This is a genomic window from [Empedobacter] haloabium, from assembly GCA_008011715.2.
GTDB lineage: Bacteria > Pseudomonadota > Gammaproteobacteria > Burkholderiales > Burkholderiaceae_D > Rugamonas > Rugamonas haloabia.
On record CP136508.1, the window covers coordinates 5,054,383 to 5,112,053 of the forward strand.

At 67.0% G+C, this 57,671-nt stretch carries 42 protein-coding genes and 2 pseudogenes (2 of these 44 only partly in view); 27 read left to right on the forward strand and 17 right to left on the reverse strand.

Features of this window, described 5'->3' with window-relative positions:
* The 3 genes and pseudogenes from E7V67_021985 to E7V67_021995 all read right to left on the reverse strand — a co-directional run.
* A pseudogene (locus E7V67_021985) lies at positions 1 to 1,452 on the reverse strand (sensor domain-containing diguanylate cyclase) (it extends 210 nt beyond the left edge of the window).
* Positions 1,373 to 3,499, reverse strand: a complete 2,127-nt coding sequence (gene waaF / locus E7V67_021990; protein WUR12347.1) for a lipopolysaccharide heptosyltransferase II — start codon at positions 3,497 to 3,499, stop codon at positions 1,373 to 1,375. The pseudogene E7V67_021985 and the gene waaF overlap by 80 nt, the downstream one beginning before the upstream one ends.
* A gap of 7 nt (positions 3,500 to 3,506) precedes the next feature.
* Positions 3,507 to 4,790, reverse strand: coding sequence for an O-antigen ligase (locus E7V67_021995; GenBank protein WUR12348.1), 1,284 nt, complete (start codon positions 4,788 to 4,790; stop codon positions 3,507 to 3,509).
* A 246-nt stretch (positions 4,791 to 5,036) separates the two neighbouring features.
* On the opposite strand from E7V67_021995, the gene E7V67_022000 reads away from it, so the two are divergent.
* Complete coding sequence (locus E7V67_022000; GenBank protein WUR12349.1) at positions 5,037 to 5,267, forward strand: DUF6139 family protein; 231 nt, start codon at positions 5,037 to 5,039, stop codon at positions 5,265 to 5,267.
* On the opposite strand, the gene E7V67_022005 is transcribed toward E7V67_022000, so the two are convergent.
* The 3 genes from E7V67_022005 to dnaE all read right to left on the reverse strand — a co-directional run bounded on the left by E7V67_022005 (position 5,268) and on the right by dnaE (position 11,654).
* Positions 5,268 to 6,416: a hypothetical protein gene (locus tag E7V67_022005; protein ID WUR12350.1), complete on the reverse strand. Its 1,149-nt coding sequence runs from the start codon at positions 6,414 to 6,416 to the stop codon at positions 5,268 to 5,270. It abuts the gene before it with no gap.
* Positions 6,417 to 6,418: 2 nt separating this feature from the next.
* Complete coding sequence (locus E7V67_022010) at positions 6,419 to 7,945, reverse strand: MBOAT family protein (GenBank protein ID WUR12351.1); 1,527 nt, start codon at positions 7,943 to 7,945, stop codon at positions 6,419 to 6,421.
* A 160-nt stretch (positions 7,946 to 8,105) separates the two neighbouring features.
* On the reverse strand, positions 8,106 to 11,654 hold the full coding sequence (gene dnaE / locus E7V67_022015) for a DNA polymerase III subunit alpha (GenBank protein ID WUR12352.1): 3,549 nt from the start codon (positions 11,652 to 11,654) through the stop codon (positions 8,106 to 8,108).
* A 170-nt stretch (positions 11,655 to 11,824) separates the two neighbouring features.
* On the opposite strand from dnaE, the gene E7V67_022020 reads away from it, so the two are divergent.
* The 3 genes from E7V67_022020 to E7V67_022030 all read left to right on the forward strand — a co-directional run bounded on the left by E7V67_022020 (position 11,825) and on the right by E7V67_022030 (position 13,805).
* Complete coding sequence (locus E7V67_022020) at positions 11,825 to 12,361, forward strand: hypothetical protein (protein ID WUR12353.1); 537 nt, start codon at positions 11,825 to 11,827, stop codon at positions 12,359 to 12,361.
* Between the two features lie 182 nt (positions 12,362 to 12,543).
* Positions 12,544 to 13,404, forward strand: a complete 861-nt coding sequence (locus E7V67_022025; protein WUR16328.1) for a sulfurtransferase — start codon at positions 12,544 to 12,546, stop codon at positions 13,402 to 13,404.
* Positions 13,377 to 13,805, forward strand: coding sequence for a GtrA family protein (locus E7V67_022030; protein WUR12354.1), 429 nt, complete (start codon positions 13,377 to 13,379; stop codon positions 13,803 to 13,805). Before E7V67_022025 ends, E7V67_022030 begins: the two co-directional genes overlap by 28 nt.
* 4 nt (positions 13,806 to 13,809) lie before the next feature.
* On the opposite strand, the gene E7V67_022035 is transcribed toward E7V67_022030, so the two are convergent.
* On the reverse strand, positions 13,810 to 14,934 hold the full coding sequence (locus tag E7V67_022035) for an acyltransferase (protein WUR12355.1): 1,125 nt from the start codon (positions 14,932 to 14,934) through the stop codon (positions 13,810 to 13,812).
* A gap of 92 nt (positions 14,935 to 15,026) precedes the next feature.
* Here E7V67_022035 and E7V67_022040 point away from each other — a divergent pair, with 92 nt between their 5' ends.
* Both E7V67_022040 and E7V67_022045 read left to right on the forward strand, forming a co-directional pair.
* Positions 15,027 to 16,142, forward strand: a complete 1,116-nt coding sequence (locus tag E7V67_022040) for an acyltransferase (protein ID WUR12356.1) — start codon at positions 15,027 to 15,029, stop codon at positions 16,140 to 16,142.
* A gap of 19 nt (positions 16,143 to 16,161) precedes the next feature.
* The gene (locus tag E7V67_022045; protein WUR12357.1) at positions 16,162 to 16,773 is read left to right on the forward strand and encodes a hypothetical protein; all 612 of its coding nucleotides are present in this window, start codon (positions 16,162 to 16,164) and stop codon (positions 16,771 to 16,773) included.
* 2 nt (positions 16,774 to 16,775) lie between these two features.
* Here the strand turns inward: E7V67_022045 and E7V67_022050 are convergent, their stop codons facing one another.
* From E7V67_022050 to E7V67_022080, 7 genes are all read right to left on the reverse strand, one after another.
* Complete coding sequence (locus E7V67_022050; protein WUR12358.1) at positions 16,776 to 16,943, reverse strand: hypothetical protein; 168 nt, start codon at positions 16,941 to 16,943, stop codon at positions 16,776 to 16,778.
* Positions 16,944 to 17,068: 125 nt separating this feature from the next.
* Complete coding sequence (locus E7V67_022055; protein WUR12359.1) at positions 17,069 to 17,470, reverse strand: hypothetical protein; 402 nt, start codon at positions 17,468 to 17,470, stop codon at positions 17,069 to 17,071.
* A 105-nt stretch (positions 17,471 to 17,575) separates the two neighbouring features.
* Positions 17,576 to 18,925, reverse strand: coding sequence for a TolC family outer membrane protein (locus tag E7V67_022060; GenBank protein ID WUR12360.1), 1,350 nt, complete (start codon positions 18,923 to 18,925; stop codon positions 17,576 to 17,578).
* Positions 18,926 to 18,929: 4 nt separating this feature from the next.
* Positions 18,930 to 20,291, reverse strand: coding sequence for an HlyD family type I secretion periplasmic adaptor subunit (locus tag E7V67_022065; GenBank protein ID WUR12361.1), 1,362 nt, complete (start codon positions 20,289 to 20,291; stop codon positions 18,930 to 18,932).
* 2 nt (positions 20,292 to 20,293) lie between these two features.
* Positions 20,294 to 22,201 (reverse strand): type I secretion system permease/ATPase, encoded by a 1,908-nt coding sequence (locus E7V67_022070; GenBank protein ID WUR12362.1) that lies wholly within the window; start codon positions 22,199 to 22,201, stop codon positions 20,294 to 20,296.
* Between the two features lie 242 nt (positions 22,202 to 22,443).
* Entirely contained in the window at positions 22,444 to 25,425 is a 2,982-nt protein-coding gene (locus E7V67_022075; GenBank protein ID WUR12363.1) for a DUF4214 domain-containing protein, read from the reverse strand.
* Between the two features lie 376 nt (positions 25,426 to 25,801).
* A complete protein-coding gene (locus tag E7V67_022080) occupies positions 25,802 to 27,130 on the reverse strand; it encodes a FecR family protein (protein WUR12364.1) in 1,329 nt (442 codons plus the stop codon).
* Between the two features lie 260 nt (positions 27,131 to 27,390).
* On the opposite strand from E7V67_022080, the gene E7V67_022085 reads away from it, so the two are divergent.
* From E7V67_022085 to rffA, 14 genes are all read left to right on the forward strand, one after another.
* The gene (locus E7V67_022085) at positions 27,391 to 29,238 is read left to right on the forward strand and encodes an adenylate/guanylate cyclase domain-containing protein (protein WUR12365.1); all 1,848 of its coding nucleotides are present in this window, start codon (positions 27,391 to 27,393) and stop codon (positions 29,236 to 29,238) included.
* A gap of 11 nt (positions 29,239 to 29,249) precedes the next feature.
* Positions 29,250 to 30,455: a tetratricopeptide repeat protein gene (locus E7V67_022090; GenBank protein WUR12366.1), complete on the forward strand. Its 1,206-nt coding sequence runs from the start codon at positions 29,250 to 29,252 to the stop codon at positions 30,453 to 30,455.
* 34 nt (positions 30,456 to 30,489) lie between these two features.
* Positions 30,490 to 30,837: a VanZ family protein gene (locus tag E7V67_022095; GenBank protein ID WUR12367.1), complete on the forward strand. Its 348-nt coding sequence runs from the start codon at positions 30,490 to 30,492 to the stop codon at positions 30,835 to 30,837.
* 9 nt (positions 30,838 to 30,846) lie between these two features.
* Entirely contained in the window at positions 30,847 to 31,587 is a 741-nt protein-coding gene (locus tag E7V67_022100; GenBank protein WUR12368.1) for a Crp/Fnr family transcriptional regulator, read from the forward strand.
* Positions 31,588 to 31,728: 141 nt separating this feature from the next.
* Complete coding sequence (locus E7V67_022105; protein ID WUR12369.1) at positions 31,729 to 32,529, forward strand: ABC transporter permease; 801 nt, start codon at positions 31,729 to 31,731, stop codon at positions 32,527 to 32,529.
* Positions 32,526 to 33,761 carry an ABC transporter ATP-binding protein gene (locus E7V67_022110; protein ID WUR12370.1) on the forward strand — a complete coding sequence of 412 codons (1,236 nt, stop codon included), beginning with the start codon at positions 32,526 to 32,528 and terminating at the stop codon, positions 33,759 to 33,761. Before E7V67_022105 ends, E7V67_022110 begins: the two co-directional genes overlap by 4 nt.
* On the forward strand, positions 33,758 to 35,011 hold the full coding sequence (locus E7V67_022115; protein ID WUR12371.1) for an FkbM family methyltransferase: 1,254 nt from the start codon (positions 33,758 to 33,760) through the stop codon (positions 35,009 to 35,011). Before E7V67_022110 ends, E7V67_022115 begins: the two co-directional genes overlap by 4 nt.
* Positions 35,012 to 35,039: 28 nt before the next feature.
* Positions 35,040 to 38,051, forward strand: a complete 3,012-nt coding sequence (locus tag E7V67_022120; protein ID WUR12372.1) for a glycosyltransferase — start codon at positions 35,040 to 35,042, stop codon at positions 38,049 to 38,051.
* Complete coding sequence (locus E7V67_022125) at positions 38,041 to 39,237, forward strand: glycosyltransferase family 1 protein (GenBank protein ID WUR12373.1); 1,197 nt, start codon at positions 38,041 to 38,043, stop codon at positions 39,235 to 39,237. The genes E7V67_022120 and E7V67_022125 overlap by 11 nt, the downstream gene beginning before the upstream one ends.
* A gap of 226 nt (positions 39,238 to 39,463) precedes the next feature.
* A complete protein-coding gene (locus tag E7V67_022130) occupies positions 39,464 to 41,470 on the forward strand; it encodes a hypothetical protein (GenBank protein ID WUR12374.1) in 2,007 nt (668 codons plus the stop codon).
* A gap of 93 nt (positions 41,471 to 41,563) precedes the next feature.
* Positions 41,564 to 43,576, forward strand: a complete 2,013-nt coding sequence (locus E7V67_022135; protein ID WUR12375.1) for a hypothetical protein — start codon at positions 41,564 to 41,566, stop codon at positions 43,574 to 43,576.
* 42 nt (positions 43,577 to 43,618) lie between these two features.
* The gene (locus tag E7V67_022140) at positions 43,619 to 44,566 is read left to right on the forward strand and encodes a glycosyltransferase family 2 protein (GenBank protein WUR12376.1); all 948 of its coding nucleotides are present in this window, start codon (positions 43,619 to 43,621) and stop codon (positions 44,564 to 44,566) included.
* Positions 44,559 to 45,266 carry a GNAT family N-acetyltransferase gene (locus E7V67_022145; protein WUR12377.1) on the forward strand — a complete coding sequence of 236 codons (708 nt, stop codon included), beginning with the start codon at positions 44,559 to 44,561 and terminating at the stop codon, positions 45,264 to 45,266. Before E7V67_022140 ends, E7V67_022145 begins: the two co-directional genes overlap by 8 nt.
* Positions 45,263 to 46,393 (forward strand): dTDP-4-amino-4,6-dideoxygalactose transaminase, encoded by a 1,131-nt coding sequence (gene rffA / locus E7V67_022150; protein WUR12378.1) that lies wholly within the window; start codon positions 45,263 to 45,265, stop codon positions 46,391 to 46,393. Before E7V67_022145 ends, rffA begins: the two co-directional genes overlap by 4 nt.
* A gap of 51 nt (positions 46,394 to 46,444) precedes the next feature.
* Here rffA and E7V67_022155 read toward each other — a convergent pair whose 3' ends face one another.
* A complete protein-coding gene (locus E7V67_022155; GenBank protein ID WUR12379.1) occupies positions 46,445 to 47,935 on the reverse strand; it encodes a DEAD/DEAH box helicase in 1,491 nt (496 codons plus the stop codon).
* 199 nt (positions 47,936 to 48,134) lie between these two features.
* Between E7V67_022155 and E7V67_022160 the strand changes: the two genes are divergently transcribed.
* Together E7V67_022160 and E7V67_022165 are read left to right on the forward strand one after the other, a co-directional pair.
* Positions 48,135 to 51,275 (forward strand): diguanylate cyclase, encoded by a 3,141-nt coding sequence (locus E7V67_022160; GenBank protein ID WUR12380.1) that lies wholly within the window; start codon positions 48,135 to 48,137, stop codon positions 51,273 to 51,275.
* 1 nt (position 51,276) lies between these two features.
* Positions 51,277 to 51,450 carry an oxidoreductase-like domain-containing protein gene (locus tag E7V67_022165; GenBank protein WUR12381.1) on the forward strand — a complete coding sequence of 58 codons (174 nt, stop codon included), beginning with the start codon at positions 51,277 to 51,279 and terminating at the stop codon, positions 51,448 to 51,450.
* Positions 51,451 to 51,554: 104 nt separating this feature from the next.
* Here E7V67_022165 and E7V67_022170 read toward each other — a convergent pair whose 3' ends face one another.
* Together E7V67_022170 and E7V67_022175 are read right to left on the reverse strand one after the other, a co-directional pair.
* Positions 51,555 to 51,752 (reverse strand): hypothetical protein, encoded by a 198-nt coding sequence (locus E7V67_022170; GenBank protein WUR12382.1) that lies wholly within the window; start codon positions 51,750 to 51,752, stop codon positions 51,555 to 51,557.
* 50 nt (positions 51,753 to 51,802) lie between these two features.
* On the reverse strand, positions 51,803 to 53,524 hold the full coding sequence (locus E7V67_022175) for a methyl-accepting chemotaxis protein (protein ID WUR12383.1): 1,722 nt from the start codon (positions 53,522 to 53,524) through the stop codon (positions 51,803 to 51,805).
* 165 nt (positions 53,525 to 53,689) lie between these two features.
* Between E7V67_022175 and E7V67_022180 the strand changes: the two genes are divergently transcribed.
* The 5 genes and pseudogenes from E7V67_022180 to E7V67_022200 form a co-directional block, all read left to right on the forward strand.
* The gene (locus E7V67_022180) at positions 53,690 to 54,007 is read left to right on the forward strand and encodes a hypothetical protein (GenBank protein ID WUR12384.1); all 318 of its coding nucleotides are present in this window, start codon (positions 53,690 to 53,692) and stop codon (positions 54,005 to 54,007) included.
* A 154-nt stretch (positions 54,008 to 54,161) separates the two neighbouring features.
* Complete coding sequence (locus E7V67_022185; GenBank protein WUR12385.1) at positions 54,162 to 54,803, forward strand: PEP-CTERM sorting domain-containing protein; 642 nt, start codon at positions 54,162 to 54,164, stop codon at positions 54,801 to 54,803.
* A 264-nt stretch (positions 54,804 to 55,067) separates the two neighbouring features.
* Complete coding sequence (locus E7V67_022190) at positions 55,068 to 55,595, forward strand: 2Fe-2S iron-sulfur cluster-binding protein (GenBank protein WUR12386.1); 528 nt, start codon at positions 55,068 to 55,070, stop codon at positions 55,593 to 55,595.
* Entirely contained in the window at positions 55,592 to 56,728 is a 1,137-nt protein-coding gene (locus tag E7V67_022195; protein WUR12387.1) for a xanthine dehydrogenase family protein subunit M, read from the forward strand. Before E7V67_022190 ends, E7V67_022195 begins: the two co-directional genes overlap by 4 nt.
* A pseudogene (locus tag E7V67_022200) lies at positions 56,725 to 57,671 on the forward strand (xanthine dehydrogenase family protein molybdopterin-binding subunit); it runs 1,361 nt beyond the window's last position. Before E7V67_022195 ends, E7V67_022200 begins: the two are co-directional and overlap by 4 nt.

Sequence of the window (57,671 nt, forward strand, 5' to 3'; positions counted from 1 at the left end):
GCGCATGCGTTCGGCCACCGCGTGGGCGCCGGCGCTGTCCGTGTTGGGCAGCAGGATCGCCAGCTCCTCGCCGCCGTAACGGGCCGCCAGGTCGCCGGGGCGCTTCGGCGTCTGCTAGCGGATCGCCCGGCTGACGGCGCGCAGGCACTCGTCGCCCGCGCCGTGGCCATAGCGGTCGTTGAAGCGCTTGAAATGGTCGACGTCGATCAGCGCCAGCGCCAGCGACGAGCCCTGGCGCACGGCGCGGCTGAACTCATTGGCCAGCGAAACGTCGAGCTGACGCCGGTTCGCCAGTCCCGTCAGGCCGTCCTGCAAGGCCATTTTCTCCAGCGTCGCGTTCAGGCCCGCCAGCGCGTCGCGCGCCTCGCGCAGCTCGCGTTCCACCTCCAGCCGGCGCCGCATCTGGCCGATCAGGCGCCGGCCGAACAGCGCGAGCAGGCCGGCCAGCAGCAGCACGCCCAGCGAATGCAGCAGCGTGTCGCGCCGCCAGTGCGCCAGCGCCTCTTCCTTCGACAGCGCGGCCGTAACGAACAGCGGGTAATGCTGCAGGGGCCGATAGCTGTTCAGGCGCAGTTCGCCGTCCTGGGTCGAGCGGAACATGCCGATGCCGGTGGTCGCCGAGTGGGCATAGGCACGATACAGGGGCGTATCGACGATACTGGCGCCGATCCCCTGCGCCCGGAACGGCCGCCGTACCAGCATCGTGCCCTGGTTGGACAGCAGCGCCACCGCGCCGTGCACGCCGATATCGAAACTGGCATAGAAGCGGCGGAAGTAATCGATGTCGATCGTGGCCAGCACGACGCCGCCGAAACTGCCGTCCGCCCGGTCGATCCGGCGCGACACGGGGATCACCCATTTGCCGCTGGAGCGGCTGACAACGGGCAGGCCGATGTGCGGCCCTTCGTCGCGGTGCTCGCGATGGAAACGGAAGTATTCGCGGTCGGCGTTGTTGGCGCGCGGGTCGAACGTGGCCAGCGAGTTGACGATCCAGCGGCCGTCCGCGTCATAGGCATACAGGCCGTCCAGCTGCGGCAGCGCGCGCACCTGGTCCTGCATCACGCGGTGCAGGCGGGCCAGCTGCCCCGGCCCCAGGCCGTCCGTCTCGATGCGCTCCTCCAGGTCGTTCAGGCTGGTATCGGCCGACTTGATGGTGTCGTCGGCATGCTGGCTCATCGCCCGCGCCAGGTTGGTGGCGGAGCGCTCGGTCCCCTCCAGCAGCACGGTGCGGGCATTCCAGCTGCGCCAGAAATCCAGACCGACCAGCGACACGCAGACGAGGGTCACGAAAACGGTGGCCCAGAACGTGATCGGAAGTCGCTGCAGCATGAGGGCGCGGAACATGAGCGGGAGCACCCGCGGTGGCTGAGGACTATACCGCAAACCCGTCCGTGGCCGCGATCCGGCTGGCGCCCAGCATCGGCTGCAAGGCCTGCCATACCATGCCGGCATCCAGACCGCGCATGCAGTCGTGGTGCCCCAGCGGACATTCGCGCTGGCGGCACGGCGCGCACGCCAGCCGCAGCGACAGCGAGCGCGCGACGGTGGCGAACGGCGGCGCGTGATCGGGGTCGGTCGGGCCATAGATCGCCACCACGGGACGGTCCAGGCTCGAGGCCACGTGCAGCAGGCCGGAGTCGTTGCTGACGATCGCCGCGCTGCGGCCGATCAGCGCGATCGCCTCGGCCAGACTGGTCTGCCCGGCCAGGTTGAACACGGCACCGGCCGCGTCGCTGCCGGCAACGGCGGCCACGATCTCGTCGCACACCGGACGATCTTTCGGCGAACCCAGCAGCGCCACCTGCGCCTGCGGCAAGCTCGCCACGACCTGCCGCGCCAGCGCGGCGAAATGCGCGGGCGGCCAGCGCTTGGCGGGGCCGAACTCGGCGCCCGGTGCAAATACCACCAGCGGCCGGTCCACTGCCAGCCCGGCCCTGGCGGCGGCGGCCTCCATCTGCGCGGCCGTCACCCGCAGCGCCGGGCGCGGCACGTCGCCGCGCAATGGCGCGCCTGGGGCGTCCGCCAGCGCCGCATAGAACGGCACCATCGGCCTCGGCGGCACGTCGTCATGGTGCATCACGTTGATCAGGCCATGGCGCGATTCGCCCTTGTAGCCGACCCGGCGCGCGATTCCGGCCAGCCAGGGAATCAAGGCGTACTTCAGGGTATTCGGCAGCACGTAGGCTTCGGCGTAGCCGCGCGCCTTCAGCAGCCGCGCATAGCGCCAGCGCTCGCGCAGCTGCAGCGCGCCGTGGCGGAATGGCGTCTGCAGCACTTCACTGACCTCGCGCATCTGCTGCCATGCCGGCGCCACCGCTGGCGGCGCCAGCACGTCGATCGGCCGCTCCGGATGACGCGCGCGCAGCAGCTGCAGCAGCGGCTGCGCCATCACGGCGTCGCCGATCCAGTTGGGCGAGATCACCAGCGTACGCGGCCCCGACTGCGGCGGCGCGGCATGCAGGTCGGCCGCCGCGGCCGCGACGGCATCGCCTTCGGGTACGCACCACGACAGCAGGATGGCTTCCACCTGCTCCGGCGTGATACCCGTCATGCAGCTGCACGTGGCCGCGTTGTCGCAGCCAGGGCAACTGCCATGCGCGCTCAGCGAACGGGCCCGCAGGCCCAGCGCGCCCCAGCGGCCGGCATCGATCGGCTTACGCTGCGGGAACAGGCCCAGCGTGGGCCGGCCCAACGCGGCCGCCACGTGCAACGGGCCCGTGCCGCTGGCCAGCAAGCCGCTGCAGGCGCCGATCAGCGCGCCCAGGCCGGGCAGATCGACCCGGCCGCACAGGTTGTCCACGTTCGGCAGCGCCAGCAGCTCGGGCGCTTCGCGCGCCAGCAGTTGCCCCTCGGCCGCGCTGCCGGTTACCCACAGCCGGATGTCCGGCCGCGCCTGCAACCGGCGGGCCAGCGCGGTGTAATGCGCGAGCGGCCATTCGCGGCCGTTGCCGTTCGACTTCGTATGCAGCACCAGGTTGTAAGGCGCACGCCGCGCCAGCGCCTGGATGTCCGGGCCGGTATCGGCCAGCGCCGGGGCTTCCAGGCCATACAGCGCGGGCAGCTCGGCCAGGCCGGGCACGTGGTCGATGCCGAGGGGGCGCAGCAGCGCGAAGTTGAGCTGGGCCTCGTGCAGCGGCGAATTGACGCGGCTGAAACGGGCCAGCCGGTTGCAATACCACAGATGGTACAGGCGATGGCTGGTGCCGACGCGGCGCGGCACGCGGGCGCGCCATGCGGCGGCGGCCAGGCGGCGGTCCGGGTAGGCGAAGATCACCGTGTCGACGCCGCTGGCGGCAAAGAACGCGCGCGCATCGCCGATCGATTCGAGCGTGATGACCTGGTTGAAGTGGCGGCAGTGGGCCATCAGCGGCGCCACGTAGCCGCGGCACAGCAGATCGATACGGCAGTCGGGATACAGGCGGCGCAGGTAGCCGGCCATCGGCAGGGTCAGGACGACGTCGCCGATATTGTCGGTACGGCAGATCAGAATATGCTTCACAGGAATGCTAACGCTTGAGAGGAGAGGGACCAGCGGTCAGGCACAGGCCTGCCAGCACGCACACCATCATGCCGTAGAAGATCTTGGGCATCATCAGCCAGAACATGACTTCGGTCTGGCCGAAGCCGAAATAGCACACCACCAGGCTCATGCCCGCAAGCGCCGCCGTGCGGCCCTCGCTGCCCGGCTGCGCCAGCACGCGCAGGAAAAACAGCAGCGGCGCCAGGTACATCACCAGCAGCAGGCTGAAGTCGAGCAGGCCGCCCGTGGCCAGGGTGTGGATCAGGTCGTTATGGCTGCTGCTGTAGACCAGTGCCGGCGATGCCTGCAAGCGGCCTTCGGCATGCAACGCGTTCAGCGCCGTGAAGAAATTGTCGCGCCCTACTCCCAGCCATGGATGTTCCGAGATCATCATCCAGGACGCCTTCCACAGTTCCAGGCGCACGCCCACGTGCGTGGTGGCGTCGTTGACGGCAAACCAGCGCTGCACCTCATGGACCGCATCCATCGTGCGACGCTCGATGCTGGTGGCCGGCACGAAGTAGGCCACGACGCACAAGGCCAGCACGGCCAGCACCGCATGGACGATGCGGCGGCCATGCACCGCGCTGCCATAGTGCAGCAGCGGCGGCACGACCAGCAGCAGCCCGACCCAGCCGCCACGCGAACCCGACAACACCGAAGCGGCCAGCCCGCAGACCAATGCGGCGACGGGCAGCCAGCCCCAGCGCCCGCCGCGCCATTCGGACAGCGAACACAACGCCATCACGCCCAGCGCCACGGCCAGGTCGCCGAACGTGATCGCATGGTGCGTGAACCCTTCCACCCGGTCCACGCCCGCGAGCTGCCACTCGGCCAGCGCGACGACGCCGGCGCCGATCGCACCGACGCACATGCCGAGCCAGAACCAGCGCTGGCGCGGCCGGTACAGGCAGACAAAGGCAATACAGCTGAGCGAGAGCAGCAGGCGGAACGGACCGTCCAGCGTGCGCAGCGGATGCTCGAACACCGCCAGGCGCAGCAGTGAGACTAGGAAGTAGCCGACAAAACCGAAGGCGATCCAGCGCACCGCGCGCCCGTGCAGGCGCCATATGGCGGCCCAGCGCGCGCGGCCGGCCGCCAGTACCGCCACCAGCATGACCGCCTGCACCACGGTCAGGCTGTCGGGCGTCGTCAATACCAGCGCCGGCAGCAGGAACATCAGGCCGTTGCCCAGCAGCACACGCATGGGATCGGCAACCGGCTGCCGGGGGACATCGACGGCGCGGTCCGCGGCCGGTGGGGCGATCATGGTTTTCATCGGAAAAGCGGCGACAGCGGCTTGCAGGCTGAGATAAAGCGCTGATTATAAGGGACGAACCGGCGCGGGGCACGCGCCGATACACGGCGCCGGCCGCCCATCCGGAACGGCGCCCGGCGCGGCCGCGGGGTAGAATCGGCGGAAACGGGGCAGCAGCGGCCGCGTGTGAGGTAACGAACTGAGCCACTGCTTCGCTGCTGTCAAGCTGGCAACTCACGAACCACAAGGAGAATTGCGATGCGCCTGGACATCTACCGACGACCTGAACACGATGGCATCTTTTCGTACCTGGCCGTGCCAGAAGGCAAGCCCATTCCGCAGGAAGCCATCAACACCGACTGGGAGCCGGCAGCAAAAGCCCTGGAAGTCGATGACGAGGCCGATACCCTGCCCGATTTCCATATCGAGCAGCTGCCCCAGCAGATCGGTACCAAGGGTTACGCCATTACCGGCCTGAAAGACATGTAATCAGTCGCGCGCCCGCGCCACCAGCCGGGCCGCGTCGCTGAACAGCCCGGGCTGGTCCGCCATGCAGGCGGCCCGCCCGGCGGCATCGCTCGCCCCGCCGCCCGGGTCGTCGAGACGAGCCAGCAAGACTTCCCCCAGCGCGGCCTTGAAATGACCTGCCTCCCAGTACCACTTCGTCGTCGCGTCACTGCCTGCGGCCGGAATCGGCTCGCACTGCCAGCGGTCGTAAACGCCGAAATCGGCCAGCGCGATGCGGGCGCCCGGATGGCGCAGGCGCGCCGCCGCCACTTCCTCCCGCAGCAAGGCCTTCCATGCCTCGAAGCGCTGCCACAAGCCTGCCGCCTCGAACATCGCCAGCAACTGCGCGTGGTAAGGATAGATCAGCAGGTCGATCCGGACGGCAGGGTTGTCTCGCGCCGCCGCGTCCAGCAACGCGCGCACTTCGGCGCGCACGGCCGCGACATCGAGCCCACCGCCAGCGCGCGCCGCCAGCTTGGGCGCGTTTTCCTGTGCGCGCTGGCGAAAGAGCGCGGCATACCCTTCCAGCCGCGCCGCGCTGCCGTACTGGCGCAGCGGATTGAAACCGCGCAGTGTCGCCATCGCCCCGTCGCCATCGCGCTGCAGCGCCACCGTCCACAGGGCGTCGCGCAGGGACGCGGCCGAGAGCAGCGCATCGAGCCGCCACAGCCGGCCCGGCCAGGGGATGCGCAGCACCGGCGCACGGGCCGGCGGTACCGGCTGCGAGGTTAGCGCGTCCACGACGTCCAGCCCGGCGATGACGCGGCGCGGCCGGATGCCGTGCGCGGCCAGGTAGCGCAGCTGGCCGATGGCCGTCGGTGTGCCGGTGCCGGCGATGCCGAGGTTGACGGCATTGGCGCCGCGCAGTGCCGGGCCGTCCGGATCGAAGCCGGCTTCCACCCGTGAATTGCCGACCAGGATTACCTGCGGCCCCAGCCGCAACGCGCGCGCCAGCTTGATCTCGTACTGGTAGCGCGCCAGCGGTGCCTTGACGCGGTTGAAGCCGGCCACGTCGACCCAGCCATACAGTCCGTACGGATCGATCAGCAGCACCAGGAGCGCGACCGCCATGCCGGCCGCGAGCATCGTCGCGCCGAGCCAGCGCAAGTAGCAAAGCGCGTGCCGGTCCATGGTCAGAACTGGAAATACAGGAAGTCGCTGGGCTGGTTCAGCGACAGCACGGCCAGCAGCGCCAGCATGCCGCAGGCCACGGCATGGCGCGGCGCCGGCTGCCATTCGAGCCAGCCGGGCGTGCCCAGGCGTGCGTCCAGCGCCGGCTCCCAGCGGCGCATGATCCGCTGCGTGTTCGGCAGTGCCAGCGCCACGACGGCGGCCACGGCCACCCAGCACCAGGTGGCGACGAAACGGGTGGTGCCGCCCAGGTACCACGTCACGCCCGCGCTCTCCAGCAATGGCCGCAGTGCGCCCAGCCGCGCGCCCAGGGCGGCCGGCAGCGCGACGCCGTCGCCGCCAGCCAGCGCGTGGACGATGCCCAGGGCCGCCGGTACGTGCGGCGCGCGGAAAAACACCCAGGCCACGCAGACGGCGCCGAACGTCAGCAGCCAGCCGGCGCAGCGTCCTGCCCGGCCACCGTCGCCCCAGCCGAGCCGCGCGCACGCCGCGCGCCAGGCATGGTTGACGATCAGGTAGCCACCATGCAGCGCGCCCCACAGCAGGAAGGTCCAGCCGGCGCCGTGCCACAGGCCGCCCAGCACCATCGTCGCCATCAGGTTGACGTGGCGCCGCAGCGGCCCATGGCGGTTGCCGCCCAGCGGCACGTACAGGTAGTCGCGCAGGAAGCGCGACAGCGTCATGTGCCAGCGGCGCCAGAACTCGGCGATGCTGGTGGCGCGGTAGGGCGAGTCGAAATTGAGCGGCAGGCGCACGCCGAACAGGCGCGCCAGGCCGATGGCCATGTCGGAATAACCGGAAAAGTCAAAGTACAGCTGGAACGTGTAGGCCAGCACCCCGCCCCATGCCACCAGCAGCGACGCCTCACCGGGCGCGTCGAACAGCGCGTTCGCGTGCGGCGCCAGGCTGTCGGCCAGCAGCACCTTTTTCGCCAGACCGATCACGAAGATCGACGTGCCGACGGCGAAGTTGACGGCGCGCGGCGCCAGGTTGGCCGGGTCGGCGAACTGCGGCATCATTTCGCGGTGGTGCAGCACGGGCCCCGCCACCAGGTGCGGAAAGTACGTGACGAACAGCAGGTAATGCATGAAGCGGCGCTCGCGCACGTGGCCGCGCGCGCTGTCGACAAGAAAGGCGATCTGGGTGAACGTGAAGAACGAGATACCGACCGGCAGCGCGATGTCGAGCGGCGCGGCCGGCCAGCCGGCCAGCTCGGTGACGGTCCGCGCGAAGAAGTTCGCGTACTTGTACCAGCCCAGCAGGGCGAGGTTGGCGCCCACCGCCAGCGCCAGCCAGGCCTGGCGCCGCCTGCCCGCGGCACCATGGATGCGCAGCGAGCAGGCGTAGTTGACGCCGATCGATGCCAGCAGCAGCGGCAGGTAGCGTACGTCCCACCAGCCGTAGAACATCAGCGAGGCCGTCGCCAGCACGGCGCTGGCCCAGGCGGCGCCGTGGCGCGCGGCGGCAAAGTACGCCAGCAGCACGACCGGCAGGAAGCCGAACAGGAAAGCATACGAGTTGAACAGCACGCCGCCTCCGCACTGACTGTGTCGGAGAATTATGCGGCGCGGCCGCGGCGCGCCGCTTGTGGCTGCTCAACGGCGCTGCCAGCGCCGGGCCGGAAAATTGCGGGACTGTCCCGGAATCCAGGCGAGGTTGCCTCGGAAACCTGCGGGACGATCCCGGATTTCAGTATTCGACAGCGATCTCGCGCGCGCCCAGTACCTGCTCCAGCGCCACCGTCAGCGCGTCCGACGGGGCCACGCGCCAGTCGTCGCCCAGCTGCAGCACGCAGTCGATGCCCTGCGGCTTGATGCGCATCTGGATCGGCAGGCCGTAGTCGTCGCGGTGCGGCGCCAGCACGTCACGCAGCTTGGCGGCCGGCACCGGCTCCGGCAGCATCCAGCCCATCTGGCGGCCGAACTGCAGGCGCGCGGACACGATGTCATACACCTTCTCGGCCGAGATGCGCAGGCCGCCCGTGAAACGGTCCTCCGACACCTTGCCCGTCACCGCCAGGAATTCGTCCTCCTTGAACGCCTTCTTGTTGGCCTCGAAGATCTCGCTGTACACCGTCACCTCGACCACGGCGCTCTTGTCGTCCAGGGTGACGATCAGGATCTTGCCGCGCTGCGTCATCTGGGTGCGGATGCCCGTGATGACGCCGCACAGCATGCGTGGCTCGCGCGAGGGCTCCAGCTCGGACAGCTTGGTGCGGGCGAAGCGCCGCGCTTCCTGCGCATAGCTGTCGAACATATGGCCGGACAGGTAGTAGCCCAGCGCCATTTTTTCCTCCGCCAGCTTCTGGCGGTCCGTCCACGGCATCGCCTGCACGTATTCGGGCGGCGCCACCAGGTCGCTGTCGTCGCCGCCGAACAGGCTGACCTGGTTGGCGGCGCGCGCTTCCTGGTCGGCGCATTCCATCGCGAAGCCGACCGAGGCAAACAACACGGCACGGTCCACGCCGAAGCAGTCGAACGCGCCGGAGCGGATCAGCGCCTCGATGGTGCGGCGGTTGATCTGCTTCTTGTCGACGCGGCGGCAGAAGTCGAACAGGCTGGTGAACGGCCCATCGGCCTCGCGCGCCGCGATGATCGCCTCGATGGCGTTCTGGCCGGCGCCCTTGACGCCGCCCAGGCCGTAGCGGATGTTGGTGACCTTCTTGCCGGTGACGGAAGGCGGCGGGCCGTCCGGACGGAAGCGGTAGGCCGACAGGTTGATGTCCGGCGGCAGGATCGTCAGGCCGCACACCTCGATCGAGTCCTCGACCAGGATCTTGACCTTTTCCGTGTCGTCCATCGCCAGCGACATGTTGGCCGCCATGAACGCGGCCGTATGGTGCTGCTTCAGGTAGGCGGTGTGGTACGACAGCAGCGCGTACGCGGCGGCGTGCGACTTGTTGAAGCCGTAGCCCGCGAACTTCTCCATCAGGTCGAAGATCTCGTCGGCCTTTTCCGTCGTCAGCCCGCGTTCGCCCGCGCCCTTGCGGAAGATCTCGCGGTGCTCGGCCATCTCCTCGGCCTTCTTCTTGCCCATCGCGCGGCGCAGCATGTCGGCGCCGCCCAGCGAGTAGCCGCCGATGATCTGCGCCATCTGCATGACCTGCTCCTGGTAGACCATGATGCCGTAGGTCTCGGACAGGATGCCTTCCGTGCGCGGATCGGGGTAGTCGAACTTCTCGCCGTGCTTGCGCTTGCAGAAGTCGGGGATCAGGTCCATCGGGCCGGGACGGTACAACGCGACCAGCGCGATGATGTCTTCGAAGCGGTCGGGCCGGGCGTCCTTCAGCATGCCCTGCATGCCGCGCGACTCCAGCTGGAACACGGCCACGGTCTTGGCCTTGGTCAGCAGGTCGTACGAGCCGCGGTCGTCCAGCGGCACGTTGGCCAGGTCGAAGTCCTTGTGGGCCGGATCGAGCTCGCGGATGTAGTTCACCGCGCGGTCCAGGATCGTCAGCGTGGTCAGGCCCAGGAAGTCGAACTTGACCAGGCCGACGGCTTCCACGTCGTCCTTGTCGTACTGCGACACCACGCCCGAATCGCCGGACTGCGTGTACAGCGGGCAGAAGTCGGTCAGCTTGCCGGGCGCGATCAGCACGCCGCCGGCGTGCATGCCGATGCCGCGCGTGATGCCCTCGACCTGCTGGGCGAGATCGAGCAGCTGCTTGACCTCCTCCTCGTTCTCCAGGCGCTCCTTCAAGAGCGGCTCTTCCTCGATCGCCTCGGCGATCGTCACCGGCTTGCCCGGTTTGAAAGGAATCAGTTTCGAGATGCCGTCGCAGAAGTTGTAGCCGAAGTCCAGCACGCGGCCCACGTCGCGGATCGCGCCCTTGGCCGCCATGGTACCGAACGTGGCGATCTGCGACACGGCGTCGCGCCCGTACAGGTCCTTCACGTGCTGGATCACCAGTTCGCGCTTTTCCTGGCAGAAGTCGATGTCGAAGTCGGGCATCGAGACCCGTTCCGGGTTCAGGAAACGCTCGAACAGCAGGTTGTATTTCAGCGGGTCCAGGTCCGTGATCTTCAGCGCGTACGCGACCAGCGAGCCGGCGCCGGAACCCCGGCCGGGGCCGATCGGCACGCCATTGTTCTTGCCCCACTGGATGAACTCCGCAACGATCAGGAAGTAGCCCGGGAACTTCATCTTGATGATGGTGTCGTTCTCGAACTTCAGGCGCTCCTCGTAGCGCGGCCGCATCTCCTCGCGCTTGTGCGGATCGGGGAACAGCTGCAGCAGGCGCTCTTCCAGGCCTTTTTGCGTTTCGGCGACGAGGAACTCGTCGATCGTCATGCCAGGCGTGGGGAAGTTCGGCAGCTGCGGCTTGCCCAGCGTGAGCGTGACGTTGCAGCGCCTGGCGATTTCGACGGAGTTCGCCAGCGCGGCCGGCAGGTCGGCGAACAGGATCTCCATCTCTTCCTGCGTCATGAAGCGCATCTGCTCGTTGAAGCGCTTGACGCGCTTGGCGTTGGCGATCATCTCGCCCTCGGCGATACAGATGCGCGCCTCGTGCGCGATGAACTCGTGCTCCGACATGAACTGCACCGGATGCGTCGCCACCACGGGCAGGCGCAGCTTGGCCGCCAGCGCCACCGAATGGCGCACCTGCGCCTCCTGGTTCGGCTGGCCGGCGCGCTGGATTTCGACGTAGAAGTGGCCCGGGAAGATCGCCGACCACTTCTGCGCGTTGCGCTCGGCCAGTTCCAGGTTGCCGTTGTCGATGGCGCAGCCGATGTCGCCGAACTGCGCGCCGGACAGCGCGATCAGGCCGTTGGCACCGCTTTCGCCGGGGTAGATGTCATAGGTCTTGTCCTTCAGCTCCGCCAGCCATTCGGTGCGCAACTCGGCGCGGCCCTTGTGCTGGTTGGTCAGCCAGGCCAGCGACAGCAGTTCGCACAGCTGCAGGTAGCCGACCCGGTTCTTCGCCAGCAGCAGCAGGCGCGCTGGCTTGTCGCGGTTGTCGTCGTTGGTGATCCAGACGTCGCAACCGATGATCGGCTTGATGCCCTTGCCGCGCGCCGACTTGTAGAACTTGACCATGCCGAACAGGTTGGACAGGTCGGTGACGGCCAGGGCCGCCTGCCTGTCGCGGGCGGCCGCCTTGACCAGGTCGTCGATGCGCACCAGGCCGTCCACGATCGAGTATTCGGAGTGCACCCGCAGGTGGACGAAGCCGGGTCCGGCGGGGGCCGCGGGTTCGTCGGGCTGGATGACGGGCTGATCTAGGATTTCGGTGCTCATTTGCTAACGGCTCGGCTGGATGCTTGCTGACGGACCTGCTATTTTACCGCCGCGCGGCCGGCACGGCCGGGAAATCGCCGCGTTGCAGGCCGCGGCGGCGCCAGCCGGTGCCAGCCGATTACAAGACACGGCACACTCGCGGCACGGCGCTTTTGCTGCTACGCTGGGTCATGCACATTGGCCAGCACCCCACCCACACTCTCGAACTGCGCGTGCGCGAGCTGTCGCAACTGTTCAACTCGCTCGATCCGACGCCGTTCCTGAACCGCGACCTGGACCGCGCCTGCGAGGCGTTCATCGAGAACTGGGCGTTGTCGCTTCCCAAGGAGAGCCGCCTGCAACTGCTCATCCACGTCGAGCAGGCCGTCGACCCCGTGCAGGCTGGCGAGCTGCTGGCCGACGCGATTCACAACCATTACGGCTACAAGATCGACCTGGTACGCGGCGAGCTGGCCCAGTTGCTCAGCCAGGGCCGCACCAGCCTGGCAATCGGCCTCGGCTTTGTTGCCGTGTGCCTGTCCATCGGAGAAATCGTCGCCGGGCTGGGCCACCTCGGCAAGATCGGGCGGGAAAGCCTGACGATCATCGGCTGGGTGGCCATGTGGCGGCCCGTGCAGATCTTCCTGTACGACTGGTGGCCGCTGACGCGCCGCATTCGCATCCTGGAAAACCTGCGTTACGCCCGCGTGTCGGTGCTGCAGGCCTGACTGCGCGCCCTGGCACCCTGCCCAAGTTGCGCGGTGCTATAGGGTCATCTCTGTCGCGCTGATGCGGCGGCGCCCGCGCCGCCTTGCTGTCCTGCCGGCAGCCGAACGGCTTATAATGATCGGTTTCCGGAATTTCCTCAGATCCCACTATGCAAGCAAGCACTCTCGATGCCACGGCCGGCATGACGCAGGCAGTCCAAGCCGCGAACGAACCGTTCGTCAACATCGCCGCCTACAAGTTCATCACGCTCGACAACCTGGAAGCGCTGCGCCCGCAGTACCAGGACATCACCCAGCGCCTGGGCCTGAAGGGGACCGTGCTGCTGACGCCGGAAGGCATCAATATGTTCCTGTCCGGCACCCGCGCCAACATCGACGAGTACCTGGCCTGGGTGCGCGGCGACGCCCGCCTGGCCGACCTGGAAGTGAAGGAAAGCCTGTCGGCCGAGCAGTCGCACAAGCGCATGCTGGTCAAGATCAAGGCCGAGATCATCACGATGCGCATGCCGCTGATCAAGCCGGAGGAAGGCCGCGCGCCGTTCGTCGAAGCGCAGACGCTCAAGCGCTGGCTGGACCAGGGCCACGACGACGACGGCAAGCCGGTCGTCATGGTCGACACCCGCAACGATTTCGAAGTGGACGTGGGCACGTTCGACAACACGGTCGACTACCGCATCAAGAAGTTCACCGAATTCCCGCAGGTAATCGCCGAGCACAAGGACGATTTCGCCGGCAAGACCGTCGTCACCTTCTGCACCGGCGGCATCCGCTGCGAGAAAGCGGCGATCCACATGCAGAACATCGGCTACGACAACGTCTACCAGCTCGAAGGCGGTATTTTGAAATACTTCGAGGAAGTGGGCGGCGCCCACTACACGGGCGACTGCTTCGTGTTCGACTACCGCACGGCGCTGAACCCGAAACTGGAGCCGACCGAAACCGTGCAGTGCTTCGCCTGCCGCGCAGTCGTCACGCCGCGCCAGCAGTTGGCGCCGGAGTACGTGTACGGCGTGTCGTGCCCACATTGCCACGGCAGCAAGTGATCGCCGCCTACGGCCGCCAACTGCGCTTCCTGGCAGCGGGCGGCTTCAACACGGTCGCCGGCTACGGCCTGTACCTGCTGCTGCAGCTGGTGCTGCCGTACCAGGCCGCCTATTTCGTGGCATTTGTCGCCGGGGTCGTCGGCGCCTACTGCCTGAACACGCTGTTCGTGTTCCGCACGCGCCTGTCCTGGCGCACGTTCCTGGCGTATCCGTCCATCTACGTCGCGCAATATCTGATCTCCGCCCCGCTGCTGGCGCTGCTGGTCGAATGGCTGCAGGTACGCTCCACCATCGCGCCGCTGATCGTCAGCGTCGTCATGATTCCCGTTTCTTACTTGCTGAACAAGCTGATGCTGACGCGCGGCGCCGCGCCCGCCAGCCTGGGCGACCCGCACGCCTGATGCACTAGCCCACGGTGGCCCCGTCGCGCTGCGCCGGGGCCACCGTAGCCGCCTTGTCGCCATAGCGCCCGCGCAGGTTCAGGAAGGGTTCCTCGATGGCTCCATAGCCCAGCGTCGCGATCGCCCAGGTGGCCGCGTAGACAGCCGCGCCCAGCAGCAGCGTGTCGGCCCAGGCGGTGCCCGTCACGCGCGGCACGCCCACCGCCCGCACCAGCGTGTGGATCGCCGCCGCATGCAGCAGGTAGAACGAAAAGCTGACCTTGCCGCCATGGCACGTGGCCCGCTCGATACAGTTGGGCAGGCGCTGCCGCACAGAGACCCAGGCCACGATCAGCCCCGCCCACACGATGCTCTCCTGCAGTGACCAGGTGATCCAAAACGGCGCGTGGACCGCGGTGAACGGCGCCACCCGGGCCTGCACGGCGCTGTTGGCAATCGCCAGCAGCAGGGCCACCGGCGCCAGCCAGGCCGCATGCGGCACCAGACGCGGCTCCCAGCGCGGATACAGCGTGGCCGCCAGCATGCCGATCAGGAACTGGTCGAACCGCCCGACAAATGTGCTGAAGTACATCAGCGTGCTGCGTTCGTTCTCGTGGAACACCGCGACCTTAAGCAGTAGCATCAAGGCCAACAGCTTCACCAGGTAGCGCGGCCCCTGCTCCAGCGTGAAACGCGCCAGGAACGGGAACACCAGGTAGAACATGAACTCGAGCGAGATGCACCATGCGGCCCCCGTAACCACGCTGCGCGAGGTGGGCGAGTCGCCCAGGTTAGTGGCCAGCACGTACAGGATGTCCTGGGCCTGGAAGCGGTCGCGCTGAATCGACGTTGCAAGTAGAAACACAACCAGGAACAGCGGAAGGATGCGCAGTATGCGGTTACGCAGGAAGTCGCGATAGCGGATCGTGCCCTGGCGCTGGGCGATCTGCATGAACAGGAAGCCGGACAGCGTGAAAAACAGGCCCACCCCCGTATGCCCCTCTGTAACAATGCCCCACCACGGCCCCGTCAACGCGGGGGCGCCGTGGCCGCGCACGGCGACCTCGAAGTGAAACAAGAACACGATCAGCGCGGCCAGCCAGCGCAGCTGGTCGATACGGGGGTTGTAATGGATATTGAGCGACTTCATCGGGCAAAACTCCACGTCGCCGTCCGCCAACCGCGGCCAGGCGACTTATAATGTTTTTCTTTGCGCAACCGTGACGCCAAGGCCGCTGCTACGTGAACAAATTCATCTTCGCCAACCAACTGCGGGGCATTGCCGCGCTGCTCGTCGTCATGACCCATTATTTTGGCACGTTCTTTGCTGAGCAACAGCTCGTGGGAACGAAAACCATGTCGCCGGACTTGGGCTTCCGGCCGGCGACATGGGTCCGCGCCTTCGAACTGCCGTACCAGGGACCGTTCGGCGTTGCGATCTTCTTTCTGATCAGCGGTTTTGTCATCCCGTTCAGCCTGCGCAAGGCATCGTCCGCCGGCTTCCTCGTGCACCGGGCATTCCGGGTGCTGCCGACCTATATAGGCTGCCTGGCTTTCGGCATGCTGGCCGTCTACCTGAGCGCAACCTACTGGCAGCAACCGTTCACCATCACGTGGCGCGACTTCCTGGCCAACGCCTTCCTGGTCCACAACGTACTTGGCCTGCCGACGCTCGATTCCGTCAACTGGACGTTGGCCATCGAAATGAAGTTCTACCTGCTCGCGGCGCTGGTACCGGTGCTGTTCCTGCGCGCGAACGCACTGTGGCTGGCGCTTTTCCTCGCTGGTGCGCTGGCCCTGACTGCCAGCCCACCCTGGCTGGTCGCCCGCTTCGTGCCGGCACACGTGCAGGTGCTGATGGAGCTGAACTATATCGTCTTCATGGTGACGGGCACGCAGTTCCATCACCATGTCACGGGCCGCATCACGACCCGGCAGTTGTGGCTGCGGGTGCTGGCCATCGTGGCCGTGTTCAGCGGCACCTGGTCGCTGGGACCGCAACAGGGACAGTTCCCGGCGGTGACCGTGTTCTACTATTGCGCCGTAGTGGTATTCGGCGTGTGTTATGCGCTGCGCGAGCGCTTCCGGCCCGTGCGCGTGCTCGATTTCCTGGCCGACGTCAGCTATCCCCTGTATTGCCTGCACAGCCTGTTCGGCTACTGCGCGTTGAAGTGGCTGATGGTGCAGGGGCTGCCGTTCGGCGCGGCCGTGCTGCTGACACTGGCGAGCGCGATCGGGCTGGCGTGGCTGGTCCACCGGACCATCGAAGTGCCGACCAACCGGCTAGGCAAGCGCCTGGGCGACCGCCTGCCGCCGCGTGCGCGGGTGCTCGCGGGCGTCTCGACCGTGGCTGAGTAGCAAATCCAAAGGAGGGACAATGCCGGAACTCGCCGGATGGGTAGCCGTGCTTGGTGGCGTGACCGGTGTATTCGCATTGGTCAAAATCGTGATGGAAATCTCGGCTCTGCCTTGGACATTGCAGCGGAGCCGGTACGAGTTTGCCCATGCCTTTGCGGAGAAGGCCAACGATCCGGTGGTGGCGAGCTACGCGGTCGAGCTGGGATACATGATGCTGGTGAATGATGCCCGTTTATCGACCAGGCAACGCGCGGCGGTCCTGACGCTGCCGAATCGGGCCAGGAATATCCAAAGGTACCGCAAAGCGAAATCGCTGCTCGACGTCCACGTCACGGGCCCGGTGCTCAGCTGGAAATATACCCGCCATGGCCGAAGATGGTATCGGAACGGTTTGATGGTGTCGTTCTGGCTTATCTATGTCGTTTCAGCCGGGATTGGCTCGATCGTCCTGCTTTCACCGTACGTCGTGTTCCAATCCGAACAGTTCCAGCAGTTGACCATGCCGCTCTACCCTGGCCCAGCCGTAGCGTTTCTCGTCTTGGGCGGATGGCTGCTTTACCATTCGACCAAAATCAGCTTGGCCGAAGAGTTGATTCGCCTGGCGAATAGCTGCGGGCCCCAGCGCGATTGACGTTATCCGGCCTTGCAGGTCGATCGTGCGTCGCGGATGATCCGGACGATCTGCTCGATCTGGGCTGTGCCAAAGCGTACGTAGGCGTTGTTGACGAGATTATTCGTGCGCACCCACAGCGTACCGTTTATGCATTGCCACAGCACGGTATGCCGGGTGCTGTCCGCCACGAGTTCGCTGTGCCAGCCGGTTCTGAACGGCGAGTCGGGGCGCTGGATTCACTGGTTATGCTGGCTCTTCCCATGCAGGAGAACGATCTCGGGCTTGTGCCTGGCGACCATGTCCAGCAGACGCTTTACCATTTCCGGCCGAACCTTGCGGATATAGTCCCGTGCGTATCGAACCACTGCTTATAGATCGCTGGCCAAAGATGATGTTGGGGCCGGGGCAGCGGCAGCATTTCACCCAGCAGCAGATCGCTTTTCGCCGGGTCCAGGCGACCGGGCTCGGTATCCGTGCCGTACACGCCGCGGTAGATCCGGCGAGCGTTGTTCCATACCGGGACGTGGGCCGGCATTTTGTCATGAAGATCGAGATGGAAGCGCTCGACGTCGAGGAAGAGTTCTTGGTTGGCCTGGCGCAGTTTGATACGCTGTTCGATATCGGCTTCACCCCCGCAATGCTCCTCGAGACCGATGGCCCAGAAGCGCGACTGCGCGTGACCGTATGCGAAAAACGTCTTCATTGCTTCCAGCATGATGAGTCCTCCCGTCGGAACACGACAAAGCCAACCCTAGGGGACAGGCACGGTTCTTCAGGTCGTGGACCCGAACAAGCGTGCCTGTCCCCGCCGCGACTGATGTTAGCGGAAATACGCCGCGATATCGCGCACGTCGTTTTCGCCCAGCGTGCCGGCCGCGGCGCGCAAACGCAGCAGCGACAGCAGGTAGTTGTAGCGCGCCTGCGCTTGGTCGCGCTGGCTCGTGTACAGCGTCTGCTGCGCGTTGAGCAGGTCGAGGTTAATGCGCACGCCACCCTTGATGCTCTGTTCCGTCGCCTTGACCAGCAGCTTGGCCGAGCTGACAGCCTTGTCGAGCGCCTGGATGCGCGCGGCGCTGCTGACGACGGCCGCGTATTGCTTGCGCAGCTCCACCATGATTTTGTCCGACTTGACCTGGTACTCGGCGCGGGCCTTTTCCAGCCCTGCCACCGACTGGCGCGTGATGGCGCTGACCTGGCCACCCGCGTACAGCGGCACGCTGACCTGGATACCGATCGCGCGGTTTTTCGATTCCTGCGTGTAGGTGTTCAGCGTTTCCGCGTCGTTCTTGCTGACGCTGGCGACCAAGTCGATCCGCGGATAATGGCCGGCCTTGCTCTTGTTCACTTCCTGGCGCGCGGCCTCGATGGCGAACGCCTGGCTGGCCAGGTCCGGGTTGTTTTCCAGGGCCAGCTTGCGCCATTGCTCGAAGCCGCCTTCGGACAGCGGCGCCAGGCGGAAGTTATCGCCCAGTTCGCCCAGCCCATCGACACCCTGGCCGACGATGCCCGACAAGGTGGCCAGCGCCGTCTGCGCATTGTCCTGCGCTTCCAGCAGCTGCGCCTCGGCCAGGTCCAGGCGCGCCTGGGTTTCCAGCATGTCCGTCTTGGTGCCCTCGCCTTTGGCGAACAGCCGGTCGTTGACGGCACGCTGCTCGGCGTACATATCGCGTTGTACCGTGCTCAGGCGCACCTGTTCGCGTGCATACAGCGCGTCCAGGTAGGCGCCGACGACGCGCAGGATCATCTCGTGCGTGCGCAGGCGGAACAGCTCCTCGCTGTAGTCCGTTTGCGCGGCCCCCTGCTTGTAGCGGGCGTACGCGTCCAGGCTGAACAAGGGCTGGCGTACTTGCAGATTGGCGACCCGGCTGATGTATTCCGGCTCGCTGGGTACGCGCATGCCCGACGCCGTGCGCTGCACCAGGTCGGCATAGTTCTTGTTCGCCGTATAGCTGGCCGACACGTTCGGCAGCAGCGCCGCGCGGCCGATGATGCGGTTTTCACGCCCCGCCGCCGCGTCTTCGATGGCCTGGCGGAATGTCGGATCGTTCGCCAGCGCGGCCTGATAGGCCTGCATCAGGCCCAGCGCGGACGCCGGCAGTGCCTGCAGGCCGGCGCCGGCCAGCAATGCCGTCGCCAGGGCCCGCGCCATCCTCGATTTGATCGACCTCATCGTTTCAATCCTCCGACATCGCCGACTTGGTGCGATCGAAAATCGGCTTCAGCAGATAGCTCATCATCGTGCGCTCGCCCGTGATCACGTGCAGCTCGACCGGCATGCCGGACTGGATGTCCAGCTTCTTCGCGGCGATGATCTTCTGGCCTTCCGGCGTCACGCTGGCACGCACCTTGTAGTAGGCGTTGCCGGTACGTTCCTCCACCGTGCGGTCGGCGGAGACGCTGGTGACGACACCGGGGATGTGCGGCGTGCGATTGGTGTTGAAGGCCGAGAACACCAGCTCCACCGGCAGGCCCACGTGCACGCGGTCGATCAGGTTGACCGGCAGCTGCCCTTCTACGACCAGCGGGTCCGCCGAAGGCACGATGTCCATCATGCGCATGCCGGCGCCCACGACGCCACCCTTGGTAAAGATGTTCATGCCGACGATCGTGCCGTCCGCCGGCGCCTTCACCTCCGTGTTGGCAAGGTCGTAGTCCTGCCCCTGGATGCGGCTTTCCAGCGCTTCCGCCTCGCGCTGCACATCCGCCAGCTGCGTGCGCACCTCCTTCTGGTAGTCCTGGGTGCGCTGCAGGCGGCGCAGGGTCAGCTCCGTGATCTGGCGGCGGGCGCGGCCGATATTGCCGATGTCCTCCGAGATCGCGCCGCTCAGCTGCGCATAGGTGCGCTCCAGGTCCAGCATCCGGTTGCGGGCGATATAGCCCTCGCGCGACAGGTCGCGCATATTGTCCAGTTGCTCCTTCAGGATCTTCATCTGCTCTTTTTTACTGTCGCGCGATTCCTCCAGGCCCTTCATCTGCACTTTCAGGCCCTCGATGTTCTCGTTCGTGGCGCTCAGTTCGCTCTCCAGCGACGTCCGGCGCGACGTGAACAGCTGCTTCTGCAACTCGTAACCTTCCAGCACGCGCGGGTCGTCGCGGAACGCCTCCAGCGCCGCCGGGAACGCCACGGATGCCTTGCCGTCTCGCTCGGCCAGCAGGCGTGCCTCGGCCAGGCGCGCCGTGAAGTACTGGGCGCGCGACGTCTCCGCCTGGGAGCGCGCCTGCACGCTGTTCATGCGCACCAGCACCTGGCCGCGCTTGACCACGTCACCGTCCTTGACGAGGATATCGTCGACGGTGCCGCCCGTCAGGTGCTGGATGGCCTTGCGGTTGCCTTCCTTCGACACCACGCCGGCCATCGGCACGGCCTTGTCCAGCGGCGCCAGGCTGGCCCACAACATGAACCCGCCAAAGCCCAGCAGAACCACCAGCCAGCCCAGGCGGCTGTAGCCACGGGAGTCCGTCTCGACCGTCAACGGCGACACGTCATGCGAGATGACTTCCGCCGGCGGTCCCGGTTGTTTCTTGATCAGATCCACTGTTACTCCTGTTCCTTGGCGGCCTGTGCCGCCGCGTTGCGTTCTGCGATCATGTTCTGCTGGGCGGCGATTTCGTCCGCCTCGCGGCTGTCCTGCGGGGCCGGCGCGGTCGCTGCCGCCGTGCCGGCCTGGGCCGCCTGCTGCGCGGCCTGCTGTGCCGCGGCCTGCTGCGCGGCGGCCTGGCGCTGGGCCTGCTGCGCCTGCGCCATCTGCAACTGCTTCTGGTTCTGCTCCTGCAGCGCCTGCAGCACGCCCTGCGTCGGGCCGAACAACGAGACGGTGCCGTCGCGCAGCACCAGGAGCTTCGTCGTCACACCGATGACGCTGGTACGGTGCGTGATCAGCACCACCGTCTTGCCACGCTTGCGGAAGTCCTGCACCGCCTGCACCAGGGCGGCCTCGCCGACGTCGTCCAGGTTCGAATTCGGCTCGTCCAGCACGAGCAGGGACGGATCGTCGTACATCGCGCGGGCCAGGCCGATGCGCTGCTTCTGGCCGCCGGACAGGCCGGCGCCGCCGTCGCCCAGCAAGGTGTCGTAGCCCTTCGGGAAGTGCAGGATCAGGTCGTGCACGCCGGCGCGCTTGGCGGCCGCCACGACTTTCTCCGCGTCCACCTCGCCGAAGCGGGCGATATTCTCGGCAATGGAGCCGCCGAACAGCTCGATATCCTGCGGCAGGTAGCCGATGTGCGGGCCCAGCTCGGCCTTGTTCCATTGGTAGATGTCGGCGCCATCCAGGCGCACCTTGCCCATCGCGGCCGGCCAGATGCCGACCAGCAGGCGGGCCAGCGTGGACTTGCCGGAACCGCTCGGGCCGATCACGCCCAGCACGTCGCCCGCCTCGAGGGCGAAGGTGGCGCTGCGCAGCACAGGCGCGGTGACGCCAGGCGGCGCCGCAGTGACGGCCTCGACGGCCAGCTTGCCGGTCGGCTTCGGCAGTTCCATGCCGGCCGGGCGCTCCGGGTTGGTTTCCAGCAGCTTGGTCAGGCGCTCGTAGGCGCTGCGCGTGCTGGCAAAGCCTTTCCACACGCCGATCACCTGCTGCACGGGCTGCAAGGCGCGGCCCACCAGGATCGACGCGGCAATCATCATGCCCGGCGTGATCTTCTGCTCCAGCACCAGCAACGCGGCAAAGCCCAGCACCAGCGACTGCAGCGACGTCTGCACGAACTTCGTGATCGCCGAGATCGTGCCGGCCTTCTGGCTGGCATCGGCCTGCAGGTTCAGGAAGCGGCTGTGCACCTTGTTCCAGCGGCGCATCAGGTTCGGCAGCATGCCCATCGATTCGATCACCTCCGCATTGCGCAGGTTATTGGTGGCCAGCGTGGTGGCCGCGATCGCCATCGTGTTGGCCTCGCCCAGCGGCTCGCGCGTGGCGCGCTCGTTGATATACGCCAGCGCCACCAAGATGATGGTGCCGCCCAGGGCGAACAGGCCCAGCGTGGGCTCGAAGAAGAAGATGACGATCAGGTAGATCGGAAACCACGGCGCGTCGAAGAACGCGAACAGCGCGTTACCCGTCAGGAACTGGCGCAGGTTGGTCAGGTCGGTCAGCGCCTGGCCGGCGTTGCCGCCGGCGGCCTTCAGGTTCTGCTGGAACGCCGCGGTGTAGACGCGCTTGTTCAGCTCCAGGTCGAAGCGCGCGCCCACGCGGATCAGCACGAAGCTGCGGATCGCGTCCAGTGCGGCAACCAGCAGGAAGGCACCCAGCATCAGCACGGTCAGCATGGCGAGCGTCATCTCGTTACGGCTGGACAGCACGCGATCATAGACCTGCAGCATGTACAGCGACGGCGTCAGCATCAGCAGGTTGCTGATGGCGCTGAACACGCCGACGGTGATGAACGTACGCTTGAGCGTGACCAGCACCTGCTGGATCTCGTTCTTCGGTTGCGAAAGAAGTTTTTTCATGAGATGCGTCCAGCCGGCGCTCGTGCACCGGCCTGGTCAATAAGGCGGAATTTGGTCGTCACGCAGGGACGAGACCTGCGTATTATCGCTGATTTCTGCTGAGAATGTGATATTCGTCACAAATTATTACGCTCAGGGTGCACGTTTGGCCCTGAATGAAAAAAACCTGCCCTTCGGGAGAAGGACAGGTTTTCGAGGCTTGCCTCAGGCATCCACCCGAAGGTGGATGCTCGGACTCACACTTAGGCGATCCAGATCGTGCCAGCGGTGTCGGTGGTCGACAGGCCGGTTGCGGTCGTCACGCCGGTCAGCTGGATGATGTCGTTCGCTGCCAGACCGATTGCGTCGGTGATGACGTAGGTGTTGCCGTTCAGGACGAAGGCAGCGACGTCAGCAGCAGCAGCGTCTTCCAGCTGTTCGAAGATCAGCTTCAGTTCGCCGATCGAGTCAACCAGGGAAGCGTCAGCACCACCGATGGTGACGATGCCGTTCTTCACGGTTGCCGTCAGGTCCACCGAGCCGGTCACGGATGCCGTGATGTTCACGTCAGCCACGTCAGCGATCAGCGTGGCGGTCGACAGGTCCAGCTTGTCGCCGCCCAGAGCGATGTTGAAGTCGGTGACCTTGTCGGTACCGGTCACGCCTGCGTCGCCAGCGGCGAACACGAACGTGTCGGAACCTGCGCCGCCGGTGACGGAGTCGATTGCCGTGCCGCCGGTGATGATGTCATCGCCTGCGCCGCCGGAGATCGTGTCTTTCGCAGCGTTACCAGCCAGCTCGTCGTTACCAGCGCCGCCGGTGATCGACACGTTGGCCGATGCCGTTGCGTTGTCGGACGTGTACTTGACAGCCAGGTTCGCAGCGGTGTCAGCCGTGCCGTTGCCGGTCACGCCCGATGCGTCGAAGGTGGTGACCTTGGCAGCCACGGAAGCGGACAGGTCCACACCGTTGTTGCCGGTTACGACGATCTTCGTTGCGTCAGCAGCGGTCAGCGTGAAGGAATCCAGCGTTGCAGCCGATGCCTTGCCTGCGTCGACGGTCGACACGTTGATCGTTTCAACACCAGCGACGGTGACGCCGCCGAAGTTGACCTGGGTCGTGCCCGAGTTGCTCAGTGCGAAGTTGAACACGTCGGTTGCGCTGAAGCTTGCGTCACGCACGGCAACGGTAGCCGCGGTGCTGGCGCCCGTCAAAGTCAGCGTGCCGTTGTTGGCGATGTTGTTCAGCGTCAGGCCATTGGCACCGATCGTCGAAACCTGATTCACATTGCCCAGGCCCAGCAGGTTCAGCGTTTCGGTAGCGCCGGTAGCGATGCCCAGAACTTCGAAGCCCGTGAACTTGGTGTTGAAGGTCGAATCGACGTCAGCCGCGTCGGCTTGCGCGCCGGTCAGGACGATCGTGTCCACGCCGTCGCCACCTACCACGGAACCGCCCGTGCCAGCTGCGCCACCGTAGACGACGGTGTCGTTACCTGCGCCCATGTTGATTACCTTGGTGAAGGCGTTCGACAGGGTTACGGAATCGGCACCTGCGCCGCCGGTGAAGGTCACGCCAGCAGCAATTGCGGTACCCAGCGATGCACCGGCCGAGTTCGTCACGACGACGTCGGTCAGGGCGCCCAGGGTCTGGCCGGTCAGCGTAACAGCTGCGTCACCGGAGATGTTCAGCGTCTTGACGCCAGCAGCAACCAGCGAGTTGATGGTCGAAGCAGCCGTTGCGCCAGCCAGGTTCAGCGTGGTGATGTCGGTGTCGATCGTCACTGCGCCGGTGGTGGTCAGACCATTGGTGTTGACAGCCAGGGTCGTGTTGGCGGCCGTTGCCAGCGCGCCCAGCGTGCCAGCGTTGACGGAGGTGCCGGTACCCGACAGGTTCAGCGTGGTCAGCGCGCCGGAGTTGACGGTCGCTGCGCCGAAGTTGTTCAGGCTGACGGTGGTGATCTTGCCGGCGTCGGTGGTCGATGCGGCGTTCGCGTCGGTCACGGATACGGCGCCGTTGACGTGGCCAGCAACGGTACCGGAAGCGGTAGCGGCAGCAGCGTCGGTAACGGTGACGGTCGTGGTGTTGGCATCGCCAACGATGGTGACGGCACCAGCGGTCGACGTCGTGTTGACGGCGTTGCCAGCAACTTGCGTCACGCTGATTTCTTTACCGCCGGTGACAGCGATCGCGTCGCCGGTGACGGCGCCGGTGATCGTGGAGGTCACGGTCACGTTGCCAGCAGCAGCCGTCGTGGCGCCGATGGTCACAGAGCCGCCGTTGGCGCCGGTTTCGGTCACGGTGACGTTCTTGCCGCCGTCAACCGCCACTGCATTGGTTGCGCCGGTGCGGGTCACGGTTACGTCGGTCGTTGCAGCTGCGGTCACGGTCTGGGCGCCGGTACCGGTCACGCTCAGGGCTTCAACACCGGCCCAGGTCGTGGTGTTGATCACGGAACCGGTGGTGCCGGTGATCAGGTTGACGTTTTCCACGTTGGTGACGCTAACGTTCAGCGGCAGCGCGAAAGCGGTCGTTTGGGTGATGTTCAGCGTGTCGACGCCGGAACCGCCGTTGATCTTGTCGCCGATCGACAGGGAAGGAGCGGTCGAGCCGCCAGCAACCACGTCAGCTGCGGTGAAGGTGTCCTTGCCGTTCGTGCCGGTCACGGTGTCCGCGCCCAGCGTCAGGCTGACTTGCTGGCCTGGGGTGTCGTTGTGAGCGTCGATAGCATCGCCGATTACGACGCCCAGGGCTTCTTCGGTCGTGGCTGCTTCTTGCGTTGCAGCGTCGACAACTTGCGACAGCCATGCGCGGGCAACGGCGTTTGCCGCGTCGCCGGAGTAGCCAACGATTTCTTCGGTTGTGTCCAGAGCAGAGGTGAAGGCGGTCGAAGCAGCGACTTTGGCGTCGATGGCAGCGCGGTCTTCGTTTTGTGCGGCCTTGGCGATCGTCAGGGCGATCGAACCGAACGTTTCGGTACCAGCCAGCAGCTTGCCAGCCCAGTACAGCAGGCCAGCAGGTTCAGCGTCACGGCCGAACAGGTTGTTGTAGATGGCGTTGACTTGCTCGGCGGCCGTCATATCCTTGTAGGTTGCACGATACTCGTCCGAGTTGGCGAATTCATTGGCGACGGTTGCCAGGCTGCTGGCGTTGGCGCGTGCCAGCCAGAACGGCAGGCCCAGTGCATCAGCAGGACGGTTGAAATACGCAACGTACAGTTGCTGGATTTCGGTAGCGGTAATAGCCATTGAAAAACTCTCCTAGGGATTAAGATTAACTGCTTCGGTGCACTGCGAGCAGTACCACGGCAGCCATAGTGGCAGAACACGCAAACCCAAGGATGTGACGTACGTCACACGAATCAGGTCTTTGTCGTTTTTTTTCACATATTTCTATGAAAAATTCCGCGGCACATTATCGGAGATGGGTGGCGGGAAATCAATAGACCTTCCCGCCAGCGCCACTGCCGCCCCTTCAGGACGGCAGGCAAATTAGAATCGCGCCTCCAATCAGGCCTTCAACGCGATAGCGGCGAGTGTAGGCGATAACAAAGCTGGACGGCGCACGAAAAAAAAGCGCTGCCGAAGCAGCGCTTTTATTGTCCAGTTTACAACTCCAGCCAGCTTATTTGACCCAGTAGGTCACGCCATTCGCCGTGCGGCGCGCATCCAGCCGCGCCGAGAAGATGTAGGCGGCATCATTCTGCGCGCCCAGCGCGCCGGACACGTTCATATTACTGGATGGCAGAAACTGATTGATCGCCGAGATAGCGCCGTTCTCCGACATATTCCCTGCCGCATTCAAACGGAACGTGTCCTTTCCGGTCGTCAAATCAAATCCGGTGGTAAATGTGCGGGCACCGAAGTCCACGTTCAATTGCCCATTGCTGAGCGCGGCGGCCGTTACCAGCTTGGTTGCCGAATCCGATACCAGCGCTTCGCTCTGATTCAACGCGAATGCGGCGCTGCCCGATTGCGGCAACAGCACATCCGAGCCTTGCGTGCGATAAATCGAGTAATACGAATTGGTGGCCACCACCTTGCCACCCGCAGCGACGATTTCGCTGCCTTTCAGCGTACCTGGTTGGCCGGCCAGGCTGGCCCAGCGTCCCCACACCAGCTGGCTGGGCGGCACTTCCTGCACGACGGGTTGGTCGGCCGGCGCGGTCACCGGCGGCTGCACGGTTTGCTTGACATTATTCAGGGCCAGCTGCAATACGGTGCTGGCCTTCTGCGGATCGAGGCTGGGCTCGGTCGACGACGTCGACGTACCGCTGCTCTTGCCCGGCTCGTCGGAACGGGGCGGCGCCGCCGCATCCGGGCTCACCGCGCCGCCCTGCAAAAGGTTCGGTTCGGCACGGCCGCGCCGCACCTGCAACACCTGGCCGGCCTGGGCCGCCGACAGTTCGCGGCTGGCCTGGTGTTCGCATGGGCCCGCGCCGCCCGGCTGGCAGCTGCCGCCGAAGCCGCTGACGACGATCGCACCGGACAGCACCGTCACGTTCGACGTTTCCTGGTCGGTAAACACGGTAAAGTCGGTGCCGCGCACGCCGATCGCGGCGACCGGCGTATTGAAGCGGAAGTTCTGGCGCGCGGCCTTGACACCGCTTCCCGACACGCTGCGCGCCACGCCTTCCAGCAACTCCAGCTTGACGCGGGTGTTGGCAGGATTCTGGCGATCGATATGGTAGGCCTCGATGCGGGCGCGGCTGGATGGGCGCAGCACGAGCAGCCCGTCGTCCACCGTTTTCACGTAGACATAGCCGCTCTTGCCGGTGCTGATCTCGTCGCCTTCCTGGACGGCGTCGTTCAGCGCCACGGCACGGCGCCCCAGCTGGACGTCGCCGCTGACAAAGACGACGCGGCCGGCCTCGGCGGCCAGTGCACCGGCGCTCGCCAGCAGCAGCGCGGCGCCCGCCGCGACCTGGCGCAAATGCATACGTGAATTGAACATGACAGTACTCCTCATAACTGCTATTGTCGCCCATCAACATGGAAATTCTGTGATGGGCGTCACAAACCCCCTGCTATACACAGCACTGTACCGCATGCACGATTCAAGCCCAACGCCTGTTACCAATTCTCACGCTTTAGCGGCAGCGCCGGGATGGCGCATCTTTCGCTGGGAGCAACGTCTGCCGGAGCCGCCGCGCCGTTAGGCGTTATACTTACGGGTTCACCCCCATCCCAGCCGTACAGGCCGCCTTCCCACAGATGAACTTCTTGCACCCGCTACGTCGTGACCGCCTCGCGCCCCTGGCGCGCTGGGTCGTGGCCGCATGCGCGGTGGCGATCGCGGCGGCGGCGCAGTGGGCCGGTGCCCCCCTGCCCGGCGAGGAACGACTGCGCGACGTGATGCTGCGTGCGCAGGCCAGCAACGCGCCGGAAGAGCGCCTGGTTGTCATCGACATTGACGAAAAAAGCCTGCGCCGCGTTGGCCCGTGGCCGTGGTCGCGCGAACAGCTGGCGCACCTGGTGGAAAACCTGCTGGGCCCATACGACGTGAAGACGATCGGGCTGGACATCGTGCTGCCCGAGCCGGCGGACGCCGCGGGCGACGAGCGCCTGGCGATGCTGACCCGTTTCGGGCCGGTCGTGGTACCGCAATCGTTCGTGTTCGACGGCAGCGCCGGGCTGCACGTGGGCACGCTGGCGGGCGGCGCCCCGGCAGCGGCGGGCGATGCGGTGCGCGCCCGCGGCTATGTCGCCAACCATGCCGGCCTGGCGCAGGCTGGCCGCTTCGGCAATATCGGCTTCCTGCCGGACGAGGACGGCATGCTGCGGCGCCTGCCGATGCAGACTTGGTACCAGGGCCGGCGCTGGCCGGCGCTGTCGCTGGCGATGCTGCAGTGCTGCCAGGGCGGCCGCGGCCCGACCGGCGGCCTGCACTCGGGCGACGGCCTGCGCCGCATCCCGTACAGCCGCACCTGGGACGCCTACACGGTCGTGCCGGCGGCGGACATCCTCCAGCCGGCCGTGCCGGCCGAGTGGCTGCGCGACAAATATGTGCTGATCGGTTCGTCCGCGCTGGGCCTGGCCGACCGGGTGGCTACGCCGCTCAGCCCGAATACGAGCGGCCTGCTGGTGCACGCGGCCGCGCTGACGGGGCTGCTGGACGTGCGCGATGGCAGGGCGCCAGCACCGTGGCCCGGCCAGGCCATCGCGATCGGCTATGCCGTGCTGGTGGCCGGCCTGATGCTGTACGCCCTGCCCCGCCTGGCCGCCTGGGCCAACGTGGCACTGCTGCTCGCCTCCGCGCTGGCCTGGCTGGCGCTGGCCTGGACGATCCTGCCGCACGACGCCCTGTTTTCCGTGACGGGGCCGCTGCTGTCCTGCCTGTTCCTGCTGCTGGTGGGTGTGCCGCTGGCCTGGCAGCTTGCGCAGCGCCATTCGCGCCGGCTGCTGGGCACGCTGCGCCAGTACGTGGCCGACGCCGTCGTCGACGAGCTGTTGCGCAGCGACCTGGCCGACCCGCTCGCCCCGACCCGCCGCCAGGTGACGACCCTGATCGCCGACATGCAGGGCTACACCACCCACGTGGCGGCGCTGCCAGTGGAACAGGCGGCGCAGTTGACGCGCAATTTCCTGAACTGCCTGACCGGGCCGGTGCTGGAGGCGCGCGGCACATTGGACAAATTTACCGGCGACGGGCTGGTCGCGTTCTGGGGCGCGCCGCTGCCGGTGGACGACCACGCCGACCGCGCCCTCGATGCCGCCATCGCCATCATGGCCGCGATGAAGCGCTTCAACGCGGCGCGCACGGCCACGGGACTGGCGCCGATCCGTGTGCGTATCGGCATCGAAAGCGGCGAGGCGATGGCGGGCGATTTCGGCTCCGCCGCCCGCAGCATCTATACTGCGGTCGGTGACAGCGTCAACGTGGCCTCGCGGCTGGAGACGGCCGCGCGCGATTTCCCGTGCGACGTGCTGGTGGGACCCGGCACGGCCGCCCAGGCGCGCCGTCACGCGCTGTTCCGGGTGGGCCAGATCGTGCTGCGCGGGCGCGACAGCGAGACGACGCTCTATACGCCGGCGCAGCTGGCGGCTGAAGGAACGATTTGAAGAAGCTATTTTTGTCACTGTTGATTGCCTGGCTGGCCGGTCCTGGCCTGGCCCTGGCCCAGGAGCCTCCCGCCGCGCCGGCGGCCGATCCGTATGCCGAAGCGATGCGGGCGCTGGGCGAAGGCCGCACGGCCGACGCGGCCGACGCACTCAATCGCATGATCGCCGCCGGTCCCGAGGGCCCGGCGGAATGGCTCGACCTGGCGATGCTGCACTGCGCCCTGGGCCATGCCAGCGAGGCGTTCGCGCTGTTCGCGGACATCGAACGCCGCTTCGATCCGCCGGCCGGCGTGCGCCGCCTGATGGACGACCAGCGCCAGCAGGGTTGCCGCTATGCGCGCCGCGCCAGCCTGTGGTCGGTGCAGGCGCAGCGTGGCTACGACAGCAACGTCAACCAGGGCGCGAAGAACCCGGAATTTGTCGCCGGCAACGGCACGCCGCTGGAGCTGCTGCCCGAGTACCTGCCGCACGCCGACCACTACACGGTGCTGTCGGGCGACTACATGACGGAGCTGAATGAGCGCGGCGACTTCGCCTTCGTGCAGGTGCACGGCCGCCGCAACGATCACGAGTCCGGCTACAACACCCTGTCGCTGTTCGCCGGCCTGGAGCACCCCTGGCGCGCCGGCGGCTGGCGCATGCGCAGCGTGGCGCTGGGCGGCCTGCTGGCCCTGGGCGGTGAGCTGTACCAGCAGCAGGCGCAGGCCCAACTGCGCGCCACCCCACCGCTGCGGCTGCCGAAGAACGTCGACTTCAGCATGCTGGCCGGCGCCAGCTACACGCATTACCGCACGCTGACCAACTTCGACGCCCTGACCCTGGAACTGCGTGGGGTGCTGGCCTACCGCAGCAAGACCGTGTGGGGCCAGGCCAGCCTGGGCTACCTGGACGACCACGCGCAGGGCACGCGCCCCGGTGGCGACCGCAATGGCTGGACCGCGCGCCTGTTCGCGCGCGGCGTGCTGGCAGGCGGCGTCGAGGGCGAACTGGACCTGAGCCACCAGCGCTGGCAGGGCAGCAACCCATACTCACCCGGCCTGATCGACGCGGTACGGTTGCAACGCACCAGCAGCGCGCGCCTGGCGCTGATTTATCCGTTCACGGCCGAACAATCGCTGCAACTGGAATGGCGCAAGGTGCGCAACCGCGAGAACATTTCGATCTTCCAGTACGACAGCCGTCAGATCGCGTTGAGCTGGCGCTGGGACGGCCGGTGACCTTACATTTGCTTACGTTGACGGCTGGTATTTCATGCAGTTAGAGGTAATACTGTTCGGCATCATCGTCGCTGGCGTGCTGGCCGGCTGCCTGCTGCCAAACGAGTGGCTGCCGCCGCTTCCGAACGACAAATTCATGCACTTTGCCGCCTATGCGGTGCTGACGCTGCTGGCGGCCCGCATCGCCGCTGACTGGGGTGCGTTCGCGCTGTGGAGCGTGGGCCTGCTGGCGGCCGGACTGGTCGTCGAATGCCTGCAGCAACTGGTGCCCGGGCGGGGATTCAGCTGGCCCGACCAGCTGGCCAATGCGGCGGGCATCGCCTGTGTCGCGCTTGCCGTCGGGTTATTACGGCTGGCCGGGCACGACCTGCTTATTTTGTAAAATATCGTAATGACGACCCAAACCGATCAACCGGCCAGCCAGCAATCCAGCGCCGACGTGGCGCCCACGCAGAACGTGCAGGTCCACCTGCGCAAGATTCCGCTGCTGGCCGACCTCAGCGACGAGGAAATGGCGCGCGTGAAGACGCAGTTGCGTTTCCGCCAGCATGCCAAGCGCGACGTGGTGCTGCAAAAAGGCGGCGCCGGCGACGGCCTGCTGTTCCTGCTGTCCGGCCAGTTGCAGGTCATCGACGTGACGGAAGACGGCCGCGCGATCGGCCTGCGCCTGCTGGCGCCAGGCGACTTCTTCGGCGAGATCGCCGTCATCAGCGGCTCGGTGCGCACAGCCTCGGTAGTCGCCATGAGCCCGGTGCTGGTGGCGTTCCTGCCCGCGCCCGAAGCGCTGCACCTGTTCTCGCACTCGCCTTCGGTGGCCAACAAGATGCTGCGCCACCTGGCCGAGAAGATTCAGCGCGACTCCGAATTCCGCTCGCTGCTGTCGATCAACAACACCACGCGGCGCATCTACACCTTCCTAGTGCAGATGAAGAAAAGCCAGCCCGGCCAGCCGGACGTGGTGGAAAACCTGCCCACCCACCAGGACATTGCCAACATGATCAACACGAGCCGCGAGACGGTCACCCGCGCGCTGCTCACGCTGGCGCAGCAGGGCATCATCCAGAAGGATACGCACCGCCTCATCATCCTCAAGCCGAACGACCTGCAAAAGCTCGTCGACGGCGCCACCTGACCCCCGAAGCGTCCGCGCCGCGAACATGCCGTACGGTATAATCGCGCGCCCCGCGTTGACGCAACGACAACACCTCATCGATTACGAAGAATAACAGCCCATGCATCGATATACCCTGCAGCGCGCGGCCGGAGCCGCGCGATGATCGTCCTCGGCAGACTGCGCAATATCGCCGCCTACCGCGGCTTCATCACCGGCAGCGTCCAGCGCGAATTCCAGTCGAAGTACCGCAATTCCATGCTCGGCGCGATCTGGACCATCCTGAACCCGCTGGCCATGATCGTCGTCTACACGGTGATCTTCTCCCAGGTCATGCGCAACCGCCTCCCCGGTGTTGGCTCGGCCTACGCCTACAGCATCTACCTGTGCGCCGGCGTGCTGACGTGGAACCTGTTTACCGAGATCGTGCTGAAGGGCCAGAGCGTGTTCATCGACAACGCCGGCCTGATCAAGAAGCTCAACTTCCCGCGCATCTGCCTGCCCATCATCGTGGTGCTGAACGCGCTGCTGAACTTCGGCATCATCTTCGGCCTGTTCACCCTGTTCCTGCTCCTGTCCGGCAATTTCCCCGGCTGGCCCTTCCTGGCACTGCTGCCGGTACTGGCGCTGCAGGTGCTGCTGGCGATCGGCCTGGGCATGGTGCTGGGCATCCTGAACGTGTTCTTCCGCGACGTGGGCCAGTTCTTCGGCATCGCCCTGCAGTTCTGGTTTTGGTTCACGCCGGTCGTCTATCCCGTCACGGCGCTGCCGGAAGAAGTACGGCACTGGTTGGCGCTTAATCCGATGGCGCCCGTCGTCATGGCCTACCAGGACATCCTGGTGAAGCAGGTCATGCCGCACTGGGCCAGCCTGCTGCCGGCCACCGTGCTGGCCGCCCTGCTGTGCCTGCTTGGCATGCACTTGTTCAAGAAACGCGCTGGCGAAATGGTGGACGAACTATGAACGGCCGTATCCAAGTCACCAACCTGGGCAAGGCCTATCGCCGCTATCCCACGCACCGCGCACGCCTGCTGGAGTGGATCCTGCCTGGCAAGCCGCGCCATGAACTGATCCACGTGCTGCAGGACATCAGCTTCACCGTCGAACCGGGCCAGGCGATGGGCATCATCGGCATCAACGGCGCCGGCAAGAGCACCTTGCTGAAACTGATCACCGGCACGGCGATGCCGAGCACCGGCAGTGTCACGATCGGCGGCCGGGTGGCCGCGATGTTGGAGCTGGGGATGGGCTTCCACCCCGATTTCACGGGCCGGCAAAACGTCTACATGGCCGGCCAGCTGCTCGGGATGACGGTGGAGGAACTGACCACCCTGATGCCGGAGATCGAGGCGTTCGCCGAGATCGGCGAGTACATTGACCAGCCCGTGCGGGTCTATTCCAGCGGCATGCAGATGCGCCTGGGCTTCTCGGTCGCCACGGCGCGCCGCCCGGACGTGCTGATCGTGGACGAGGCGCTGTCGGTCGGCGACGCCTACTTCCAGCACAAGAGCTTCGAGCGCATCCGCACGTTCCGCCAGCAGGGCACGACCCTGCTGATCGTCTCGCACGACAAGGGCGCAATCCAGTCGGTATGCGACCGCGCCATCCTGCTCGACGCGGGCCGCGTGCGCAAGGAAGGCGCGCCGGAAGAGATCATGGACTTCTACAACGCCATGCTGGCCGACCGCGAAGGCGCCAACGTGCGGCAGGAGGAGCACGGCAACGGCAAGAAGCAGACCATTTCCGGCACTGGCGAAGCGGTGGTGACGTCGATCGCCCTGCTCGATGCCGACGGCCAGCCGGCCGAGGTGCACGGCACCGGCAACGCGGTGACCTTGCGCATCGAGGTGGCGGTCAAGGCCGACCTGCCCGAGCTGACCCTGGGCTACCGCATCAAGGACCGGCTGGGCCAGAACATCTTCGGCACCAACACGTTCCACAAGGGTGCATCGCTGGAAGGCGTCAAGGCCGGCCAGGCGCTGCGCTTCGATTTCGCCTTCCCGCTCAACCTGGGCCCGGGCAGCTATTCCGTCGCCACGGCCCTGCACAATTCCGACAACCACTTGGCCGCCAACTACGAATGGCGCGACCTGGCACTCGTGTTTGAAGTGATGAACCTGAAGCACAGCTATTTTGAAGGCTGCACCTGGCTCGATCCCGAAGTCACGTTGCACGTCGAGGGCCCAACCGCATGACCACTCCATTCATTACCTACGCCGACAACTTCGAGGACGTCGTCCTGTGGCGCGCACTGGGCGACGTCGAACGCGGCTTCTATCTCGACGTGGGCGCGGGCGAGCCGCGCCTGCGCTCCGTCACGCACGCCTTCTACCAGCGCGGCTGGCGCGGCATCAACCTGGAGCCGGCCAGCACATTGCAGCGGCGCCTGCGCATGGAGCGGCCGGCCGACGTCAACCTGGCCGTCGCGGCGGCCGCGGGCGCCGGCGAGCAGACCCTGTACGAGGTCAGCGGCACCACCTCCTCCACGTTCGACGCGCGCGTCGCCGAGGCGATGAGCGGCGCCGGCCACGAAGTGCTGCTGCGCCGCGTGCCGCTCGACACGCTAGACGCGATCTGCGCGCAGCACGCCGAACCGGTCATCCATTTCGCGCGGATCGATGCCGGCCAGGGCGGCGCGGCGGTCCTGGAAGGCTTCGACCTGGCGCGCTGGCGCCCCTGGGTCGTGCTGCTGGTCGGCAGCGCGGACGACGAGCGCCTGCGCGCGGCGGGCTACCGGCGCGCGCTCTCGGACGGCCATACCACCTACTATGCGGCCCCCGGCCGCGACGACCTGCTGGCCGCGCTGTCGCTGCCGCCGACCCCAAGCGACCGCTTCGTGCTGTGCGAGGAGCACCGCTGCAATTTCCCGCTCGACCCGTGGCGCCAGCGCGTGGCGACGGCCGAGGCGAGCGTGGAGGAGGCACGCACCTGGGCCATGGCCCACGTGCGCGAATGGAAGGAGAAGTATGGCCGCCTGACGGAAGCGCAGGAACGGGCCCGGCGCGCCGAGGCCGAGCTGGCGACGGTGACGCAATATGCGCCGCGCGCGGCCCATGCCGACGTGCTCGAGCGCGAGCTGGCCGCGGTCTACGCCAGCCTGTCGTGGCGCGTCACGCGGCCGCTGCGCGAAGGCCGGGTCTTCGCCGCGCGCGCGCGCGGCTGGCTGCGCCGCCGCGCCGGCCAGGCCAGGACCCTGGGCGTGCGCGTCGCCAAGGCGCTGGTGCGCCGCGCGATGCACATCGTGCTGGCGCAGCCGCGCCTGGCGTCGTTCGCGCGCCGCCAGATCGTCCGTTTCCCGCGCCTGACCGCACTGGCGCGCGGCATCATGCTGCGCGGCCGGCTCGATGCCGCCGCCATGCCGGAGCAGCCGATCACGGCGGACGTGAGCCAGTTGCCGGACAGCGCGCAGCGCGTGCTGCGCGACCTCCAGCGCGCGCGTCGCTGACGCCCCCTTCCACCGGATACCGATTTCTATGCGCATCGTTCTAGACCTGCAAGCCTGCCAAGGCTCCAGCACGCACCGCGGCATCGGCCGCTATTCCATGGCCCTCACGCTGGCGATGCTGCGCCAGGGCGGCAGCCATGAGTTCCGCATTGCCGTCAACAACCACTTCCCTGACAGCGTGGCCAACCTGCGCAAGGCGTTCGACGGTATGCTGCCACAGTCGCACATCGGCGCCTACCACCTGCCGGCGGCGATCTGGGAACACCAGGTCGCCAACGCCTGGCGCGTGCGCGCGGCCGAACAGGTGCGCGAGCATTACCTGGCCGGCCTGGCGCCGGACGTGGTGCACGTGTCCAGCCTGTTCGAAGGCCTGGGCGAGGACGCCTGCGTGTCGGTGCAGCACGGCCGCCACCGGCACGACACCGCCGTCACGCTGTACGACCTGATCCCGCTGATTCGCAAGGAAACCTACCTGACCGACGCCCACGTGGCGAACTGGTACTACCGCAAGCTGCAAAGCCTGAAGAATGCCCAGATCCTGCTGGCCATCTCCGGCCATTCGCGCACCGAGGCGATCGACGCGCTGCAGCTGCCGCCCGACCAAGTGGTCAACATCTCCTCGGCGGTGGACGACATCTTCCGTCCGCGCCAGCTCAGCGCCGAACAGAACGCGGCGCTGCGCCAGCGCTACGGCCTGCACCGCTCGTTCATCATGTACACCGGCGGCATCGACTACCGCAAGAACATCGAGGGCCTGATCGAGGCCTACGCGAAGCTGCCGGCGCCGCTGCGCGCGCAGCACCAGCTGGCAATCGTCTGCAACGTACCCGAGCACGACCGCAAGCGCCTGCTCGGCGTGGGCGCGATGTTCGGCATCCCGGAAGGCGACCTGGTACTGACGGGCTTCGTGCCGGACGACGACCTGGTCGCGCTGTACAACAGCACCACCCTGTTCGTGTTCCCATCGCTGCAGGAAGGCTTCGGCCTGCCGGCGCTGGAGGCGATGTCGTGCGGCGTCGCCACCATCGGTTCGAACAACAGCAGCATCCCGGAAGTGATCGGCCGCGCCGACGCGCTGTTCGACCCGAACCGGATCGACGACATCACCGCCAAGATGCAGCACGCGCTGACCGACAGCGCTTTCCACGCCAGCCTGTGCGCGCACGGCCTGGAGCAGTCCAAGCTGTTCTCGTGGGACGCCAGCGCGCGCAAGGCGCTGGATGCCTTTGAGGCGGCGCACGAACGGCGCCAAGCGGCGCAGCGCACGGCCGTGCCGGCGGCGGCGCTTCCGGTCACGCGGCGGCCGCGCCTGGCCTATATCTCGCCGCTGCCGCCGGAACGCAGCGGCATCGCCGACACCAGCGGCGAGATGCTGCCGGAACTGGCGCGCTACTACGACATCGACGTTATCGTGCAGCAGCCCGAACCCGTCAACGAGCGCTGGATCCTGGCCAACTTCGGCCAGCGCACAGTGGCCTGGTTCGAGGCCAATGCGCACCGCTATGACCGCGTGCTGTACCACTTCGGCAACTCCGCCTACCACGCCCACATGTTCGCGCTGCTGGAACGCCATCCTGGCGTCGTCGCGCTGCACGACTTCTACATGAGCGGCGCGCTGCATTACGTGTCCGTGTCCGGCAACGATCCGGACAGCTACGCCCGCGCGCTGTATCGCTCGCACGGCTACCGCGCGCTGGCGCACGAGCGCGAGCACGGCCGCGAAGCGTCGTACTACGAATATCCATGCAATCGCCCGGTGCTCGACCACGCCGCCGGCATCATCGTCCACTCGAACCATTCGATGGAACTGGCGGAGCGCTGGTACGGCCCGGGCAGCGCAGCCGGCTGGCGCCACGTCGAGTTGCCGCGCCTGCTGCCCGGCCCCGTGGACCGCGCCGCCGCGCGCGCCCGCCTGGGCATGCAGGACGACGACTTCCTGGTCTGCACATTCGGCCTGATCGCCGTCACCAAGTGCCCGGAGAAAATCGTCGACGCTTGGCTGGAGTCGCCAATGAACCAGGACGCCAAATGCCACCTGGTGTTCGTCGGCGACCACGGCGGCGGCCCGTTCGGCGAAGGCTTGGTGGCGCGCATGGAGGGCCACCCGCGCATCCGCGTCACCGGTTTCGCGTCGCAGGAGCTGTACCGCACCTACCTGGCCGCCGCTGACTGCGCCGTGCAGCTGCGCACCCGCACGCGCGGCGAGACTTCCGGCACGATCCTGGACTGCCTGTCGTACCGCATCCCGACCATCATCAACCAGCACGGCTCGGCCGCCGAGATGCCCGAGCATATCGCGGTGCGCCTGGCCGACGACTTCTCTACCGCCGAGCTGGCGCTGGCGATGACGCAGCTGCGGCGCGACCCGGCGTTCGCGCGCCAGGTCGGCGAAGCCGGCTACGCGCATATGTCGACCGTGCACCATCCGGCCCGCGTCGCGCAGCAGTACCACGAGGCGATCGAGGCCTTCGCTGTCGAAGGCCGCCACGTACACTACCGCGCCCTGATGGACGGCCTGGCGCACATCGAGTGCCCGATGCGGGCCCAGGAGGGCGACTGGCTGCAGGTAGCGGCCGCCATCGCCGCCAACGAGCCGCCCGGCGGCACCCGCCAGCTGCTGGTGGACGTCGGCACCGAGGCCGGCCGAAGCGACGCGGCCACGCAGCTCGTGCTGCGTCTGATCGCGGCGGAAGTACCGGGCTGGCGCGTGGAACCGGTGTGGCAGGACGAAGGTCGCTACCGCTATGCGCGCCGCCATACGCTGGAACTGCTCGACTGCGCCAAGCTGCCGCTGGAAGACGGCGCGGCCACGCTGCGCCAGGGCGACTGCATGCTGCAACTGGCGACCAGGGGGGTGCTGGCGGCCGAACGCGCGGTGGCCAATCGCGGCATCCCGCAGGTCACGGTGCGGCTGGACGGCACCGCTGCGGCGGACGACACCGCGCCGGCGCTGCTGGCCGGCCTGCTGCCGCCTGAGCTTTACGCCGTGCTGGCCGACCTGCCGGTCGCCATGAGCGAGGGTGCTGCCCATGTGCGCTGACGCTGCCGGCGTGCAGCTGCTGGTCGACCTGTCGGAGCTGGTGCGCACCGATGCCCGCTCCGGCATCCAGCGCGCCACCCGCGGCGTGCTGGCGGCGCTGTTGAACGATTCACCACCGGGCGTGCGCGTGACGCCCGTGTACGATGCAGGCGGCTTTTACGCGCATGCGCCCTTGCCCGACGCGGCCGGCTGCATGAAGACGCTGCCCGCCGGCGAGGAACAACCGATCCGGGTCGCCGCCGGCGACATCTTTTTCGGCCTCGACCTGGCGCCCGAGCAGATACCGCGCAACGCGGCCGCGCTGGCCAGCCTGAAGGCGCATGGCGTGCGGCTGTACTTTGTCGTCTATGACCTGCTGCCGGCATTGCGGCCGGAATGGTTCTTCAAGGGTGCGCAGGCGTGGTTCACGCGCTGGCTGGAACAGGTGGCGCAACTGGCCGATGGGCTGATATGCAATGCCGAGGCCACGGCGGACCAGTTGCTGGCCTGGCTGGAACAGCAGCCGCCGGCGCGGCCCGACCCGCTGTACGTGGGCTGCGCCCGGCTTGGCGCGGACCTGGGATCGGCCTATCCGCTGTACGGCCTGGCGGAGGCCGACCAGCGCGTGCTGGACGCGGTGCGCCAGCGCCCCACCTTCCTGATGGTCGGAACGCTCGAGCCACGCAAGATGCACACCGAGGCGTTGCAGGCCTGCGACCTGCTGTGGCGCGAGGGGATCGATGTCAATCTGGTCATCGTCGGCAAGCCGGGCTGGAACACGCAAGCCCTGGCGGAGCGGCTGCATCGCCATCCCGAAGCCGGTACCCGCCTGCTCTGGAGCGAGCGCGCCAGCGACGAGCTGCTGGTGGCGCTGTACCACGAGGCGACGGCATTGCTGGCGGCATCGGCCGGCGAAGGCTTCGGCCTGCCACTGATCGAGGCGGCGCACTACGACTTGCCGGTGATCGCGCGCGACCTGCCGGTGTTCCGCGAAGTGGGCGGCGAGCACGCCTGGTACTTCAGCGGCACTGGCGCGCCCGCGCTGGCGCAGGCGCTGACGGACTGGCTGGCCTTGCACGGCGTCGGCCAAGCACCCCGCTCCGGCGCGATGCCACGGCTGACGTGGGAGCAAAGCGCGCGCGAGTTCCTGCATTGCATGGATGGGCACTGGTATGCCCAGGCCGTCACCCGGCTGGCATGCAAATAGCAAGTTTCTCAGAAGCACAATCTTACTGAAAACGCAACGAGGGATGGTATACTACCCTCCCTTGTTTGCCGCCTTGTTCCGTACCCAGTAGCGCGCCCTGTACTGCCCCCCGCGCAGCCAGCAGCGTCGCCACGCGTGGGACGCACGCTTTTCCCGAGATCGATATCGACATGCTTCGACTGTTTTTCCTTTACCGCGTGGTCTCGCCGTCGCACGCGCAGGCGTCGTGCTGAGCCCCGCCACCGCCTGGTCGAGAAACGGCGAAGCCATCCTGAAGGCGCTGCTCGTCGCCAATCTCGGCCTGCTGCTGTTATTCCTGGCCTGCGATTACCAGCTGATCTTCCATTCCGATTCCGCGGTGAAGAACCTGCTGGCCCAGGAGATCGTCGAGACCGGCCGCTTCTTCCCGCCCGAGTGGAGCTACGTCAACAAGGATCTGTGGATACTGTATAACCATGTCCTCATCGTGCCGCTGCTGGCCTTCCTGCCCAACGGCTATGGCGTGCATGCGCTGGCCGGCTGCGTGTCGGCGTTGCTGATCCTTACCGGCGGCTGGCTGCTGACACGCATCCTGGGCGCGGCACGACGCGGCACGCTGGCGGCGCTGGTCGTGCTGAGCGCGGGCCTGTCGACGATGATGGCGGAACACGTGTACGGCCAGGCGGCCTACGGTGCAATGTTCTGGATGGGCAGCTTCCTGCTGTACGGCTACTGGAGCCAGTTGCAAGGGCGCGTGCGCCCCGCCTGGATGGCCGTGATGGTCCTGCTGACGCTCGTGGTCTGCTGGAGCAACCCGCAGCGCGCGCTGGTCTATAACGTGCTGCCGCTGCTGGCGGCGGCCGCGACCCTGTACCGGCTCGACCGGCTGGCCGGCACTCCCCGCGTCGCGCACTGGCGTACCCTGGGCGCGTTCCTGCTGGCCTGCGTGGCCGGCGTGGCCTTGCATGCGGCGACGCTGCGCGGGGTGCGCGTCACGCTGGGCGCCTCCGAGCTGGTCTGGCGCGACTTCCCCGGCATGCAGGCCAACCTGCTGGCCGTGCTGCGCTCGACGATCGCCCTGCTGGACGGACTGCCGCACCTGGACAGCAAGGTGGTTTCCCCTGCGGGCGCCTACTGGGTGGTGCGCCTGCTGGCCGCGCTGGCCGCGCTGTACGTGCTGCCACGCACGCTGCTGCGGCTGCTGGGCAGCGCGCACCGGGGGCGTGCCTTCGCGGCCGCCTTCGTCGCGGCCGCGCTGGCGCTGACGCTGATCCTGATGCTGACCACGTCGCTGACGGACGTGCAGAATCCCGATGGCTCGGTACGCTACATGGTGCCGGCCCTGCTGGGGCTGCTGGTACTGGCCGCCGCCGCCATCGCCGACCGCCTCGATGGCATCGACACGGCACGCGGCGGCGCGCTGCTGGTGCTGACCGTCCTGGCCACCAGCGCGCCGACTTCCTACATGCTGCCCTGGCTGCAGCTGCCCGGCAAGCCGCCCGTGCTGGGCGTGCCGCTGGCGGAAGCACGCCTGATCGGCTTCCTCGAACAGCACCAGCTGCGCTATGGCTACGCATCGTTCTGGCACGCCGGCAAGCTGACCGTGCTGGCCAATCATCGCGTGCGCATCCGCCCGGTCGATATCAGCGACGGCCTGCCCGTGCCGGCACGCTGGCTGTCGTCGCAGCGCTGGTACCAACCCGACTATTACCGTGGCCCCGTGTTCGTGCTGCAGGCCCCCGGCGAGCCGACCATCGATACCGCCGCCCTTGCACGCCACCTGGGCACGACCGTGCGTCTGCTCGACTTCGACGGCTGGCGCATCGCCGTATTCGGCCGCAATCTGGCCGAGTCGCCACGCTGGGACGACCAGGTGCGTCAACCGGCTGACTACCCTGTGGCGGCAACTACCCCGCATGGCATCGGCACATTCGATCCGGATCTCCAGGCGCTGGTGGCCCCGGCCGGCGCCGCCGGCCTGCTGCATGCAGGGCCGTCCCGTGTGCTGGCGCCAGGCACCTATGAGGTGCGCTTCGACCTGGTGGCGGACGCCGCCGCCGGCGAGCTCGGTGTCGTCGAGGTCGTGGGGCGCAAGGCACGCTTCGGCGTGGCACCCGTGACCGCCGGCGTGCAGCCGGTGCTGCGCTGGCGGCTCGACAAGAGTGCAACCGACGTCGAATTCCGGGTCCTCAGCAATGGCCGCGCCGGCCTTGTGCTGCGGGGCATACGCCTGAGCCGCGTGGGTGACCAATGACCAACACCCGCACTTTACAATCTGTAGCAAATTAAACATCCACCTGCTTGTCCGCCAGGCGGACAATACTGCCGAACTGACAAACCAAGAATAATGTCGACCACTTTCAACATCAGCCGCAGCCGGATGGAGCGGCTGCTACCCTGGGTACTGGCGCTCAATCTCGCGTTGCTGCTGTTCTTCCTGGTATTCGATTACCAGGTCATCCTGCATTCCGATTCCGCCGTGAAGAACCTGCTGGCACAGGAGATCCGCGAAACCGGCGAATACTTCCCCAGCGAATGGAACTACGCCAACGGCGATCTGTGGGTATTGTTTACCCACACGTTCGTACTGCTGTTCCTGCCGTTCCTGCGCAACGGCATCGGCTTGCACATCCTGTCGGACGTCGTCACCGCCGCGCTGATCCTGGCGGGCGGCTGGGCGTTCATGAGCCTGCTTCAAGTGACGCGGGCCGCGCGGATTGCCGGGCTGTGCGTGCTGACCGGCGGTATCTCGGTATTGATGGCGGAACACGTGTTCGGCCAGGCCGCCTACGGCTCGATGTTCTACGCGGGCGCGTTCCTGCTGTACTGTTATTGGCAACAGCTGCACGCGCCGCGGCGCTACTGGTGGTGGACACTGGGCACGGTGCTGCTGTGTGCGCAGCTGTTCTGGGCCAATCCGCTGCGGGCCATCATCTTCTATGCCCTGCCGCTGCTGGCAGCGGCCGCGGCGCTGCGCCTGGCCCGGCCAGCCGGTGTCGACCTGCGGCCCCACGTGCGCACCGCGCTGCTGTTCCTGCTCTCCGCCGCGCTCGGTACCGCGCTGCATCTCGCAACGATGAGCACCGTCCGCAACCTCCCCGCACCAGCGTTGGCCTGGCTGGATTTCGACGGCGTGCTGCACAACCTGAAGGTCACCGCCTACGGGCTGTTGATCCTGTTCGACGGCATGCCGCGCTGGGATGCGGCAGTCGCCAGTCCGATGGGTGCGTATCGTGCGCTGCGCTTCGTTGCCGCCCTTTCCCTTCTGTACCTGATGCCGCTAACCGTTTATCGAATGACGGCGACGGGCCACCCGGGCCGCATGTTCGTCGCGGTGTTCGCCGCCATTGCCGGCGCGCTGAACCTGCTGCTGCTGCTGACGACATCGCTAGCCGACATGGCAAGTCCCGACGGTGCCATCCGTTATCTGGTGCCGTCACTGCTGTGCATGCTGCTATTGTTGACGGTGGCAGCGGTCGATGGCCTGCACTGCACGCCACGCGAACGCGCGGTCGGCCTGGCGCTCGTCGCGGTGCTGGCTACCAGCAGCTTCGTCAGTTACACCTTCCCGTATCGCCAGTTCTACCAAGTGCCGCCGGCATTGAAACTGCCGACCCAGGCAGCCCGCCTGGCTGCTTTCCTGCAGCAGAACCAGCTGCGGTACGGCTACTCGTCCTTCTGGAACGCCGGCAAGCTTACCGTGCTGAGCGCCCAAGCCGTGCGTGTCCGGCAAGTACTGTTCGAACGCGGGTTGCCGATGCCGATGCGCAAGTTATCGTCGAATCGTTGGTACGACGCCAGCTACCATCACGGCGAGACCTTCCTTCTGCTGCAGGAAAGCGAACTGAAGCAGGTCGACCTGCCTGCACTGTCAGCCCGCATCGGCGCTCCCGTACGTACGCTGCGCTTCGAAGACTGGCATGTGATCGTCTTCAACCGCAACCTGGCCGAGATGGCGGAATGGAACCGCACGCTGGCGCGGCCGGCCCACTATCCCGCCAGTGGCGAAACGCCACACCTCGTCGGCACCCTCCAGGGCGACAGCCTAGTCGCCGCGCCCGGCGAGTCTGGCGTGCTGACATATGGCCCCGGTCGCATGCTGATGTCGGGTCGCTACCAGGTCACGTTCGAAGTGGAGCGTGCCGGCACGGCCGACGATTTCGGGTATGTCGATGTCACGGCCGACGCGGGCACGCGTGTCCTGGCGCGTGGCGAGTTGAGCGAGGCTGGCGGTAAGCCCGTCGTGCTCACCTTCGCCACCCCGGTGGAACTCTCGGGCGTAGAATTCCGCGTCATCGCCAGCGGCAAGGGCCGCGTCGCGATGCGCGGCGCCCACATTGTCCGCTTACCGCAACAATAACAATACCTGACCGGCCGCCGCTGTCGCGGCCGTGGAGCAAGCATGAGCAAACCACTGATTTCCGTCGTCATTCCCGTCTACCGGGCCGAGAAAATGCTCGACGAGTTGTACCGCCGCCTGAAGGTGGCCATCGAGACCGTTACGCCGCACTTCGAGATCGTACTGGTGGAGGACTGCGGGCCGGATCGCTCGTGGGACGTGATCGAGCGTCTGGCCGCGGCCGATCCGCGCGTCGTCGGTCTGCAGTTCTCGCGCAATTTCGGCCAGCACTACGGAATCACGGCGGGCCTGGACATCTGCCAGGGCGATTGGGTGGTGGTGATGGACTGCGACCTGCAGGACGCGCCAGAGGAAATCCCGCGCCTGTATGCCAAGGCGCAGGAAGGCTACGACGTGGTGCTGGCGCTACGCGGAGAACGGCGCGACCCGCTGCTGAAGCGCTTCACGTCGTGGCTGTTCTACCGCCTGTTCAGCTACCTGGCCGATATCGACTTCGACGGCGACAGCGGCAATTTCCGCATCATGTCGCGCAAGGTCGTGCGCAACTTCACCAAGATGCGCGAGCAGCTGCGCTTCTTCGGCGGCCACGTGCAGTGGATGGGCTTTCCCACTACCGGCATCCGCGTGCAGCACGCCGAGCGCATGGAAGGCACGTCCAGCTACACGTTCGCGAAGCTATTCAAGCTGGCCTCCGACACGATTATCGCCTACTCCGACAAGCCGCTGCGCATGGCGGCGCGGCTGGGGCTGACGATGGCCGGCATCTCGTTCCTGTTCGGCAGCTTCCTGCTGGGCCGCGCGTTGCTGCAGGGCTCCCCGGTGCCCGGCTGGAGCAGCCTGATCGTGTCGCTGTACTTCATCGGCGGCCTGATCATAGGCATTCTCGGCATCATCGGCGTCTACCTCGGCAAGGCCTTCGACGAGGCCAAGAAGCGGCCCTTGTACATCGTGCGCCGCATGACGCCCAACGCGGGGGAAATGGATGACTGAGGCCCCCCTGCTGCAGCCCTCGCCTTACGACAGCGCCGCCTTCGGCATCCCGGCCTGGGAACTGCTGGCGTACTCGCCCGCCGCGCTGGCCGCTGCAGACGCGCATGCGGGCCTGCAGACGATCAAGGTCGACCCGCTGGCCGACAAGGCCCTGCTGGAGCGGCACCGCTTCCACTACTGCGACACGCTGCTGGCCACGCGCGCCACGCGCGAGCGGCTGCGCGCCGTGCCGGCCCGCGCCGGCATCGCCATTGCCCGCATCGACGCGCGCCATGCCGATTCCGCCGCGGCGCTGGCGATCTGCCACGGCGCCTTCGCGCACGGCCGCTTCCAGCGCGACTTCATGCTGGAGCGTGCCGGCGCCGACCGCCGCTACGACAACTGGCTGGGCCAGCTGCTGGCGGCAGGCGACGTCTGGGGCCTGTACGCCGAAGACCAGCTAGCCGGCTTCATCGGTCACGCCGGCGCCTGCCTCGCATTGCACGCCGTCGCGCCGGCATTTCGCGGCAGGGGACTGGCGCGGCACTGGTGGCACCTGGCCGCCAGTGCCCTGTTCGAGGCCGGCCACGCCGAAGTGACCAGCTCCATTTCCGCCGCCAACGTCGCAGTACTGAACCTGTACGCCTCGCTCGGCTTCGCATTCGATCACCCGCAGGACGTCTACCACCGCATCGTTCCTGAAAGGACCCCGGCACCATGAATTCCACCATTCCCTTCAACAAACCCTTCATGACGGGCCGCGAGCTGTGGTACATCGCCCAGGCCCACACCAACGGCCACCTGTCCGGCGACGGCGCCTTCACCAAGAAGTGCCACGGCTGGCTAGAACAAAACACGGGCAGCGCGCGCGCGCTGCTGACGCATTCCTGCACGGCCGCACTGGAGATGGCGGCGCTGCTGGCGGAGCTGAAGGAAGGCGACGAGGTGATCATGCCGTCCTACACCTTCGTCTCCACGGCCAATGCCTTCGTCATGCGCGGCGCGGTACCGGTGTTCGTCGACATCCGTCCCGACACCCTCAATATCGACGAGACCAAGATCGAGGCCGCCATCACGCCGCGCACGAAAGTAATCCTGCCGGTGCACTATGCCGGCGTGGCCTGCGAGATGGACACAATCATGGACATCGCGCGCCGCCACGACCTGATCGTCGTCGAGGACGCGGCACAGGGCATCATGTCGACCTACAAAGGACGCCCGCTGGGCTCGATCGGCCACATGGGCGCCTACTCGTTCCACGAGACGAAGAACGTCATCGCGGGCGAAGGCGGCGCGCTGCTCGTCAACGATCCCGTGTACGCCCAGCGTGCCGAGATCATCCGCGAGAAAGGCACCAACCGCAGCCAGTTCTTCCGCGGCCAGGTGGACAAGTACACCTGGGTCGACATCGGCTCGTCGTATCTGCCGGGCGAGGTGATCGCCGCCTTCCTGTGGGCCCAGATGGAAGAGGCGGCCAACATTACGGCACGCCGCCTCGCGCTGTGGCAGCAGTACCATGAATTCCTGATTCCGCTGGAAGAGCGCGGCGTGCTGCGCCGCCCCGTCGTGCCAGAAGGCTGCGTGCACAATGCGCACATGTATTACATCCTGCTGGAATCACTGGAACAGCGCAGCAACGTCATCGCCAACCTGAAACAGCAGGGCATCAGCAGCGTGTTCCACTACGTGCCGCTGCACAGCGCACCGGCGGGCACGCGCTTCGGCCGGCCAGCGGGGGCGCTGCCGCACACCGAAGGCTTGTCCGAACGCCTGCTGCGCCTGCCGTTGTGGGTCGGCCTCGAGCCCGAGATGCCGCGCGTACTGAAGGCGCTGCTCGAAGCGGTCTGACGGCCGCGCCGGGCGAAAAAAAAACGGTGACAGTCACCGTTTTTTTACTCGTCAGTTCTTCGGCAACCCACCCAGCAGGGCCGCGATCTTCTGCTTCGGCTTGGCCGGTGCCGGGCCCGTGGTCGCTTCCGGCGTGGCCGGGCGCGTCGAGCGGGTCGGCTCGTAGGGCTTCAGGAACCAGGGATCGACCTTGTCGCGCCGTGGCGACGGGCCGTTCGGGCGGCCGTAGCGTTCGCGTTCGCCACCACGTTCGCCGCCGCGTTCGGTGCGCGGAGCGCGCTCGCCACCGCCGGCGCGGTCGCCTTCGCGGCGGGCCGGACGGCGCTCCTCGGCGCCGCGCGCCGAGGGGCTGAAACCCTGCAGCTCGCCGCGCTTGATGGTCTGCTTGATCAGCTTCTCGATGTCGGCCAGCAGGCGCTCGTCCTTGTCCGAGTAGATCGAGATGGCGTCGCCCGAGGCGCCGGCGCGCCCGGTGCGGCCGATGCGGTGCACGTAGTCTTCCGCGTTGTACGGCAGGTCGTAGTTGACCACGCACGGCAGGTCGGAGATGTCCAGGCCGCGCGCCGCCACGTCGGTGGCGACCAGCACGTCGATCTCGCCGCGCTTGAACGCTTCCAGCGCGGCCATGCGCTCCTGCTGCGTCTTGTCGCCGTGGATGGCGGAGGCCTTCATGCCGTCCTGCTCCAGGCCGCGGGCCAGGCGCGATGCGCCGATCTTGGTGTTCGAGAACACGATCACCTGCTTCATCTCGCGCGAGCGCAGGATGTGGGCGACGGCGTCGCGCTTGTGCTCTTCAGGCACTTTGTAGACCACCTGCGTGACCTTGTCGGCCGTGGCGTTGCTGCGCGCGACCTCGATCGTCACCGGGTTGTTCAGGAAGCTGTTGGCCAGCTTCTTGATCTCGGGCGAGAACGTGGCCGAGAACATCAGGTTCTGGCGCTGCTTCGGCAGCAGGTTGATGATGCGCTGCAGGTCGGGCAGGAAGCCCATGTCCAGCATGCGGTCGGCCTCGTCCATCACGAACATCTGCACCTGGCCCAGCGAGATCGTTTTCTGCTCGATGTGATCGAGCAGGCGGCCCGGCGTGGCGATGATGATCTCGACGCCGTTGCGCAGGATCGCCGTCTGCGGTTTCATGTCGACGCCGCCGTACACGACGGTCGAGCGCAGCGGCGTGTGGCGCGAGTAAGCGGCCACGTTCTCGGCCACCTGCACCGCCAGCTCGCGCGTGGGCGTCAGCACCAGCGCGCGGACCGGGTGGCGGGCCGGGCTCATGCTGGGGTTGGCGTGCGCCAGCAGCAGCTGGATGATGGGCAGCGAGAAGCCGGCCGTCTTGCCGGTGCCGGTCTGGGCCGCGCCCATCACGTCGCGACCCTGCAACACGACAGGAATCGCCTGCGCCTGGATCGGCGTCGGGTATTCGTAGCCCTGGTCGGTCAGGGCGCGCAGGATGTCGGCAGACAACCCGAAGTCGGAGAAACGCACCTGGGCGGGTGCCGCAGGCTGGACGCCAGAGGCGGAAGGGGTTTCGATTTCAGACATATTCTGGGGCGGCGGAATCAACCGCCATGCTTTCTACGTTACGAGGGAGACTGCACGGCTGGCCGCCGCGATTTCGGTGATGCGCGCATGCAACGGTCACAGCGGCCAACCCCGGATAATACCCGTTTCGCACCACATCCGCACAGTTCCTGGCATTCTACAGGAATTTTATTGCATAAAAGGAATGTATAATCGCGAAATGCACCGATCCGACATCATCTCCCCGCCGCCCGCATTGCGCTTCCCCTTGCGCTCCGCCCCACGCCTGTCCGTCCGTACGTTCGTGCTGTTGCTGCTCGGCCTGCTGATCGTCGTTCTGGGCGCGACCGCCGCCCTGTCGCAGCCGGCGGCACCGCCCACCCTGCGCTTCAAGCAGCTGGGCCCGCTCGGCAACGACGAGCCGTCGATCCTGTCGCTGCTGCAGGATCGCCAGGGCTTCATGTGGATCGGCACGCACGTCAACGGCCTGTACCGCTACAACGGCTACCACGCCGTGCGCTATACGAGCCGCAGCAACGACCCGAACAGCCTGCCGCACGACCGCGTCTCGGCGCTGTACGAGGACCGCCAGGGCCGCATCTGGGCCGGCACCCAGAACGGCCTGGCCCGCTACAATCCGGAGACCAACAACTTCACCGTGTTCCGCGCCGAGCTGGGGCCCAAGAACCGCGGCATCATCAAGGCCATCATTTCGGACGGCAAGGACGGCATGTGGATCGCCAGCTGGGGCGGCCTGCAGCACTTCGATCCGGCCAGCGGCAAGTTCGTCGTGTACGCGCACGACCCGGCGCTGCCGGGCAGCCTAGCCACTAACGACGTCAACGCCATCGCGCTGGACGCGAAGGGCGGCGTCTGGGCCGCCACCTGGCCGGGCGGGCTCGACTACCTGCCGCCGGGCGGCAAGGCATTCGTCCACCATGCCGTCGACCTGGCCGAGAAGCCCGACCCGCGCCGCAACATCGTGCGCGCGCTGCAGTTCGACAAGGCCGGCGCGCTGTGGATCGGCACCGAAAGCGGCGCGCTGCGCTGGGACCCGGGCACGCCGTGGTCGGCCCGCAAGGTGCTCGTCACGCCGAACAGCCGCGTCAACAGCTTCTATATCGACCGCCAGGGCACCTTGTGGGCCACGACCCTGTCGGCCGGGCTGCTGCGCTGGGATGCCCGCATGGAGCGCTTCAGCCAGTTCTCGCACAACCCCAGCGACCCGTTCTCGCTGCCGGGCGACAACCTGCGCGCGCTGGCCCAGGACCGCGGCGGCATGCTGTGGGTGGCCTCGTTCACCGATGGCATCAGCCTCGTCAACCTGAACAGCGTCGGCTTCACCCGCTACGTGCCGCACAGCGCCGACCAGACCGGCACGCCCGGCACCAATGCCGTGCTGAGCATCGCGCGCGCGCCGGACAATAAACTCTGGCTGGGCGGGAACGTCGGCCTCAGCCTGTTCGACCCGGCCAGCAACAAGGTGGTGCGACGCTACGTTTCCGACCCCTCGCAGCCCGGCACCCTGACGCAGAACATCGTCTACTGCCTGTACCAGGACCCCGAGGGGCCGCTGTGGGCGGGCACGTCGAATGGCCTGAACCGCCTCGACCAGGCCGACGGCAAGTTCAGCTCCGTGCATTTCGGCGACACCGCCAGCGACTACATCAACGCCATCGCGCCGGGCCGCGGCGGTGTGCTGTGGCTGGCCACCGGCAACAGCCTGATCCGCTACCTGCCGGCCGCCGGCACGTGGAAAATCTATCGCAACGATCCCAACGATCCGGACACGCGCAGCGTCAACGGCACCTCCGTGGTGCTGGAGGACCGCAGCGGCCGCGTCTGGATGGGGTCGGAATGGAACGGCGGCGGCCTCGACCTGCTGGACCCGAAGACCGGCAAATTCCAGCACTTCGTGCAGGACACCACGGTGGCGGACGGCCTGGCCGACGACAACGTCTCCAGCCTGCACGAGGATTCGCTCGGCCGCATCTGGGTCGGCACCTCCAAGGGCCTGCAGCAGGTCATCCTGCGCGACGGCAAGATCGGCTTCCGCTCCTACCTGGACGCGACGCACGGCGCCAAGATCCTGTCGATCCGCAACGACCTGGACGACAACCTGTGGGTCAGCACCATCGCCGGCCTGTACCGCATCGAGCCGGCCACCGGCAAGTCGCTGCAGTACACGGCGGCGGACGGCATGACGGACGGCTTCACGATCAATTCCTCCGCGCCAGGGCCGAACGGCCTGCTGTACTTCGGCGGCGTGCACGGCATGACGGCGATCGCCCCGCGCGACGTGCGCAGCCCGTCGGTGGCGCCGCAGGTGGCCATCACCGACATCAAGGTCTACAACCATTCGCTCAGCGACGCGCGGCCGCAGCCGGGCGTGAAGCTGGAAGGCGCCGTGACGGCGCCGCGCCGCCTGACCCTGTCGCCGCCCGCCTCCGGCTTCTCGATCGAGTTCGCGGCGCTGCACTACACGGAACCGGGCCTGAACCGCTACGCCTACCGGCTGGAAGGCTTCGACGCGGACTGGGTCGAGACGGATGCCACGCGGCGCGCGGCGACCTACACCAACCTCGATCCGGGCCGCTACGTGTTCCGCGTCAAGGCCGCCAACCATCGCGGCGTGTGGAACGAGGACCCGGCCGCGCTGATCGTCACCGTCACGCCGCCGTTCTGGCAGGCCTGGTGGTTCCGCACGGCGGCGGTGGTGCTGGCCGCGGCGATCCTGTGGGCGCTGTACCGCTGGCGCGTGCGCCGGCTCACGCAACTGAAGGCGGCGCTGGAACGGGTGGTGGCGCAGCGCACGGCCGAACTGGAACAGTCGAACCTGAAGCTGGCCGCGCTGTCGACGACGGACGGCCTGACGGGCATTACCAACCGGCGCGGCTTCGACACGCAGCTGGCGACCGAATGGCGGCGCGCCGCCCGCACCGGCCAGCCGCTGGCCTTGCTGGTGCTGGACGTGGACTACTTCAAGAAGTACAACGACCGCTACGGCCACGTCGCGGGCGACGCCTGCCTGCGCACGGTGGCCGAGCTGCTGACGCGCCATGCGCGCCGCACCACGGATCTGGCGGCACGCTATGGCGGCGAGGAATTCGTGCTGCTGGCGGCCGCCACGGACGCCACCGACGCGATGCAGACGGCGCAAGCCATCTGCACCGAGCTGGCGGGCCTGGAGGTGGAACACGACGAGTCGCCGTTCGGCCGCGTCACCATCAGCATCGGCGTGGCCGTGCAGGTGCCGCACGAGCATGGCGATCCGGACGACCTGGTGCGGCGCGCCGACCGCGCGCTGTACCGCGCCAAGATCCGCGGCCGCAACCAGGCCATGCTGGCGGCGGAGCACTGAGATGGCGACGTCGGACCCGCGCCCGGAACCACCCTCCCGGCCGGACCTGGAGGACTGCTGCCGCGGCGGCTGTACCGTCTGCGTGTTCGACGTGTATGAGGAAGCGCTGGCGCGCTACGAAGCCGCGCTGGCGGCGTGGCTGGCGCGGCAGGGGTCTGTCCCCGACGGGGACTGACCCCGAAGTCCACAGCGTGGCGAGGCCTGTCTGCCCGTTCGGCAAAAGGGCGACAAACTTCGGGGTCAGTCCCGGCGGGACAGACCCCAGGCATGGCCGCCTGTTCAGGCCAGCGCCTCGCGCGCCGCCTCCTCCGGCGTCAGCGCGGCGCAGAACTGGTCGGTGAACCAGTCGATCTGCTCCTCGATATGATCCTGGGCCTCGCGCACGGTGGCCCCGGCCGCGACCAGGAAGCCTTCCACTTCGATACACCACTGGATGAATTCGCGCGTTTCCTCGTCCAGTTCTTCTTTCTTGGCCATACGTTTCCCATTTCGCTGCAAAGCGGCCATTGTAAGCCACGGGTCACTGCTCAGAATTCCTCCCACTGGTCCTCTTGCGGCTGCGCCTTTGCCGGCGCCTTGGCGGCGCCCAGCGCCGGCCGCGGCGCGGGCTTGGGTGCCGCCTGCACCACCTTGGGTGCCGACGCCGCCACCACGGCGCTGCGGCGCGGCGCCGGCGGCGGCACGATCACACCCGCCGCCTGGGCATTGATGCGGAACACGCCGACGATCTGCGCCAGGTGCGCGGCCTGCTGCTGCATCGCCTCGGCGGCGGCGGCCGACTCCTCCACCAGCGCCGCGTTCTGCTGCGTGGTCTGGTCCATCTGCACGACCGCCTGGTTGACCTGCTCGATGCCGGAACTCTGCTCCGTGCTGGCGGCCGTGATCTCGCTCATGATGTCCGTCACGCGCGTGATGCCGGCCACGATCTCGGCCATCGTGCTGCCCGCTTCGTTGACCAGGCGCGAGCCGGCATCGACCTTGCCGACCGAGTCGTCGATCAAGTGCTTGATGTCCTTGGCCGCGGCCGCCGAGCGCTGCGCCAGGTTGCGCACCTCGCTGGCGACCACCGCGAAGCCGCGTCCCTGCTCGCCGGCGCGCGCCGCCTCGACGGCCGCGTTCAGCGCCAGGATGTTGGTCTGGAAGGCGATGCCGTCGATGACGGAAATGATGTCGACGATCTTGCGTGACGCCTCGTTGATGGCAGCCATCGTGCCCACCACCTCGCCCACCACGGCACCGCCACGCACGGCGATGCTTGATGCCGATTGCGCCAGTTGGTTGGCCTGACGCGCATTGTCGGCGTTCTGGCGCACGGTCGATGTCAGCTCCTCCATCGACGATGCCGTTTCTTCCAGCGCGCTGGCCTGCTGCTCCGTGCGGCCCGACAGGTCCTGGTTGCCGGCCGCGATCTGGCTCGACGCGGTGGCGATCGTGTCGGTCCCCGCGCGCACCTGCGCCACGAGGCCCTGCAGCTTGCTCGTCATGTCGCGCAGCGCCGCCATCAGTGCGCCCGTCTCGTCCTGCGAGCGCACCGTCAGGTCGCGGGTCAGGTCGCCGTCCGCCACCGCACGGGCGGCCTCCACCGCCTCGCCCAACGGCCGCGCCACCATGCGCGCCACCCACAGCGCCAGCGCGCTGCCGGCCAGCGCCGCCAGCAGCAGCAAGGCGATCGACAGCGTGCGCGAGTCGCGGTACAGCGTTTCGGCCAGCTCACCTGCACGCTGGCCGCCCTCGACGTTGAGCTTGACGAGCTTGTCCAGCGCCGCGTTGGCATCGCCCAGAATTTTCGCGGAATTGCCCGCCGCCGCCGCGCGTGCCTCTTCTTTCAGGTTCTGGCGCGACAGCGCCACCACCTTCTCGTGCTCGGCCAGGAACAGCTGCCAGTTGCGGCTGAAATCGTCATAGATGGCCCGTTCCTCCGGGCTGGAAATCAGCCTCTCGTAAGCCGCCGCGTTGGCGCGCTGGTCCGCCAGGGTTTTCGCCATGCGTTCCTCGTACGTGGCCAGCGACGTCGGCACGTCGGTCAGCATGTGCGCCAGCTGCCAGCGGCGCAGCTCGCCCACGTCGGTGCGCAGCTGCATCACCGTGCGCACGCTCGGCATCCAATTCGTGGCCAGCTCGGTGGAGGCATCGTTCATCCGCCCCATCGACCGGATGCTGGCCACGCCCATGATCAGCATCAGCAACTGGACGACACCGAATACCAGTAACAGCTTCGGGGCAATCTTGAGATTCTGAAACCATTTCATGGCATCTCCTTTTTTCTTGTTGGCAAACGCCAGCGCATGCGGCGTGCGGTCAGCATGCCACTTTGGGACGAACGACGGAGCCACGTAGCAAGATGGCGGCACGCCACCGTCGCGCTCGCCACAACGGCGCGAGCCGGCTACAGTAAGGTTTTGGAAGGAGATCGCATGCATCGACGTATCCTGCTGGCCGGGGCGGCCCTGGCACTCGTCGCGGCGCTGCCGGGCCGGGCCGCTGGCCGCGACATTCCGGCCGAGGCAAAGCGCGGCACGCTGACGCCCGGCTGGTTTCCCGACATTACGCTCGACGGCAGGCCGCGCCGGCTCGCGCCGGCGGCGCGCATCTTCAACCAGGACAACCTGGTCGAGGTGCCGGCCGCCCTGCGCGGTCGTGACCTGCCGGTGTGCTACACGGAGAACGCCGACGGCGACATCGACCGCATCTGGCTGCTCACGCCCGAGGAAGCGCGGCAGCGGCGGCGTTGACACTGTTGCGCCCGGCCTACATTTGCTTTATGGAAATTGCAATTTCATTGTTGCAATTTCACGATATTTCGTCTAGTATTTGATTTCGGCCAAAGAATCGCCGCTTTTCTCCTGTCTGCCCGCGAGCCCGGCACGCATTCCGAAAGAACCAATAATGACTATCGCTGCTGTTTCCAAAGCTGTACTGCTGAGTGCCGCGCTGCTCGCCGCCGGCTCCGCCCATGCCACGTTCAACAAGGGCAGCATCGGCAACGCCACCCTGGACGACGTCACCCTGGGTGGCGACATCGCGGACAAGCTGGTGTACTCCGGCCTGAACCCGATGAGCACGGGTTCGGCGTCGTTCAGCCTCGCCTTCTGGAACACGGGTTCGCTGTTCTGGAGCACGCTGGAAACGGTCGAAGGCAAATACCTGACCGACTACAGCTCGCGCTTCGACTTCACGTTCGGCAAGAGCGCCAGCGGCAAGACGGGGATCTGGTCGATCACCAACGTCAGCAAGAACTATGACGCCAACCTGGACCTGACGCTGGCCATCCACGCTTCCAACGCCAGCACGGCGTTCCTGTTCGACGAAACGAACATCAAGGCCGGCCAGACGCTGACCGGCACGTGGAACATCGAATGGCTGAACAACGGCGGCCAGGTGCCGGGCTTCTCGAACGCAGTGCTGTTCGGCCGCGACCTGAGCCTGACGAAGACCGTGTCGCCGATACCGGAACCGGCCACGCTGCCGATGCTGGCAGGCGGCCTGGCACTGGTCGCGCTGGCGGCCCGCCGCCGCGCCAAGAAATAAGAACGAAGAAGAAACATAGCAGTACCCTTCGGGCCCGCGACGCAAGTCGCGGGCTTTTTCTTTGGTGACAGGCATCTGCGTGTTTTAGCCAGCATGCCACTACATACCCCGCACTATGTGAACGAACGCACAACCAGCCCCGGCCATTAACCGTATCGTGACGGCTCACATCCGGGAGCCGCCGGGGTGACCTCCTGCGCCGCCGCTTGATGACCGTGCACCGGGTTTGCCCCGCGCTCCTCCACCCGACAAAGAGGATTCGCCATGCAAGCTCCCGAGCGTCATCCGCTGACGATCACCGTCAACGGCCGCGAGCACACACTGGAACTGGAAGCCTGGGTCACCCTGCTCGACCTGCTGCGCGAGCGGCTCGGCCTGACCGGTACCAAGAAGGGCTGCGACCACGGCCAGTGCGGTGCCTGCACCGTGCTGGTGGACGGCCGCCGCATCAACTCCTGCCTGACCCTGGCCGTGATGCAGGACGGGCGCAGCGTCACCACCATCGAAGGCCTGGCCGACGGCGACCGCCTGCATCCGCTGCAGCAGGCCTTCGTCGAACACGACGCCTTCCAGTGCGGCTACTGCACGCCAGGCCAGATCTGTTCGGCCGTGGGCCTGATCAACGAAGGCCAGGCCACCTGCTCGGCCGAGGTGCGTGAACTCATGAGCGGCAATATCTGCCGCTGCGGCGCCTATCCGCAGATCCTGCGTGCCGTCAGCCAGGTGGCCGGCATCGCGCCGGACAGCGAGAACGCCGAGCACGCGGTCGTGACCGGGACGGTGCCGGCATGAACCCGTTCGCCTACGCCCGCCCCACCGACCTGGACGCCGCATTGCGCCTGATTGCCGCCAACGCCGGCAAGGATGCCGCGCCGGCGGCCGCGCCCGCCCCGACAGCGCCGCCCGACCTGGCACCCGCCTTGAATGACGCCACGCCGGCGGCAGCCAACCAATATGAAGTGCGCTTCGTGGCCGGCGGCACCAACCTGCTCGACCTGCTGAAGGAAGGCGTGCAGGTCGCGCCGGCACTGGTCGACATCAATCGCCTGCCGTTCGACCGCATCGAGGAAACGCCGGACGGCGGCCTGCTGCTGGGCGCCCTCGCCCGCAACGCCGACACGGCCTACCACCCGCTGATAAAGGAACGCTATCCGCTGCTGGCGGACGCGATCCTGGCCGGCGCCTCGCCGCAGCTGCGCAATATGGCCAGCAACGGCGGCAACCTGCTGCAGCGCACGCGCTGCTACTACTTCTACGACGTGGCGACGCCCTGCAACAAGCGCACGCCCGGCAGCGGCTGCTCCGCCATCGGCGGCGTCACGCGCCAGCATGCGATCCTCGGCACTTCCGAGCACTGCATCGCCACCCATCCGTCCGACATGTGCGTGGCACTGGCCGCGCTGGAAGCGGTGGTGCACGTGCAGTCCGTGCGCGGCAAGCGCGAGATCGCGTTCGCCGACTTCCACCGCCTGCCGGGCGACCGCCCCGACGTCGATACCACCCTGGCGCCGGATGAACTGATCACGCACATCGCGCTGCCGCCGGCCGCGCAATTCGCCGGCCATTCGGCCTACCTGAAGCTGCGCGAGCGCCTGTCGTACGCCTTCGCGCTGGCCTCCGTCGCAGCCGCCCTCGAGATCGCGGCGGACGGCAGCATCGGCGCGGCGCGCATCGCCGTCGGCGGCGTCGCGCACAAGCCATGGCGTCGGCCGGAAGCCGAGCAATTGCTGCAAGGCCAACGGCCATCGGACGAGCTGTTCGGCCGCGTGGCCGACGCCCTCCTCGCGGGCGCCGTCGGCCGCGGCGCGAACGACTTCAAGATACCGCTGGCGAGGAACGCCATCGTGCGCGCGCTGCAAGTGGCGGCGCGCGGCACGGTGCGGAACTGGCGCGTCAGCACACCAGACCAGGGAGAACACGCATGACCGATCTGATCGAGGCTTTGAACGCGCCCGTCGCGGACCCCGGCACGGGCCCGGTGCGCACGGGTACGCCCGTGTCGCGGGTGGACGGCCGCGCCAAGGTGACGGGCCAGGCGAAATACGCCGCCGAACATCCCGCGCCGGACCTGGCGTATGGCGTCGTCGTCAGCAGCCCGGTGGCCAAGGGCCGCATCACGGCCATCCACACCGAGGACGCCTTGGCGGTGCCCGGCGTGGTGCAGGTGCTGACACACCTGAACCGCCCGAAAGTGCGTGGCTTCGACATCGCCTACAAGGACATGACGGCGCCCGCGGGCGCGCCATTCCGGCCGCTGTACGACGACGCGATCTTCTACAGCGGCCAGCCGGTCGCGCTGGTGGTGGCCGAGACGTTCGAGGCGGCCCGTTACGCGGCGGCCCTGGTGCGGCTGGAGGTCGCGCAGGAACCGCACGACACCAAGCTGTCCGCCAACCTGGACAAGGCCTACAAGCCCAAGCCCCTGAAAGCCGGCTTCGAGCCGCCGCCGGACGAGAAAGGCGATGCGGACAAGGCGTTCGCGCAAGCGCCCGTCAAGATCGACGCGGAGTTCTACAGCGGCGTCGAGCACCACAACCCGATGGAGATGTTCGCCTCCACGGTGATCCGCGAACCGGACGACCACCTGACGATCTACGACAAGACGCAAAGCTCGCAGAACAGCCGCTGGTACGTGTCGCACGTGTTCGGGCTGTCAAAGAACAAGGTCACCGTGCGCAATCCGTATGTGGGCGGCGCGTTCGGTTCCGGCCTGCGGCCGCAATACCAATTGACCCTGGCCGTGATGGCGGCGCTGCACCTGAAGCGCTCCGTGCGCGTGGTACTGACGCGCCAGCAGATGTTCAGCTTCGGCCACCGTCCGGAAACGCTGCAGCGGGTGAAACTGGCGGCGGAGCGCGACGGCACGCT

What these genes read in the sequence shown, in the direction of transcription:
- E7V67_021995 (WUR12348.1), bottom strand. Translation starts at nt 4,790, where the DNA reads ATGATCGCCCCACCGGCCGCGGACCGCGCCGTCGATGTCCCCCGGCAG.
- E7V67_022000 (WUR12349.1), top strand. Translation starts at nt 5,037, where the DNA reads ATGCGCCTGGACATCTACCGACGACCTGAACACGATGGCATCTTTTCG.
- E7V67_022005 (WUR12350.1), bottom strand. Translation starts at nt 6,416, where the DNA reads ATGGACCGGCACGCGCTTTGCTACTTGCGCTGGCTCGGCGCGACGATG.
- dnaE (WUR12352.1), bottom strand. Translation starts at nt 11,654, where the DNA reads ATGAGCACCGAAATCCTAGATCAGCCCGTCATCCAGCCCGACGAACCC.
- E7V67_022020 (WUR12353.1), top strand. Translation starts at nt 11,825, where the DNA reads ATGCACATTGGCCAGCACCCCACCCACACTCTCGAACTGCGCGTGCGC.
- E7V67_022025 (WUR16328.1), top strand. Translation starts at nt 12,544, where the DNA reads ATGACGCAGGCAGTCCAAGCCGCGAACGAACCGTTCGTCAACATCGCC.
- E7V67_022035 (WUR12355.1), bottom strand. Translation starts at nt 14,934, where the DNA reads ATGAAGTCGCTCAATATCCATTACAACCCCCGTATCGACCAGCTGCGC.
- E7V67_022045 (WUR12357.1), top strand. Translation starts at nt 16,162, where the DNA reads ATGCCGGAACTCGCCGGATGGGTAGCCGTGCTTGGTGGCGTGACCGGT.
- E7V67_022055 (WUR12359.1), bottom strand. Translation starts at nt 17,470, where the DNA reads ATGCTGGAAGCAATGAAGACGTTTTTCGCATACGGTCACGCGCAGTCG.
- E7V67_022060 (WUR12360.1), bottom strand. Translation starts at nt 18,925, where the DNA reads ATGAGGTCGATCAAATCGAGGATGGCGCGGGCCCTGGCGACGGCATTG.
- E7V67_022070 (WUR12362.1), bottom strand. Translation starts at nt 22,201, where the DNA reads ATGAAAAAACTTCTTTCGCAACCGAAGAACGAGATCCAGCAGGTGCTG.
- E7V67_022075 (WUR12363.1), bottom strand. Translation starts at nt 25,425, where the DNA reads ATGGCTATTACCGCTACCGAAATCCAGCAACTGTACGTTGCGTATTTC.
- E7V67_022080 (WUR12364.1), bottom strand. Translation starts at nt 27,130, where the DNA reads ATGTTCAATTCACGTATGCATTTGCGCCAGGTCGCGGCGGGCGCCGCG.
- E7V67_022085 (WUR12365.1), top strand. Translation starts at nt 27,391, where the DNA reads ATGAACTTCTTGCACCCGCTACGTCGTGACCGCCTCGCGCCCCTGGCG.
- E7V67_022095 (WUR12367.1), top strand. Translation starts at nt 30,490, where the DNA reads ATGCAGTTAGAGGTAATACTGTTCGGCATCATCGTCGCTGGCGTGCTG.
- E7V67_022100 (WUR12368.1), top strand. Translation starts at nt 30,847, where the DNA reads ATGACGACCCAAACCGATCAACCGGCCAGCCAGCAATCCAGCGCCGAC.
- E7V67_022105 (WUR12369.1), top strand. Translation starts at nt 31,729, where the DNA reads ATGATCGTCCTCGGCAGACTGCGCAATATCGCCGCCTACCGCGGCTTC.
- E7V67_022110 (WUR12370.1), top strand. Translation starts at nt 32,526, where the DNA reads ATGAACGGCCGTATCCAAGTCACCAACCTGGGCAAGGCCTATCGCCGC.
- E7V67_022115 (WUR12371.1), top strand. Translation starts at nt 33,758, where the DNA reads ATGACCACTCCATTCATTACCTACGCCGACAACTTCGAGGACGTCGTC.
- E7V67_022120 (WUR12372.1), top strand. Translation starts at nt 35,040, where the DNA reads ATGCGCATCGTTCTAGACCTGCAAGCCTGCCAAGGCTCCAGCACGCAC.
- E7V67_022125 (WUR12373.1), top strand. Translation starts at nt 38,041, where the DNA reads ATGTGCGCTGACGCTGCCGGCGTGCAGCTGCTGGTCGACCTGTCGGAG.
- E7V67_022135 (WUR12375.1), top strand. Translation starts at nt 41,564, where the DNA reads ATGTCGACCACTTTCAACATCAGCCGCAGCCGGATGGAGCGGCTGCTA.
- E7V67_022140 (WUR12376.1), top strand. Translation starts at nt 43,619, where the DNA reads ATGAGCAAACCACTGATTTCCGTCGTCATTCCCGTCTACCGGGCCGAG.
- E7V67_022145 (WUR12377.1), top strand. Translation starts at nt 44,559, where the DNA reads ATGACTGAGGCCCCCCTGCTGCAGCCCTCGCCTTACGACAGCGCCGCC.
- rffA (WUR12378.1), top strand. Translation starts at nt 45,263, where the DNA reads ATGAATTCCACCATTCCCTTCAACAAACCCTTCATGACGGGCCGCGAG.
- E7V67_022155 (WUR12379.1), bottom strand. Translation starts at nt 47,935, where the DNA reads ATGTCTGAAATCGAAACCCCTTCCGCCTCTGGCGTCCAGCCTGCGGCA.
- E7V67_022160 (WUR12380.1), top strand. Translation starts at nt 48,135, where the DNA reads ATGCACCGATCCGACATCATCTCCCCGCCGCCCGCATTGCGCTTCCCC.
- E7V67_022165 (WUR12381.1), top strand. Translation starts at nt 51,277, where the DNA reads ATGGCGACGTCGGACCCGCGCCCGGAACCACCCTCCCGGCCGGACCTG.
- E7V67_022170 (WUR12382.1), bottom strand. Translation starts at nt 51,752, where the DNA reads ATGGCCAAGAAAGAAGAACTGGACGAGGAAACGCGCGAATTCATCCAG.
- E7V67_022175 (WUR12383.1), bottom strand. Translation starts at nt 53,524, where the DNA reads ATGAAATGGTTTCAGAATCTCAAGATTGCCCCGAAGCTGTTACTGGTA.
- E7V67_022180 (WUR12384.1), top strand. Translation starts at nt 53,690, where the DNA reads ATGCATCGACGTATCCTGCTGGCCGGGGCGGCCCTGGCACTCGTCGCG.
- E7V67_022185 (WUR12385.1), top strand. Translation starts at nt 54,162, where the DNA reads ATGACTATCGCTGCTGTTTCCAAAGCTGTACTGCTGAGTGCCGCGCTG.
- E7V67_022190 (WUR12386.1), top strand. Translation starts at nt 55,068, where the DNA reads ATGCAAGCTCCCGAGCGTCATCCGCTGACGATCACCGTCAACGGCCGC.
- E7V67_022195 (WUR12387.1), top strand. Translation starts at nt 55,592, where the DNA reads ATGAACCCGTTCGCCTACGCCCGCCCCACCGACCTGGACGCCGCATTG.